Source organism: Pseudomonas sp. NS1(2017) (assembly GCF_002269425.1).
GTDB lineage: Bacteria > Pseudomonadota > Gammaproteobacteria > Pseudomonadales > Pseudomonadaceae > Aquipseudomonas > Aquipseudomonas reactans.
On sequence record NZ_CP022960.1, the window covers coordinates 274929 to 332599 of the forward strand.

43 protein-coding genes and 5 pseudogenes (1 of these 48 only partly in view) are annotated in these 57671 nt (G+C 55.8%); 17 read left to right on the plus strand and 31 right to left on the minus strand.

Annotated elements, in window-relative coordinates; genetic code table 11:
• From CI807_RS01370 to CI807_RS01385, 4 genes are all read left to right on the plus strand, one after another.
• On the plus strand, positions 1-92 hold the end of the coding sequence (locus CI807_RS01370) for a TIGR03752 family integrating conjugative element protein (RefSeq protein WP_016978887.1). It extends 1426 nt beyond the left edge of the window; 92 of the gene's 1518 nt are visible here — the last part of the coding sequence; its start codon lies off the left edge, out of view; its stop codon occupies positions 90-92.
• The gene (locus CI807_RS01375; protein WP_038848940.1) at positions 55-471 is read left to right on the plus strand and encodes a TIGR03751 family conjugal transfer lipoprotein; all 417 of its coding nucleotides are present in this window, start codon (positions 55-57) and stop codon (positions 469-471) included. The genes CI807_RS01370 and CI807_RS01375 overlap by 38 nt, the downstream gene beginning before the upstream one ends.
• The gene (locus CI807_RS01380) at positions 471-3221 is read left to right on the plus strand and encodes a conjugative transfer ATPase (RefSeq protein WP_016978889.1); all 2751 of its coding nucleotides are present in this window, start codon (positions 471-473) and stop codon (positions 3219-3221) included. Before CI807_RS01375 ends, CI807_RS01380 begins: the two co-directional genes overlap by 1 nt.
• Positions 3222-3345: 124 nt before the next feature.
• Positions 3346-3618, plus strand: coding sequence for an HU family DNA-binding protein (locus CI807_RS01385; protein ID WP_016978890.1), 273 nt, complete (start codon positions 3346-3348; stop codon positions 3616-3618).
• 134 nt (positions 3619-3752) lie between these two features.
• Here CI807_RS01385 and CI807_RS01390 read toward each other — a convergent pair whose 3' ends face one another.
• Positions 3753-4025: a LasR-specific antiactivator QslA gene (locus CI807_RS01390; protein ID WP_038848938.1), complete on the minus strand. Its 273-nt coding sequence runs from the start codon at positions 4023-4025 to the stop codon at positions 3753-3755.
• A gap of 168 nt (positions 4026-4193) precedes the next feature.
• Here CI807_RS01390 and CI807_RS01395 point away from each other — a divergent pair, with 168 nt between their 5' ends.
• The 5 genes from CI807_RS01395 (at position 4194) to CI807_RS01415 (ending at position 8752) form a co-directional block, all read left to right on the plus strand.
• A complete protein-coding gene (locus CI807_RS01395; RefSeq protein WP_003174132.1) occupies positions 4194-4448 on the plus strand; it encodes a helix-turn-helix domain-containing protein in 255 nt (84 codons plus the stop codon).
• A 104-nt stretch (positions 4449-4552) separates the two neighbouring features.
• The gene (locus CI807_RS01400; protein WP_025999943.1) at positions 4553-5509 is read left to right on the plus strand and encodes a TIGR03756 family integrating conjugative element protein; all 957 of its coding nucleotides are present in this window, start codon (positions 4553-4555) and stop codon (positions 5507-5509) included.
• Positions 5506-6888, plus strand: coding sequence for an integrating conjugative element protein (locus tag CI807_RS01405; RefSeq protein WP_025999944.1), 1383 nt, complete (start codon positions 5506-5508; stop codon positions 6886-6888). Before CI807_RS01400 ends, CI807_RS01405 begins: the two co-directional genes overlap by 4 nt.
• 3 nt (positions 6889-6891) lie before the next feature.
• Positions 6892-7200: a hypothetical protein gene (locus tag CI807_RS01410; RefSeq protein WP_016978894.1), complete on the plus strand. Its 309-nt coding sequence runs from the start codon at positions 6892-6894 to the stop codon at positions 7198-7200.
• Between the two features lie 10 nt (positions 7201-7210).
• Entirely contained in the window at positions 7211-8752 is a 1542-nt protein-coding gene (locus tag CI807_RS01415; protein ID WP_016978895.1) for a conjugal transfer protein TraG N-terminal domain-containing protein, read from the plus strand.
• Here CI807_RS01415 and CI807_RS01420 read toward each other — a convergent pair.
• Positions 8741-9139 carry a DUF3742 family protein gene (locus CI807_RS01420; RefSeq protein ID WP_038848934.1) on the minus strand — a complete coding sequence of 133 codons (399 nt, stop codon included), beginning with the start codon at positions 9137-9139 and terminating at the stop codon, positions 8741-8743. The two genes, CI807_RS01415 and CI807_RS01420, sit on opposite strands and share 12 nt — an antisense overlap.
• 456 nt (positions 9140-9595) lie before the next feature.
• Between CI807_RS01420 and CI807_RS01425 the strand changes: the two genes are divergently transcribed.
• Entirely contained in the window at positions 9596-9925 is a 330-nt protein-coding gene (locus CI807_RS01425; protein ID WP_016978896.1) for a hypothetical protein, read from the plus strand.
• A gap of 131 nt (positions 9926-10056) precedes the next feature.
• Positions 10057-11016, plus strand: coding sequence for an ArdC family protein (locus CI807_RS01430; protein ID WP_016978897.1), 960 nt, complete (start codon positions 10057-10059; stop codon positions 11014-11016).
• Positions 11017-11147: 131 nt separating this feature from the next.
• On the opposite strand, the gene CI807_RS01435 is transcribed toward CI807_RS01430, so the two are convergent.
• The gene (locus CI807_RS01435) at positions 11148-11345 is read right to left on the minus strand and encodes a hypothetical protein (protein ID WP_007901093.1); all 198 of its coding nucleotides are present in this window, start codon (positions 11343-11345) and stop codon (positions 11148-11150) included.
• 220 nt (positions 11346-11565) lie between these two features.
• Between CI807_RS01435 and mobH the strand changes: the two genes are divergently transcribed.
• The 5 genes and pseudogenes from mobH (at position 11566) to CI807_RS01460 (ending at position 17454) form a co-directional block, all read left to right on the plus strand.
• Positions 11566-13290: a MobH family relaxase gene (gene mobH, locus CI807_RS01440; protein WP_095013550.1), complete on the plus strand. Its 1725-nt coding sequence runs from the start codon at positions 11566-11568 to the stop codon at positions 13288-13290.
• A gap of 327 nt (positions 13291-13617) precedes the next feature.
• A pseudogene (locus CI807_RS31605) lies at positions 13618-13822 on the plus strand (hypothetical protein).
• 116 nt (positions 13823-13938) lie between these two features.
• On the plus strand, positions 13939-15015 hold the full coding sequence (locus CI807_RS01450; RefSeq protein WP_016978900.1) for a hypothetical protein: 1077 nt from the start codon (positions 13939-13941) through the stop codon (positions 15013-15015).
• Positions 15016-16656 (plus strand): hypothetical protein, encoded by a 1641-nt coding sequence (locus CI807_RS01455; RefSeq protein WP_016978901.1) that lies wholly within the window; start codon positions 15016-15018, stop codon positions 16654-16656. It begins immediately after the preceding gene.
• 96 nt (positions 16657-16752) lie between these two features.
• On the plus strand, positions 16753-17454 hold the full coding sequence (locus tag CI807_RS01460; RefSeq protein ID WP_218170719.1) for a restriction endonuclease: 702 nt from the start codon (positions 16753-16755) through the stop codon (positions 17452-17454).
• 229 nt (positions 17455-17683) lie between these two features.
• Here CI807_RS01460 and CI807_RS01465 read toward each other — a convergent pair whose 3' ends face one another.
• From CI807_RS01465 to CI807_RS01560, 20 genes are all read right to left on the minus strand, one after another.
• Positions 17684-19426, minus strand: coding sequence for a UvrD-helicase domain-containing protein (locus tag CI807_RS01465; protein ID WP_016978902.1), 1743 nt, complete (start codon positions 19424-19426; stop codon positions 17684-17686).
• Complete coding sequence (locus CI807_RS01470) at positions 19423-21327, minus strand: ATP-dependent endonuclease (RefSeq protein WP_016978903.1); 1905 nt, start codon at positions 21325-21327, stop codon at positions 19423-19425. The genes CI807_RS01465 and CI807_RS01470 overlap by 4 nt, the downstream gene beginning before the upstream one ends.
• Before the next feature lie 229 nt (positions 21328-21556).
• A complete protein-coding gene (locus tag CI807_RS01475) occupies positions 21557-27955 on the minus strand; it encodes an ATP-binding protein (protein ID WP_016978904.1) in 6399 nt (2132 codons plus the stop codon).
• Between the two features lie 102 nt (positions 27956-28057).
• Positions 28058-29167 carry a hypothetical protein gene (locus CI807_RS01480; protein ID WP_016978905.1) on the minus strand — a complete coding sequence of 370 codons (1110 nt, stop codon included), beginning with the start codon at positions 29165-29167 and terminating at the stop codon, positions 28058-28060.
• A 548-nt stretch (positions 29168-29715) separates the two neighbouring features.
• Positions 29716-30687, minus strand: coding sequence for a DUF3800 domain-containing protein (locus CI807_RS01485; RefSeq protein ID WP_025999945.1), 972 nt, complete (start codon positions 30685-30687; stop codon positions 29716-29718).
• A gap of 49 nt (positions 30688-30736) precedes the next feature.
• Positions 30737-30928 carry a hypothetical protein gene (locus CI807_RS01490; protein WP_025999946.1) on the minus strand — a complete coding sequence of 64 codons (192 nt, stop codon included), beginning with the start codon at positions 30926-30928 and terminating at the stop codon, positions 30737-30739.
• A 173-nt stretch (positions 30929-31101) separates the two neighbouring features.
• A complete protein-coding gene (locus CI807_RS01495; RefSeq protein WP_016978906.1) occupies positions 31102-31983 on the minus strand; it encodes a hypothetical protein in 882 nt (293 codons plus the stop codon).
• Positions 31984-32118: 135 nt separating this feature from the next.
• Positions 32119-32382, minus strand: coding sequence for a hypothetical protein (locus tag CI807_RS01500; protein WP_016978907.1), 264 nt, complete (start codon positions 32380-32382; stop codon positions 32119-32121).
• A 587-nt stretch (positions 32383-32969) separates the two neighbouring features.
• Complete coding sequence (locus CI807_RS01505; RefSeq protein WP_016978908.1) at positions 32970-33191, minus strand: hypothetical protein; 222 nt, start codon at positions 33189-33191, stop codon at positions 32970-32972.
• 93 nt (positions 33192-33284) lie between these two features.
• Positions 33285-34409 (minus strand): hypothetical protein, encoded by a 1125-nt coding sequence (locus CI807_RS01510; protein ID WP_085984535.1) that lies wholly within the window; start codon positions 34407-34409, stop codon positions 33285-33287.
• Positions 34410-34414: 5 nt separating this feature from the next.
• On the minus strand, positions 34415-35272 hold the full coding sequence (locus CI807_RS01515) for a histidinol-phosphatase (protein ID WP_016978910.1): 858 nt from the start codon (positions 35270-35272) through the stop codon (positions 34415-34417).
• Complete coding sequence (locus CI807_RS01520; RefSeq protein ID WP_016978911.1) at positions 35269-36297, minus strand: radical SAM protein; 1029 nt, start codon at positions 36295-36297, stop codon at positions 35269-35271. Before CI807_RS01520 ends, CI807_RS01515 begins: the two co-directional genes overlap by 4 nt.
• A 38-nt stretch (positions 36298-36335) precedes the next feature.
• Positions 36336-38162 (minus strand): hypothetical protein, encoded by a 1827-nt coding sequence (locus CI807_RS01525; protein ID WP_016978912.1) that lies wholly within the window; start codon positions 38160-38162, stop codon positions 36336-36338.
• Positions 38159-40615 (minus strand): AAA family ATPase, encoded by a 2457-nt coding sequence (locus CI807_RS01530; protein WP_235165486.1) that lies wholly within the window; start codon positions 40613-40615, stop codon positions 38159-38161. Before CI807_RS01530 ends, CI807_RS01525 begins: the two co-directional genes overlap by 4 nt.
• Positions 40615-42108, minus strand: coding sequence for a hypothetical protein (locus CI807_RS01535; RefSeq protein WP_016978914.1), 1494 nt, complete (start codon positions 42106-42108; stop codon positions 40615-40617). The genes CI807_RS01530 and CI807_RS01535 overlap by 1 nt, the downstream gene beginning before the upstream one ends.
• Positions 42092-45499: a DEAD/DEAH box helicase gene (locus CI807_RS01540; RefSeq protein ID WP_016978915.1), complete on the minus strand. Its 3408-nt coding sequence runs from the start codon at positions 45497-45499 to the stop codon at positions 42092-42094. Before CI807_RS01540 ends, CI807_RS01535 begins: the two co-directional genes overlap by 17 nt.
• Before the next feature lie 6 nt (positions 45500-45505).
• Positions 45506-46900: a protein kinase gene (locus tag CI807_RS01545; RefSeq protein ID WP_038848920.1), complete on the minus strand. Its 1395-nt coding sequence runs from the start codon at positions 46898-46900 to the stop codon at positions 45506-45508.
• Complete coding sequence (locus tag CI807_RS01550; RefSeq protein WP_016978917.1) at positions 46897-47598, minus strand: PP2C family serine/threonine-protein phosphatase; 702 nt, start codon at positions 47596-47598, stop codon at positions 46897-46899. Before CI807_RS01550 ends, CI807_RS01545 begins: the two co-directional genes overlap by 4 nt.
• Positions 47598-48269, minus strand: a complete 672-nt coding sequence (locus CI807_RS01555) for a VWA domain-containing protein (protein ID WP_016978918.1) — start codon at positions 48267-48269, stop codon at positions 47598-47600. Before CI807_RS01555 ends, CI807_RS01550 begins: the two co-directional genes overlap by 1 nt.
• A gap of 165 nt (positions 48270-48434) precedes the next feature.
• On the minus strand, positions 48435-49919 hold the full coding sequence (locus CI807_RS01560; RefSeq protein WP_025999948.1) for a sigma-54-dependent Fis family transcriptional regulator: 1485 nt from the start codon (positions 49917-49919) through the stop codon (positions 48435-48437).
• Between the two features lie 295 nt (positions 49920-50214).
• On the opposite strand from CI807_RS01560, the gene CI807_RS31550 reads away from it, so the two are divergent.
• Positions 50215-50355, plus strand: coding sequence for a hypothetical protein (locus tag CI807_RS31550; protein ID WP_256346571.1), 141 nt, complete (start codon positions 50215-50217; stop codon positions 50353-50355).
• Between the two features lie 276 nt (positions 50356-50631).
• On the opposite strand, the gene CI807_RS01575 is transcribed toward CI807_RS31550, so the two are convergent.
• The 8 genes and pseudogenes from CI807_RS01575 to CI807_RS31615 form a co-directional block, all read right to left on the minus strand.
• On the minus strand, positions 50632-51540 hold the full coding sequence (locus tag CI807_RS01575) for a carbohydrate kinase (protein WP_016978920.1): 909 nt from the start codon (positions 51538-51540) through the stop codon (positions 50632-50634).
• Positions 51541-51584: 44 nt separating this feature from the next.
• Positions 51585-53087, minus strand: coding sequence for a mannitol dehydrogenase family protein (locus tag CI807_RS01580; RefSeq protein WP_016968898.1), 1503 nt, complete (start codon positions 53085-53087; stop codon positions 51585-51587).
• A gap of 15 nt (positions 53088-53102) precedes the next feature.
• Entirely contained in the window at positions 53103-54203 is a 1101-nt protein-coding gene (locus tag CI807_RS01585) for an ABC transporter ATP-binding protein (RefSeq protein ID WP_016978921.1), read from the minus strand.
• 148 nt (positions 54204-54351) lie between these two features.
• Positions 54352-54730 (minus strand): annotated as a pseudogene (locus tag CI807_RS01590) (carbohydrate ABC transporter permease); the annotation flags it as partial.
• Positions 54725-54862 (minus strand): annotated as a pseudogene (locus CI807_RS31610) (hypothetical protein); the annotation flags it as partial. The pseudogenes CI807_RS31610 and CI807_RS01590, both read right to left, overlap by 6 nt.
• A 73-nt stretch (positions 54863-54935) precedes the next feature.
• Positions 54936-55549 (minus strand): annotated as a pseudogene (locus tag CI807_RS01595) (sugar ABC transporter substrate-binding protein); the annotation flags it as partial.
• Between the two features lie 209 nt (positions 55550-55758).
• Positions 55759-56664 carry an AraC family transcriptional regulator gene (locus tag CI807_RS01600; protein WP_016978922.1) on the minus strand — a complete coding sequence of 302 codons (906 nt, stop codon included), beginning with the start codon at positions 56662-56664 and terminating at the stop codon, positions 55759-55761.
• A gap of 598 nt (positions 56665-57262) precedes the next feature.
• Positions 57263-57526 (minus strand): annotated as a pseudogene (locus CI807_RS31615) (IS5/IS1182 family transposase); the annotation flags it as partial.
• Between the last annotated feature and the right edge of the window lie 145 nt (positions 57527-57671).

Genomic DNA, 57671 nt, shown 5'->3' on the forward strand with positions numbered 1-57671 from the left:
ACCTCGACCATGAGATCACCATCGACTACGAGCCCAAGGGCCGGAGCGTTCGCCATGAAAAAGACCATGTTTCCCTGCCTGACCTGGATTAGCGTGTTCTGCTGGGTCCTGACGGGGTGTTCCACCGACAAGGAGACACTACTGCCCCATGGCGAGCAAACCATGCTGGACATCTGGAACAGCGCCGGTTCGCAAGGCACTCAGCAGCAACTACTGGATGCTCGGCAGCAGTTACGCCGTCCGCTCGCCCAGGCGAATTTATCCGCTTATCGCCAAGAACCGTACACGCGCACAGCGACGAACGAGATCCAAAATTTGTTCCCTCGCCTGCCCAATCCTGATCTGGTGCTGTACGTGTATCCGCATTTGAGTGGTACCGAGCAGGCACCGGTCCCAGGGTACTCGACTGTCTTTCCGTTCTACCAACGGGTGCAGTACGCATTGCCGGGTGAACGTCAGGAAGACTTGTAGTGCGTACTGGCGATTCGGGCAACCGCACTGCTGCGTGGAAAACTTGGCGCAATCCATTGCGCCCTCGCGCCACCCTGGCTGATGAAGCCGCACTGTACGCGCACAACCCCAGCTTCACCGATCACCTGCCGTGGGTCGAATACCTCGACACCGAACAGTGTTTTCTGCTCGATGACAATCGCTCGGTGGGTGCGGTGTTCGAGTTGCTGCCTATCGGCACTGAAGGGCGCGAACCCGATTGGTTGATGGCCGCCCGCGACGCACTCGAAGACGCCCTGCAGGATAGTTTTGATGAGTTGGATCAAGCGCCTTGGGTGGCGCAGTTTTTCTGCCAGGACGACAACGACTTCACCCCTTATCTGAACCGGCTCACTAGCTATATCCAGGACAGCGCGCGAGGGACGGTCTTCACGGAAGCGTGCCTAGAACTCACTCGCCGTCATCTGAAGGCCGTTGCCAAACCGGGTGGGCTGTTTGAGGACAAGGTCGTCACACGCCTCCCCTGGCGCGGCAATAACCGACGGGTGCGCCTGGTGGTCTATCGCTGGCTTGAGTCTGACGCTGAGGAGACGGGACTCACCCCGGTGCAAGCCCTGCAACAGGCTTGCGAACGTATCGCGGCTTCGTTGCAGGCGTGCGGGGTGCAATCGACGCGAGTCGATGGCCGAGGTCTGTATGCCTGGTTAGTGCCCTGGTTCAATCCAGCCCCCACGCTCACCGATGAATCGCCCGAGGAGTTCTACCGCCGCGTGGCCTATCCGGAGTCGGGCGGCGGTGAGTCGCTGGAACTGCCCTTCGACCATGACTTCGCCGAGCGGCTATTTTTCAATGAGCCGCGTTCGGATGTGCAGCGCGGACTCTGGTTTTTTGACGATCAGCCCCACCGGGTCATGGTAGTGGACAAGCTGCGCCGAGCGCCCTTGATTGGTCAACTCACCGGAGAAACCCGCAAGGGTGACGCGGTGAATGCCCTGTTCGACCAGTTGCCCGAAGGCACGGTGATGAGCCTGACCTTGGTGGTCAAACCACAGGATGTGCTCGAAGAGCAGTTGAACCGCCTAGCGCGCAAAGCCATCGGTGAAAACCTGGCCTCGACTCAGACCCGCCAGGATGTTGAAGAGGCTCGCGCGATCATCGGCCGCCAGCACAAGCTGTACCGGGGAACCCTGGCATTTTACGTGCGCGGTCACGATGAACAGCAATTGCACCAGCGCTCGGTCAGCCTGGCCAACGCACTACTGGGTGCGGGCCTGCAACCGGTACGTGAAGGCGATGAAGTCGCCGCCTGCAACAGTTACCTGCGTTGGTTACCAATGGCTTACAACCCGGCCCGCGACACGCGCAACTGGTACACCCGCCTGATGTTCGCCCAGCACCTGGCGAACCTGGTTCCGGTGTGGGGCCGCAGCACGGGCACCGGCCACCCGGGGATCACCCTGTTCAATCGTGGTGGCTCGCCGTTGAGCTTTGATCCGTTGTCACGCCTGGACCGTGCCATGAACGGCCATCTGTTGTTGTTCGGCCCCACCGGTGCCGGCAAGTCGGCCACCCTGGTCACCCTGCTGATGCAGGTCATGGCGGTGTACCGCCCTCGCTTATTTATCGTCGAGGCCGGCAACTCATTCGGCTTGCAGGGAGACTACTTCGCGACACAAGGCCTCTCCGTCAACAAGGTCCAATTGAAACCTGGCGCCTCGGTCAGTCTCGCCCCCTTTGCCGATGCCTGGCGCCTGGTCGAGCAACCGGATCAGGTGGCGAGTTTATCGATCGATGAGCTGGACGATGAGGCGGTAGCCAGTCGGGAAGACCAGCGCGATGTTCTCGGCGAATTGGAAATCACCGCTCGCCTGATGATCACCGGCGGCGAGGCCAAGGAAGAGGCGCGCCTGAGTCGAGCCGATCGCAGCTTGATCCGCGAGTGCATTCTTGATGCGGCGCAGACCTGTGTCGCGGCGGGTCGCCAGGTACTGACCCGCAACGTGCGCGACGCCTTACTGCGCGTCGCCGCTGACACACACTTGCCGGAGAAGCGTCGCGAGCGTGCCCAGGAAATGGGTGAGTCCATCGACCTGTTTTGCCAAGGTTTCGAGGGTGAACTGTTCGATCGCGAGGGCACGCCTTGGCCCGAGAGCGATGTGACCATTGTCGATCTCGCCACTTACGCTCGCGAAGGCTACGAGGCGCAGATGTCCATCAGCTACATCAGCCTGATGAACACCGTGAACCACCTAGCCGAACGCGACCAGTACCTGGGAAGGCCAATCATCATGGTCACCGACGAAGGCCATATCATCACCAAAAACCCGCTGCTGGCGCCCTTCGTGGTCAAGGGCACGAAGATGTGGCGCAAGCTCGGCGCTTGGTTCTGGCTGGCGACGCAAAACCTTGCCGACTTTCCCACGGCCGCGCAGACCATGCTCAACATGATCGAATGGTGGATTTGTTTGAACATGCCGCCGGCGGAAATCGAAGAGATTGCTCGCTTCAAGAAGCTTTCACCGGCGCAAAAAGCCTTGTTGCTCTCTGCCAGCAAGGAGCCGGGTAAATTCACCGAAGGGGTCGTGCTGTCGAAGAAGCTCGAAACGCTGTTTCGGGCCGTGCCGCCCAGTCTTTATCTCGCCCTGGCCATGACGGAACCGGAGGAGAAGGCCGAACGCTGGACTTTAATGCAGGAATACCAGTGTTCAGAGCTAGAGGCGGCTTTTCGGGTAGCTGAGCGCATTGACCAGGCCCGTGGAATTTGGAGGTAAGTATCGATTTGAAGCCCCAATAGCGTTACATCTACACAGGGCTGGAGAGCGGTTTTGTGCTGGATATGCCCGAACTATCTGAGTAAATTACTCGTCACCATTCAGCCAGCAGAAGGAGTCATACATGAATAAAAACGATCTCGTCGAGGCCATAGCGAGCTCCGCCGACCTTCCGAAGTCCACTGCCGGACGCGCGCTGGAAGCCCTCACAACCATCATATCCACTGCGTTGCAAAGCGGTGAGAACGTCACCTTGGTTGGTTTTGGTACCTTTACGGTGAAAGCGCGTGCAGCGCGCGACGGCCGTAACCCTCAAACTGGGGCCACCATCAAGATCGCAGCCGCGAAGACGCCTAGTTTCAAAGCCGGTAAGTCGCTGAAAGACGCGGTTAACTAGACGTTGGTGGCGATTACCCAATACCAACTCTGCGAGGGCGCTGGTATTGGGGCTTCAGTAGCCGAAACGCTTGCTTGCTGAACTCCGGAAGCCGTTTAGCCATGAGTATGAACGCGTCTTAAACGTCGTTTTTCTCAGCTTTGATTGGGGCTGGGTGACACACCGCTTAGCCGCTGCTGAATCCTCAACAAGAATCCGGCTTCAAAGGCATCCTGGCAGTCACCGACAGGAAAGGTCTTACGTGTTTGCGCCAGCTCCCACCACAGCGGAATCTCGCCGGGCGTATCAAGCCAAACCTGAGCGCATTGCACGCCACGTTCGATCATCGGAGCAAATTCGTTGCCCCAAGGTGTCAGAAGACTTGGACAACCATCCGCCGCGGGAATTGAAATGTAGTTTTCGTCCATACACACCCTAGAGTTCTGATTTTATTGTTAGACGCTGGACCCAGCCTCGAAATCTTAACGACACCAAATGAACGCTCGATAACAGGCCTGAACACCAAATGGCTAGATCAATGTCAATGTAGACTATATCCCGTGGATTGAGAGTCCCTCAAGGCGCAATTTGCGCGCATGACTCAAGACTACGAACAACTTCGTCTGCAGCTGGCGGAAAACATCCGCTTGATGCGGCGCGTAAAGAACCTTACCCAAGAGCAGCTCGCGCTCATGGCGGAGGTGGATCGCACCTACGTCAGTCAAATCGAACGATGCACGGGCAATCCGTCGCTGTTAGTCCTGTGCAAGCTCGCCAATATTTTCGAAATTACCGCAGATCAGTTACTTGTGGAACCCGATATCCTGCGCAGCGCCCTTCACGTCAAATAATAGTCTCACTGCTCACAAACCCGATAGATCCGCCTTCATAATTTCCACTGACAGTCTTCAGTCTCTAACCGAACCTGCCCAGGCATACACCGAGAGCCTGGATCATGCCTGTTGTCTGCTCGTCAATCCCGCCCACAAAGTTACGGCCCTTAGCGCTAAGCATCCTGCTGACGTGCGGCCCAAGCGTGGCGCTGGACAGCGGCAGCATCACGTCCTCTGTGCTTTCTCCAAACTGTCTCGAATACAGGGTCGTCGGCATTTGTTTCTGGCTCCTCTGCACGCCCTTCGGTTGTACAGTCAAAACCTCGACCAAGGTGCGTCATTTCATTCCTGAACTCGTGGTCTCAAGCTACTCCACCACGGGCAATAACCCCTGGACCGAGATGGCCACCCTCTCCTCTCCCGTCAGCGGTGCGGAAGGTGGCGGCAACCTGATCACCCCAAACACCCACCGCGATAACCTGCCCCGCTTCAAGAACGTCGATGGCATCGGCCACCCCGGTGGCTGGCTCGCAACGCAACTGGCTTCGCAATCCGGCTACGCCTGCGCCAGCGGCGCAACTGCGGTCATGCCCTACTACCTGAGCACCCTGGACTCACTGGCCTGGCGTCATGGCATCCCGGAAAGCTTCTACCCCGAGTCGCTCATGCCGGGGACCCGTGAAGTCGGTCGTCCGGCTTCGGGAAACATGTGGGGCAATGTTTATCCCCGGCAGGGCTTTCTGGTACAGCCCGACGATTTCAAGGCGGCCGCCGTCATGGCGCAACGGGCCGGCGATGTGATTACCCGCAACGGGCAACCGCATGTGTACTTACCCCTCACGCCCGCCAAACGCGACGGCTACTGGCCGCCTAGCCCGATCGTTGAAAACGACGCTTCGACCCACAAATGGCAATTGCTCTACCCTCGGACTCAGCCTACGTGTGCCATCTTCCCCAGCGATCCGGTACAGAGTGCGGATGGAGGATACGCCTGGTCGCTGTGGCGTCCCTATAGCTGCTGCAAACGTGAAGGTCAGACCTTTCTGTTCAGCATCGACTTCGAAGGAGGTGCTTCATGAGTCGGCTTCTCGCACGACCATGGTTGGGCGTGATGAGTCTGTTGCTCTGCGGACTGCTCGTCATGGCCACACATGCCCACGCTGCCGAGGGCGATTACCGCCTGGGCACTCAAGGCGAAGTACTCGACGACCGAGTGATGTACACCATTGGTGGCGGCTCGGCAGTTGGCTCTCCGAGTTCGCTCTACCGACCCAGTGGTCTCGGAGTCGGCGGGTCATGGCGAGCGAACATGATGTGCGGAAACATGAGCCTCACCAACACCCTGCAAAACCAACTGAACGGTGCCACCGAAGGTTTCCAGCAGATCATGGGCAGCATCGTGCAGAACGCGACCCAAGCCGTGATGTCTCTGCCAGCATTGATCATCCAGCGCGCCAACCCTGGTCTCTATGAGTTGCTCAGTAACGGGGTGATGCAGGGGCGTATCGACTTCGACCGCTCCAAGCTGACCTGCCAGGCCATGGCCGAGAAGATGGCGGACAAGGTCGGTCAAGCCAGTTGGGGCGCGCTGGCCAAGAACCAGGAAATGCAGGGCAATCTGGAGCAAACCGGCGGTGATGCGGTGGCAGCAGTGAAAAACACCGAGGCCCATAACGGCAACAATGGGGTGGCCTGGGTCGGCGGCTCAAAGGCTGGTGGTGATGAGCAGACGCCCATTCGGGTGACCGCCGACGTGGTCCGTGCAGGCTATAACCTGCTGCATAACCGTATGGTGGATGACAGTGCCTCGATCAGTAGCAGTGATTGCCTGGGAGGGGCTATTTGTCAGACCTGGGCCTCACCGCAGGAAGAATCTGAGTGGGCTGTTCGCGTGTTGGGCGAGAGCGAAGTCGCGACCTGCGACAGCTGCGAAACCCTGCGTGCGACCGCTGGCAGCGGATTGACGCCGCTGATCCAGGAGGCCTACAGCGAACGCCTCAAGGCCCTGCAAGGTTTGCTGTCGGGCTCTCTGCCGCCTACCCCTGACAATCTGACTAAAGCCTCCAGCCCGATGCTGCCGGTGACCCGTGGTGTGGTTGAAGCCCTGCGCGACGATCCCGACCAGGATCTGCTGGCGCGACGCCTGGCCAGCGAGACAGCCTTGTCCAGCGTACTCGACAAGGCATTGCTACTGCTGCGCACGCTGCTGGCGGGCAGTCACGAACCGAACATCGCCTCCGCCGAGCCGGCTCAAACCGCCTTGACGAAAAACATCGACGCTCTGGAGCGCGAAATACGCCTGCTGCAGACCGAACTGCAGGTCAGGCAGATGCTGGCCACCAACACCGCCAGCCTGGTGCTCGATCGGCATGCCGGTGGTGCCGATGCTTCGCGTACCGTCGAGCAAGGAGATCCTGAGCCGGGCCGACTCAATGATGCTGACGCTAGGCGCAAGTGAGCCATGAAACGCTCACCGCGATTCACTCTGTTTTCAGGTCTGGGGATTGCCGCAGTGATGATGCTGACCGTCGCGCTGGTCGCCTGGACCGGCCGCACTGCGCTGGATAGTGTCGAGGTCTGGCAGCAGGCATTCGAATCCGCACGGCCTTATCTGCGGTGGTGGCGCGCCCTGCTCTACGCCGCTCTCTTTGCGCTCTGGTGGGATCTGCTTCGGCGCTACCGATATCGACCACAGGATCGACTGCGCGTGAAACGCATCGGGACATTAGGGCTCGTGCTCTTTACCTGCGTCGAACTCACCCGACTGTGAGGTCACCACCATGCTCATGAGCACCAACAGCTACCTGGAGTTTTACCTCTCCCTGCTGTCCTGGATCATCAACAACGGCCTCTGGAGCGTCCTGTCCGACACCGGGCTATTCGCTGCACCCTTTGGTGCGATCATCTTGCAGGAATGGCTATCGGCCCGTCAGCAAGGCGCGGATGAAGGTAACAAGGGACTGCTCTCAGTTCCGCGGATCGAGAACCGGTTGTGGCTGGCCTACATCGTGGTGTTGTTCGGCTGCGCGCCGGTCTTTCCGTTGAGCCTCTCGTCAATGACGTTCGATGATGCGGCGAGCCAGCGCTGCGGCGTGAGTGTGGCCCAACCGACGGAAACCGCCTGGGGGACGACCTTCAATACCATCGGCGAACGCTCCGCCAACGTTCCGATCTGGTGGTTTCTGGTGCATGCCTTGAGCAAAGGGGTAACCGCGGCGGCCACCGCTTCCATTCCCTGCACACCGGATATCCGACAAATGCGTATGGAGATCGACAGCTCGCGTATCGACAGTCAGGTACTGCTGCAGGAAGTCGCCGATTTCACTCGCGACTGCTACGGCTATTCCCGCTCTCGGCTATTCACCAACCGTCCGCTGTTGGACAAGGTACAAAGTCACGACGCCTCCTGGATCGGCTCAAGCTATTTTCTCGACACACCCGGCTACTACGATACGGATCGCTCACGCACACCGAGAGTCAGCTGGCCGTATGACGACAACCGCGATGTTTCCTTGCCGCGGCTGGAGAATGGCGCGGGCTACCCCACCTGCAAGCAGTGGTGGAGTGATAGCGGTGTTGGCTTGCGCGAGCGCTTGATCGAGCAGGTCGACCCCTCGCTGCTGACTCAGCTGAAAGGTTGGTTGACTGGGCGTTCGAGCAACGAGATCGAGGATGCCACCCTGCGCGAGCTGGTCAGCCCGCGCCAGCAATCGATGTCCATGTCGCCCGGACAGGTGTATCAGGACTACGGCTCCAGCGCTCGTGGCGGTTCGATCAATCAGGGGCTCAATAACCTAGCCACCAATACCGGGCTGGCCCTCGGTTCCTTCAGCAACTTCCCGGCAATGAATGCACTACGCGCCGCCTTGCCGATGGTGCAGGCGTTCCTGATCATGGGCGTCATCATCAGCTTGCCGCTGATCCTGCTGGTCAGTACCTACCAGTTGAAAACTGTCATGACCGTGACGTTCGCGCTGTTCACCTTACACATGCTGAGCTTCTGGTGGGAACTCGCTCGCTGGGTCGACTCCAGCATGCTCGATACGCTGTACAACCAGGTTTCGGCTTCCAATCAAGTGCTGTTATCGCTGCCCACATCCGGCTTCATGGATGGAACCGTCACGGCACAGGTGATCGAGTATGTGATGGGGGCGATGTTCATCGTGCTACCAATGCTGTTTCTAGGGGCCATGAGCTGGGCAGGATATTCAGTCGGCAACGGGATTCAGGGCATGTTGGCGAACGGTAGCAAAGCCGCAAGTGATTCAGCGAGCAAAGGTACGGATCAAATATTGGGTGCTGCTAAACGTTCAATTAGATGACTTGCTGTCGCCTATATAATGCCCATTGTCATCGAAGTCACCGATGTAGAGATCAGCACCTAGGTAGTCTGGTCCTGGACTTTCCTCTTGATGATCGGAACCAACAAAAGCCCTGAACCATAGCAAAGTGATGACAGCCAGCATCATCACAAAAAAAGTAACCAGCCAAACACTGACAAAGAGCAATCCTCCGATCAATGCCAGTTTGGCAATCAGAAAGCTCCCGCGAACAAGTAATTTACCTGCGGGCATACCTGCCGTCACCGCACGCTCAGCCAGGCGGGACTCAAACGCTTTCAATTTGCGATAACCACGCTTTACCGACGTGCCACATGCGTACGCCCAGCTGTGGCCACGTGAATTCTGAACAGGTTGCTGAGTCGGCATGCTCTCGCCCTCTTCTGAGCGTTTTCATGGTTGAGACAGGAGTAACAGCCTACTACTGAAAACTGTCCGTGCCTGACCGTTTATCAGTTTGCCCAGCCGAAAAAATCTTCACTGGAAGACAGAAGACAAGCCCCGTGAAAAAGCCTATCTACAGTGATTGACCCAGATAAATCGTCCAGCTAAATACAAGGTACGGATCGCTGTTATCGACAGCACTTTCCCAGGTAGCCAGAACCTTCAAGGCTCCGTCACTTCGATGATGGTTCTCCCCAAGTGCGATTAGCGTTCGGTGGCTCGCACGGTGACCGTTGCTACGGTGATGAACGCCTACTGCTCTCCTGAGCGCCTTTCGAGCGCTGCTCGTGAGATAAGCCCTCTTGATTTTCTTCAACCCACTGCGGGGAAATCTTTCCCCGCACAGGGCAGGTTTCTTCGCGTTTTCAACGGAGACATACCATGCCCGACTCACTTACACCGCAAACACTGAACACCCTTCGGTTGCCCATCGTGTTCACCCCTGGCGCGTGGCAACGCGCAGTACTGCTCGAGCAATCCGATCACGCTGAGAAGCTGCAGGTCGATCGGTTGAGCCACGTATTGCGCGCAGCCTTCGAAGCCCACCTGGCCTATCCACACAAGCCCTACGTGCTGTTCGAGGTAATCCACATTGAACCAACCGATCACTTACACCACGACCCGTTGCTGCAATTGAGTCTGAGCCTACTCCAAGAACCGGGTCAGCCTGCCGCCTTGCTGATAGCGCTTGCAGGAGAACACCAGCGCTAAGCGCAATGGGCGGCGCCCACCTCCACATTCGGGCGGCATGCAAGACCTGCATCAATCCAACCCATCACCCAACCGGGGAACCCTCCCCCGACGGGCAAGGCGTTCCTCCGTTTTCTCTCGAGGAAATTGCCATGCGCGATATCTACCAAGACGTAACTGACAAGATCGTTACCGCGTTAGACCAAGGCGTTGCTCCCTGGATCAAACCCTGGTCCTCAAGTGGCTCCGCTTACATCGGTCATCAACCCTACCCCGTCAACGCCATCACACGACGTCCGTATTCGGGCATCAATTTACCGCTGCTCTGGGCCGAGGCCAGGTTGCAGGGGTTCACTCAAGATCGTTGGCTGACCTTCAACCAAGCCAAAAAGACCGGTGGGCACATTCGTAAGGGTGAGCACAGCACTCTGGCGGTGCTCTACAAGCCGATGGAGCGCGAGGAACAGACCGAGTCAGGCCAACCCGTACTCGATGAAAACGGTCAGCCCAAGGTCGCTCACTTCGGCATTCTCAGGACACATTTTCTGTTCAACATCGAGCAAACGGAGGGGCTCGAAATGCTCAATGAAACCCTGCTCGAGACGGAACAGAGTGATCCCTTCCAGCCCAACAGCGCCGCGGAAAATCTGCTATTAAGTTCAGGTGCACGCATCGTTCATCGGCCTGCCGACGAAGCCTTTTACCACCCGATCAGGGATCTCATCCAACTGCCGACAAAAGCACAATTTCACGATGAAGGCGGGTACTACGCCACGGCACTTCATGAGCTGACGCACTGGACCGGGCATCACTCTCGGTTGCAGCGCGAAGGCATGACGTCAGCCTGTCCGTTCGGCTCGCCAGGCTACGCGTTTGAGGAGTTGATCGCCGAGATGGGCGCTGCTTTTTTATGTGCCTACGCCGGTATACAGGGGGAGCTGCGGCACGAGGGCTACATCGACTCCTGGCTCGGCCTGCTCAAAGCTGACAAACGCGCGATCTTTCGCGCCAGTGGTCTGGCCCGAAGCGCCTCGGAGCATGTACTCAACCTGGAGCAGCAGCTGAAGCAGATGGTAATGGATGACTCACGATGCATGAACGATGGAGTTTGATCGTTAACTCACCGTTGCAATCGCATCACAGGGCCCAACGCGAGTTGGGCCCTTTTTCTGCGCCCAGAAAAATCCCCATGCCGCGGGGCTCTGATGCAAAGAGTCAGGGATGGGCACACACTCGCAGCCTGTCATTCCGCATCCAGGTTCTGCGCCAGAAAATCCACCAGCTCGAGCGGACTTCGGCTATCGATTACCTTGTAGATCAGATCACGCTTACTGCGCGGCAACTTCTTGACCACGCTCTTCGCCGAGGCCCGGACGGCTTCGTCGGTCCCATGGATACGTGCCGCGAGCAGCAGCACGAGCGTGGCGTCAGTGAGGTTCATGGCAAGACCCAAAAAATAGGCACCGCAGTGTACCGACTCTTGTCTTTTCCGTACTAGCCCCAACAAAACGATGCCTAGCAGTATCCATATTCCGATTGCCGCGCAAAGGGACACGCGCCAAAAGGACGGTAAGGGTTGGAAAGGAATGGGGGGTCAAGGGTAAGAGCCCTATCCGAAAAGGCTAAAAGGCCACTGACCCAGCCACTTCCCGGAGGTCACGATGCTCAGCCTGTTTCGCCGCAAAAGGCAGAAGCCCTCTCCGCCACTGACCGTCAACGTCGCCGAAGGTTACCTGCCCATCGAGTCGGCTCACAGCTTGTTAGCTGCGGAGCACCGCCGCCAGTTGCTCGATCGCATCTGGCAGTACACCGCCCTCTCCCACGCGCAGTTCATCCAGCTCTATTTAAATCCGATCCATCGCTACGCCGAACAGGTCCAGCAACTCCCGGCCAGCGAGACCCACCACCATGCGTATCTCGGCGGTATGCTCGACCATGGACTGGAACTGGTCGCTTGCAGTTTGAAACTGCGTCAGTCGTATCTGCTTCCCACTGGCGCCGCGCCCGAAGACCAGGCGGCCCAGACCGACGCGTGGTCGGCGGGCATCGCCTATGGCGCGCTGCTGCATGACATCGGGAAGATCGCCGTGGACCTGGTGGTCGAACGCCAGGATGGCCGTCTTTGGCATCCTTGGCAGGGTTCCCTGGATCAACCCTACCGTTTTCGCTACCTCAAAGGCCGCGACTATCACCTGCACGGCGCCGCCGCAGGCTTGCTCTACACCCAGATTCTCGACCGCACGATCCTGGACTGGCTCAGTGGCTTTCCGCCGCTATGGGCCAGTCTGCTGTATGTCCTGGCCGGTCAGTACGAACGTGCTGGCGTGCTCGGTGAGTTGGTGATGCAGGCCGACCGTGTCTCCACCGCGCAAAACATCGGTGGCAACCCAAGCAAGGCGCTGCAGGCCCCGATTCATTCGCTGCAACATCACTTGATCAGCGGACTGCGTCATCTGGTTCAGCACGAGCTGAAACTCAACCAGCCAGGTGCCGCAGGATGGCTGACCCAGGACGCACTCTGGCTCGTCAGCAAGACGGTCACGGACAAGCTGCGAGCCTATCTGCTGTCGCAATCGATTGAGGGCATTCCCTTCTCCAACATCGCGGTGTTCGACGAACTCCAGTCGCATGGGTTGGTCGAGTCCACCCCGGCAGGCAAAGCCATCTGGACCGCTCTTGTCGCACAAGGGAACTGGCAGCAAACCTTTACTTTTCTGCGCATCCAACCGGCTTTAATTTGGGGGAGCGAAGACCGCCCCGAGGCTTTCAGCGGAACGGTGAGCATGGCAGTCGATAACCACTCGACTGACGCTCCGGTATCACCGCCAGCACCCAAAGCTGTCAATACAAGATCAACTCAAAGCCCATCGCAGCCAGATCCCATTGCGATGGAGGATGCCGACTACCTCGGAACGCTGCTCGACATGTTCGAGCGGGAAGAGCCTGAGCTCAGCGACGCATCGTCAGCAAGCACTCTCGAAATCTCAATTCCCTCGACGGATAACCCTGGTCAGGTTTTCCTGAATTGGGTCAGGGAAGGCATTCAAAGTCATAAGCTGATCATCAACGACAGCAAGGCCAAGGTTCACACTGTGGACGGCATTGTGTTTCTGGTAACACCTGGCCTCTTCCAACGCTACGCTCAGGAGTTTCCTGGTATCTCACAGGGTGCCGAGCACGAAGGTGAAGAATGGCGCTGGGTGCAGAAGCAGTTCGAGAAACTGAAGGTCCACAGGAAGCGAGGCAACGGTCTAAACATCTGGATTTGCCAAGTACAAGGCCCTAGGAAAAAAACCACATTGAAGGGGTATTTGATTGAGGATCCAAAGCTATTTTTTGAATTGATACCGCCCGATAATCCCTTTCTTAAAATCGAAAAAGATTAAATTTCCAGAGTGCCCCACTAATGGGGACCGAAGCGCAGAGCTGACTCTGGAGTGACTCGCTGTTACACCGCTTTATTACCCATCGTGGGTGGTGCATTGCGTCCATGATGGATTGGATCCACCGCAGCCCCGGCTCGCCTAGCCTGTCCTACTTTATCTCTTCACCTTGTAGCAATTTTTGAGCAGGCTTTCACACAGGCCTGTCACGAGCACCACCGGTTCTTTGTTTGTCGTCTTGGGGAATCGACCCTTGTATAGGAAGGGGCGGCAGTAAATCACCCTATCAACGTTCGACTGCTACGCCGAGTTCTTCACGGAGGATTCGCGATGCCAAATTCAGACCTGCTCCCTTCACTGCTCGTCAAAATTAACGAAAACCAGCTCGCCCTTGAAGCGGCGATTCTGGAGCTTTCCAATTGGGTGGAGCGGCTCGTCAGAGGTAGCCGACAACGTTCGCGGCGCCTTGGCCGCGATTGACCGCAACGAAGAGTTCATAAAGATGACGCTTGCGCTCCTACTTACGCCACCGTGACCCCGGATCAATCAGGGATGATTTCCAAGTGATATCAAAATGTAATCGCTGACCGCTGGCAAAAGCGCTAGGATCAGACATTACATTGGCGCACTTTTTTTTCAGAAGGAAAAATCATGAATGGAATCGCTTCGGTGCTCGAGGCCAAAATTCTCAGCACAAGCCTACATCACCTCGATATCGAGACTGAGACATGTAATTCCGTTGCCATTCCCGTAGATAAAGCAGATCTCGAAGCCTATTTGAGCGCCTTGCTATTAGAAATTCATGGGCGTCCGCAGAACCGCCTGTACACATTGGCCAGTCCAACAACCGAATTCGCAACTTCCCTGAATGCATTTTTCGGCAGCAAAGACCTGGTAACCGCGCCTGAGACCCAGACACTAGCCGAACGTTTGCTGCGCATCGAAGTAAATACTGAAGAGCGTTATGGGCACCTGGATAGGTCAGGTAAGGGGCTTCTCAATAAAGGGAGTTTTCTCCAATTCCTTTATGTAGATGGAGGCTCGCTATCCTACTTAGGGGTGAAGATCGAGCATCAGCGATTTATTGATGAAACCGATCTGAAACAAAAAATTGGCCTTGGTGAATCCAATAAAATTTACAAGGCTTGCAAAGTAAGCATGGATGCCCAAGGAAAATTGGAACAAGTCTTCGTATTTGACACGCACTCCCGACCGTCAACCTACTGGTGGAAGGAGGTGCTGGAGCTACAACAGCTACGCAGTGATGCGCTCAATACCGAAACCGCTGTCAAGTGGGTGGTGAAGACACTTGGCAAGGTCAAGAGTGTATCGCCGGTCGATTATACGATCCTCCGCAACGCCACCATCGCGGCATTTAAGCAGACCGAAACGTTGAACTTCGATGATTTCGTGACCAAAACGTTTGCCAGCTATGCTCCACTGAGCACCACACTTGCCGAGGAGCTGCCAAACCTCGTGACCACGTTACGCTCGCTTCCGGAAAAACGAAAATTTGATGGGCAGTTCACTCTAGTCCCGTCAGCAGTACCCTTTCGCCGTCAAACTATCAAAGTCTCCGATCAAATCAGTGTGGCGTACGACGAGGATATTCCTGATCTTCCCGACAAGATCTGGTATTCGAAAACTCCGGCGGGCCAATCAGTCTTGGTGCTGGACGCACCTAATGTTGCAGGAATCTTCACCGAAAAGCCCTGGGACCTGAAATAAATGCTCAGCAGCCTTTTCACCTCTCGCCTAACTATTTCATCAGCAGAGGAACGGCTCGACCAATACAGACTTAACGCTGGTGAGCTCTGCACTATCTCTAAAGCTCGAGACATAGTAGATGATGCGTTTAAGTACTGGCGACTGCAGATTTCGCCCCGTGACAGGTTCTCCCTGACAATCGGATACGACGAGGACTCAAGGTGTGTAACGGACTTCTCCGAAGCAAGCTGCGCGCGCGTAAACGAGCTCTTCGAACTGAATGACGAAGATGACACATGCCGCATGTCAGTGGAGCTCATCGTACATAAAACGGTGCAACATCAACGACTGTCCTTATACGCACCGGCCTTGCTCGGCGCTTACTTAGAAAGCACCCCTACTCTCCAGGTATTAAAAGTTTTGGCTGGACGCATGGAGGGTGCACTGATTTTTGAATGCTTTGCTCCAATCGCGGCGGCTACCAGTTCAAGCATCTCGTTTCAATGTTCTGCGGATACGGCAGCCAATACCGGTGACCAACAGCAGGAGATCAACCGGAAGTCTGTCTTCGAAATTTTCCAGGACAATTGTTTTAGCAGAACCTTGCCGGGCATTTTTGTGCCGCAGGACTTCAATCTTACGACAGCAACCGGTGTGAGAGGCATTGATAATTTCTTTAAAAAAGCGCGAACTCTAGTCTCAGCGATATTTATTGCCAGCTCCGCAGAGTTAGATGATAAGGACCACCTCGAATATCGTATTTGTGGATACAAGACAATAGCGGGAACGGGACCACTAGATGACTTGACCGAAGGATCCGACATACTCTATAAATTGGTAACTTGGGCTTACGGAGATGGTGGAAACGCTGACAAAATCGGACTCGCCCGCAATGTCTTGTCGCTGTATATAACCGAATTGAAAAACCTATCCAATCATCCAGAAATAATTCACGCGATCCACTCAAACTATCAAATTTATTTAAAAGAAAACGTAGAAAGCTACCTTGAAGTAAAGGGCAAGATCACCGATATCCTCGTCGATGCAGTAAAAAAAACCCATGACCTCGTTGATTCGTTTATCGACTCGCTTAAAAATGGTATATTTGTATTATTAACATTTGTGCTAACCGTCGTGGTAGTCAACGGTCTCAAAGACACCAGTACCAGCGCGATATTCTCCTCGACCTACATTTGGGTCGTGGTTATCTTGTGCCTATTAATGAGCATTTGGGTTTTTAGTGCGCGTTCCAGTTCGCTCAGCCAGTTTGACAGGGCGTTCGACTCAATCGAAGAGTTGCTAAAACGAAACTACCATGGAGTACTTCAACTGGCCGAGGTTGACAATGCTTTGAACCCTGTTCGGATCAGCAACCGGGATTACTTGAGGAGTCAGTCGACACATTATGTCAGGGTGTGGTTGCTCATCGTCTTACTTCTGATTACCGGTTTCGTCATAGGAAACGTGCTTTTCGTTCAAGCGTCAACAGCGTCTAATTCAGCGCTCCCGCTTACACCAACCCAAGTACCAGTGCCGAACCCTGTAAATAAACAGGCCGCACCGTCTCCCGGTACGTTTGAACATACTAATCAACTGGATCGACTCAAGCCTACCAATGCGCTCGATCGCCGCGTCAATTTACGACATGGCAAATCCGATTAACAATGTATTTCTCCATCCCGGTTAATGTCGTGTACGCTCACTTTGAGCATTTTGAAAAAAACGTAACATTAGAGTTACCCAAGGAAATATTTAAAAATGTGGAATTTTTGCGGTGATATTGAGTACGAATGTCATAAGTGCAAAATCAAAAACACCATGCCTATTGATGACTTCAGCATTGAGTGCACAGGCGGCTCCGAAAGATCAATGGGAGCCGAAAGCATCTACGAGCTTATCTGCGAACTATCCTGTGCCAAATGTGGAAACAATATCTCATTAAACTTTGAAGCATCAGAATACCCGTCAGAAATCCTAAATTTCATCATTGACAACTCAACTGGCGCGAACACTTTAAACGAACCAAGAATTGAGTACTTACAAGAGTTCTACCAAGCCGATGACCTCGACTTGCTTTGGCAATCGATCCCCGAACTGATCACGACACTTAAAAGCAACCCAAAGCTAATAAGAGAAATATCACCTCGTGAATTCGAAGAGTTGATCGCGGAAATATTTCGAAAAAAAGGTTTTGAAGTTGAGCTTACCAAAAGAACTCGAGATGGCGGAAAAGACATTATTGCGATATCCACCGACCAACTTGGAATCAAAAACAAATACTTTATTGAATGCAAACGCTATGCGGAAGACAACAAAGTCGGTGTAGAAGTTGTGAGAGCGCTACATGGCGTGAAAAACATGAAAGAAGGACCAAATAAAACAGTCATAGCAACAACCTCTTTTTTACGAAAGACGCTAGAGATTTTGTTGACAATGAAATTTCCAGCAGTTGGGACATGACACTTGCAGATTTTGATGAAATTATGAAATGGATTAACGACCATTAAAAAATTTCGGCGGAGGAACCTCGCCCCCGCCTTTACTCTATGCCATCCATTGCGCTGGAAACGTAGGCGCGCCCGTAATTTTTACGATGAAGTCACTCACCGATAACAGTATGACCATCTGAGAATTCGGCCGGCTTCGTGCACACTCCATTTTCTAGTTATCACTCGAAAACAGATACCTTTCAACAGATATCAAACCCGAGCTCAACCATTCGCTGTTTCTCGTTGGGTTTCAGCACCTTCACGCCCCAAATCAATAGGTGACGAGGCCTGGAGCTAGCGACGTAGGCAAAACGCGCGGCTTCTGAAAGCGGATCTTTAAGCCAATCCTTCCAATGCGATTGGGAACCCGATTTGAGCGACGAGACAACAACAGTCACATCATGAGTCTCACCCTTCACCTGATGGATCGTGGCGTAGCGGCGTGTCGATGCCGGTTGCTGATGCGCCATGGATAGTCGAGCGGATAGCGCTTGGGACCCCAAACCCGCTGGTGCGACTAAGCTTACCTCCTTAAGGCCTGTAAGCTTTGCAGCGATAGCTTCCAACGCGAAAGGTTGGTCAGGGATCTGCCGAATCGCACGTTTCGCGAGTGCTGCCCATTGCTTCCAAGTCAGACCAATATCTGATGCCCCACAAACACTCAGGTATTTGAGGCAATTGAAAACAAATCGGCGCCACGCAAGCTTGGACTCTATCTCAATCGGACAATAGAGGCTCGCGGGAGTGACTTCGAGATTCAGCTTGAAAGCCAACCATCCTGCGAAAGACTTCAGTGCGCGCCTCACCTCCTCTAGGTTTTGGCTCTCGATCGATACACAGGACAAAGCCAAGTCTTCCAACACACTGAACTTTCCACCGCGTGAGAAACGTTGGAGTGTGCTGTGCCCCCGAGCAACGATCACCACATCTTGATAGCCTTGAGCAAGGGCGATGATCAGGGGAGTTAGCTCCGATGGGCACTGCTGATACTGAATCAGCTTCGGCTTCAATGGCTCGATGTTTGGGTTGCCAGCACTTTTTGCGACATTCAGCAGATCACTGCAAAGATCGACAATCGCCTGGCCGCTTCGCCAATTGGCAGTTAGTTCGTACTCAGTGAATTGCAGATCATCCAGCAGTTTCCGTACGCGCTCTGGATTTGATTTTCTGAACCCGTATATAGACTGATTCAAGTCACCCACAAAATGAAACTTCATTCCTCGCCTAGCTAATTGCCTGACAATGTCCAACTGCTCCGCGGACAGGTCCTGGCACTCGTCAACGACCGTAATAGGGAACCGGCGAACGACTTTGGCGAGATATTCTTCGAACTGAGTGCCTCTCAAAGCCATGAGGGCAATCATGTCGATGTCCCGGTAGGTTGCGAACCCGCCCTTCCAAAACCGCTTTTTGGTATCGACCAGATCCTGCTTGGTCTCAGCACTCAGCTCCGCAGCATTGAGCTGGACATCCGTCAGCTCTCCTGTAGCGAACACGAAGCGCTTACTGTCCAGGTCGTAGTCATATTTGCACGCTGAAATCGTCCTCCCACATATCTTGGTCTTCGTGCGAAAAATGTTGGCTGTCTTATCGATGAGCCGGATGCGATAGTCACCATCCCTCCCCGGATAACCTGTTATCTGACTCGCTATTTTTGCCACGATATGGGTGAGAAGGAAGCTGTCGAACGTAGAGACGCAATGGGGATGTGCCAGTGGCTCTCCCAAATGTTCGGTGAGCCGAAGTTTCAACTCATCAGTCGCGCTATTGGAAAAGGTCAACACAGCGATTCCGGATGGAAACCGCCGCCATTTCTGAATCGACTTGCACACCATGGCGGCAAGGACTTCAGTTTTGCCGCTTCCCGGACAAGCCTTTAGGTAGATATTCTCTTCCAGCGAAGCGCCTATATAAGCCCGCTGCTCATCGGTGGGGAACGTCATTCGGCGCCCTCTGGCTGTGCCTCACAAGCCCAGAGGATGGCTGCACGAATGTATTCGGGCACCACGAAATCCTCCAAGTTTTCCGCTAAGGCATCTGCCAGGACTTGAGCATAGAGGCCTTTACCCATGTCATCAGAGTCGATGCGATCCAGCAGTTGCCCAGCGTACTCTGCCTTTTGAGCGTTCGGCATGTCGCCAAAATTCAATTCCGATGCCTCGTCCAGTCCCTTTTTGACAGTGCCTTGAGTGGGCCAATGATTCGCGGCGACTGCAAACATCCTGCTCAGGTTGTTGCTCTCGAGGGCGATGTCATACTCGAAGGTCTTGTACTTACCGGCGTAAAGTCTTCCGTACTCGGATTTTGCAATGATCGGAATAAGCTTGAGGGCATGGTTACTGCCTGCCATAAAGCTCTCTTGATGAGGCAAGTAAGGAACAATTGTCTTTTTACCCTCATCGTCCTCAATGGTTTCGACCGACTTGGGAGGATCATTGTCGGTGAGCCCTGCACATCGAACCGGCACATTGCTGGCTTGGACTTTCTCATCCGCGTCACAGAACAGCTGCATGAAGTGATTGAAGTAGATGCCATTCAAGTTGATGATCGATACGCCGTAGTCGTCTAGGGAATCTCGGCCTTTCCCATATGCTCGTAGCACGATACGAGCCAACTCCGGTACAACGATCGCTTCGGCGATACCCTCAACCAAGATAACGCCTTTCGAAAACAGTAGGTTCGATTTGGTAACGTCCAACCAGCGATCAATGAATCGACGGCTTGGATCGGAAAGCCCGCACTTACGCAGAGGGACTGCGATCGGCTGGTCTTTGCGGGACAGATGAATAATGTTGTCGACGGACACCGCTGACGAGATGACGGTGGAGTGAGTGGTAACAATGACCTGGATCCCCTTCGCTGCCGCGACTGTTCGCAAGTGCCTCAGCAAACGGATTTGCAATTGAGGATGTAAATGCGCCTCTGGCTCTTCGATCAGTAGTAGGCGCAGGAACGTCTCTTCACCTCGGTCCTCATCTACCTCTAGGATCAGCTCCGCCAGAATCGATGCGATGTACAGCAAGTTGTTGTACCCGAGGCTGTTCTCTTCGAGTGACCTGAATTGAGTAGCATCGGCGCCATTAAGGTCTGGGTAATACAGCAGTCTGAGACCCTCAACAATTTTCGAGAAATTGACCTCCGAAAACTGGATGAGCGTGCCCTGAGAGAGATTCATGCCCAAGGCTTCCTTGAGGTTGTCTCCAATCCGCTGGTTGGCCTGCTTGATGGCGTAGTCATCGCTCTCGGCCAACTCTTGATTGAATTCTCCAACCCGCTGCTCGAGCGGATGAGCCACTCCTGCCTTGCGGCACTCGTCGATCTCCTTGCGGCAAAGCGCCTTCATCAACCGGGCAAGCCGTGACTGGCGACCTTCGCGAAGTTTGACTTCGGCGTCACGCAACGGCGGGAGATAGACGCAGTGGATCAGATCGAGGATTTCGACCTCTACAGGCTTGATCCGCTGATGCCCACCCCAGATGGAGTATCGATATCGGCCGCGCGACTCCCGGTTCGTTGCAGTGAAGGTAAGTTTGGCCTCAGGCTCCTGGCCGCACCAATCGATAAAGGCTGTGCTCTCATCTTGGTCCAGCCCGCTGAACGTGGCCTCAATACGAATAGCCTCGGTAGCTAATGCCCCTGGCTCGAAGCCGCGGTAGAAGTCTCGCTCATGGATGTTTCGCTTTCCCGACTCGGAGTCATTGAACAACTGCCGAATTGCACTGATGATCCCCGTTTTACCAGCCCCATTCTCCCCTACCAGGACGTTGAGGCCATCATGCAACTCAATGGTGAAGCCTGTGTTGAAACATTTAAAACCATCAATTTCCAAGGCGCGGAGATACATTCGAGTCCTTTCCTGTAATAGTCGAGGAGATTCTCCTGCCTCACCCACTCACGGGCTGAGGCGGACATTCTCTGCATGATGGCAGTACGCACATACCTGTTTGATGTTTACTTATGAGCGTAGGAGCTGGGCAGCGAAGTCAATTTGCGATCTATCAACCGTGTCAGTTACCCAGTAAATAGCGCGAAGTGCAGCCCTTCCCTGATGCATAAAAGTCCTGGGACACCGCCTAGAACAAGCCAACCACGCCAACACGGCGTTCCCACTGCATCTCTGCCTCTCGCTTGTACTTGTCTGTTGTTCTCTCAACCTCTACCCGAGCAAACAACCGAAGATTCATTGCCAACGCAAGCTTCTTCAGAGCATTAGCATCAACTTCGAGAAGAAAACCCGATGATTTAGGCTCGTGCAATCGGCGTCCTTGATCAAAGGCCTCCTGCCACTCGACTCCACGGCTAAACATGGCTCCCCTAAGTCGCGTACCAAGATAGTCGGCACACTCTTCAACATCTGGGAAACACGTCCTCCAGACACCAGAAAGTGCCGCAAGCTCACGAGTGTGCCTACCTCGAAAAACGCGCAACGAAGAGGACACTAGCGGCACGATCGGCTCCGTAACGCCCCCTTCACGCCAAGGCAACTCAAATCGGTACAAGTTGCGATTGCGAATCCGTGAGTCCGCGTATAACGCAGACAATGTGGCGCTAGGAAGCTCCATCCCAGTCGCGAGGGAACCGAACATTTCGACTCGGACAACACATGCCCTTTGGCATTGACTGCCTATCTCGCCGCCGCTGCGCTGCTCAGTGTACTCAAACAACCGGGCGAAGCCGTCCTCAACGCTAAGGGCGGCCTCTACGCAAGCATCAAGGTCAGCGAATTCCATGAAATCTGCATCACATGCCGCGACACTCAGCCAGTCTACTTTCTCGGGACGGGAGACAGGCTTGACCAAGCTATCGGTAGGGTCCCGCAACCTCAATACCTCTGCTGCTTCTGAGAGGTAAGTAGGATTGATCTCACGCGCATCCATGAGGCGAGAAACAGCGCGATTTACCGATGATCGGCATGCCTCGTCAAACGTCGCCGCAATCTCCAACTCATCAAAGTTGGTATTGATGTTATGCGCTCGATGTACCGCAGATTCCTGCTCCAACCCTTCGTGGGCGTCGGGATACGTCTCATGGAGAATTCGCAACGCCTCCGAGCGCATCAACTTCGGGTGGGCGAAGCCTTTCGAAAGAGTATTGATCACCCAACCTTGGTATTGGGTCCAAGGAACTGGAAAAAGGGCGCCACCAACAAGTTGCGGACTCAGCACCTCTGGAATACTAGGGTGCAAAAGCAACGCATGCGCCTTTTCAGCCAAGGGGTGAGCTGGGCTTGTCTGACGCTTATCTCCACTAAGCGCCAAAGCCAGCGAAGCGCGGATGTTGTAATGCGCCTCGCCAGAAGCTGCGTCATATAACCACGACGCCCATTGCTCCACCAGCTCTGGGTGCAACCGACCCAACGAGTCGAGCATCGAAATCACGTACTCTCGCTGCCCGTCGGTCAGGATGTGCCAGTAACTACGCATGAATTCAATCAGATCGGGTCTCTTGCCACACAGCTCCACCAAGGCTTCCACGGCCAGTAGCCGAACATCAATCTCAGGGTACTTTAGAAGCGCCAACAAATAGCCGACAGCCTCTCCCTCGAAACCGAACCCGTCCTCGGCAGATATCCAGTGATGTTCTATAGGCTTTGATATCAGACCGGCCGTGAGGCGCCGATTGTGAAGAGCCCAAGTGTCATACAGTGCAACGCCGTCCAAGGCCATTGCCGAATTCAAGCTATCAATGAGCCCTCCAAGCCTGTACACCAGTGACGTGGGGTACTTGTTGTACTGATGTCTGAAGCTGTCGAGCATGAAGCGGCAGCCCCTACTTGCATCAATTTCAAGTGACAACTCACATATTTCACGGCACAGATCCAAGTGCTCGAAAAAGAAATCCGCGATGGAGTCCCGTGCCTCTTCAAGTAACTCAAATGCTTCCTCCGGGTTCGCCAGACGATAGCGTTTCGCGACCTCAACCAAGGCCAGCGCGCGTGCGTCAGATGTCAATTTTTCTCGAGCGAGCGCCAACCAACTGGGCAGTTGAGTAAACGAAGCCCCCTGAATTCTGTCTGGCAGCAACGCACGAAGCTCGCCTTCAACACGGTAGCCAATGCCGACTGGGCGAAGCAATTTGTCAAGCCAGGCATCAAGATCGAAAGCCTCCTTAAATCGCGCGAAACTCAGTTGTGGTACTCCAACGAATAGCGAAAACCCGTCAACAGTCTCACGAACGACTTCTTCGGCAGCCTCGCGCAAATGTGCATCGTCCCTTCCATATAGACCAAGAATCTGCTGCTCGAATGATTCGAGGAATACCTCAAATTCCTGATCAAGGTCGGGGGGAACTGATTTCAGCGAAGACGTGGCGAGCAGCGCTCGGCGCCAATCATCACGCTCCTGAGACAACCTGGTCGCTGTCCTCTCCCTCAGCTCTTGATGAGCAAATTCCTCCAGTTTCACTCGGAATGCTGCGGTGTCGCCCGGGTCAAGTCTCTCCAATGTTGCTTTAACTTGCGTTCTGAAATCGTCGGAATAGTTTGTTTCTGACTGCTCCTCCGACGGTTCCTCAGGCTCCCAATACATCACCTCGTCACGCTGCGCATCCTCGTTGGCAGGTTCAATAGCGTTTCGCATCACGGCCCATTCGCTTAACAGCCGAGGCCGATTTTTCTCGACCAAAAACATTTGACGTGCGAACTCATAGGTCTCATCTGCTACGTCATAACTGCGTTGTTTGAGTAATGCCGCAAAGAAACCCCGCATTGCGGGCAGCGTCTCATCATCGAAGTGCCCATAGTTCTGCCAGCGAGACATCGTTTTCAGGACTGCCAGCAATATCCGTTTATCGAATGACGACACGGCGTTAAGTTCCGACAACACACCACCTAGTGCACGCTCACGAAATATTTGTCGCTCCTCGGCTACCACCCCCCGAAAGACTTCAGCTGGCCACCATTGCGCAACAAGGCCCAACAGACCTTCGATAGCAATCGCCACCTGTTTCCCGGCCCCCGTGTCCTCTAAATGGTGGGCAAGTTCGAGCTGTTCCGCTAGACGATGTCGACTGCCTTCAGGGTCTTTATCGTGAGCAAGCTTCAGGGGGATGAGTATTTCACTGAACTGATAGTCCTTGCGGTTGTGAACACCGCATGCAACGGTTGCGACATCGTTCCAAAGACGGACGGCTTCCTCCCTGAATCCGCAGGCACCCCAAGTACGCGCAACGTCAAGAAGAGCTGGCACGAGCGTCATCGTCTCCTCTTCTGCACGTGCTGCTGCTTCAACACTATCCAAGAGCCTGCGCTGAATCTGGGCAGCGACTGCTGCACGGTTACCAATCAGGGACTCGGCCAATTTGCGGGTAGCGGATGGAAAACGCCTGCATCGTTCACCACCATTAACCTCAAGCCAGTAAGAGCCCAGAGCAGTTTGGTCTTCTTTGTCTAAGAACTCGGCGGCACAATCCCATACATGCTGATACAGCTCGTGGGCAGAACCAGCATATAAGTGACCATGGTAGTGGGTGTCTGAATCACTCTGGAAAGTTTCCGGATGAATCGCAAGCCGATCGCAAATTGCCTTAAGTGATACAAGGCCATCACCCACTGCTTTCCCTGAGGCTGATTTCACCCAAAACTCAGCCAATGAAATCAGCGAAGTAACGATGTCACCAATAGGCGCCCTCAAGTGGACGCAACTCGCACGAAGTGCGGCTGCACCATCGACTCGATTGAGCATGAAGCTTCGGAACGCTTCGAACATCCCAATCAGATCTGGATTAAAATGGTGATTCTTAGCCAGTGTGTTCGGCACTGTGGGGATGGAAATGCTTTCTACACCGACAAAAGGAATAAGGTAACGCGCAAACTGAACTTGCACCCACGTTAGAAACTCATGGGGTAGGCACTCTAGTTTTATGCCCTCCGCAACAACGATGGCGTCGGGGATAGAGCCAGACTTTGAATATGCCACCGCCAATGCTGCTTGGCATGCAGCGCCTAGGATACAATCTGGCAGCTTCTGGCTAGAGATAGCAATTAGCTTGTCGATTGAGACGCGATCAACAAGGCTCTGCAGTACCTTTAATTGCAACTCAAGATTGAGTTTGCCATTCTCTATAGCCTCCGCAGCCGCAATCGCGTGACTTCCTTGGCGCTTTGACTGCCAACGCAATTGAGCGATCTCTCCTAACAGCGCCGCAGGTTCCATAACTAAACTAGCCACACGATATATAGCAGCGGTTCCTGGGTAACCAGAATTGCCGCGGGTGGCAAGTGACTCGCGAACGATAGCTGTAGGGAGCGTACGGCCGATCCGGCATGCATAATGCTCAGCAAATAGCGCAAAATCAGCGGGGGAGACCATGCAAAACTCGCCGTCCCAAACCGCACTCAACGCGCCATCCGACAGCCCGATGTCCATAAGAGTCATCGCCATTTCGACAGGCTTGAGTTCCACATTCTGCTCAATCAACCCTGCCTGTTGCCTTAAGAAACCGATGCGTATGAAGGAAACGAGATCGTTAGATTGAATACTTGCTCGCCAAATCAGATCCAGATTCCGCTGGATTTCACTCATTGGTCTGTAACAACTCCAAGCCCGATTCACCCAATCGTCATCGCAGGCATTAAGCGCCTCTTCGTGAAGCCCCTCATCTAATAAATGCCGAAATCTATGACGCCAAGATTCATCAGTTGTAGGCTCCGCTTCATACCAATCCAGAATTGCACGTGTGATCTCAGATCTATAATCGGCAGTACGCTCGCTTACGAACTCGGCAAGGCTAGCGTGATTGATCGCAAACCCTTTTGCTTCTGACACCTTCAATACGTAGCTGATTGCCTGTAACTTCTGTTTTACCACCGCGAGAGAAAGTGGATGATTAACGCTTCCGAGCAATTTTCTTAGCGTTTCTGGTGTGGTGTATTCTTGCCGAACGACCAATATGGCAATCAAATAAACCGTGTCTAAGTCCGCAGACCATTCTTGCCACATGTGATCATGAAAGTGATCAATCCTGTCGTTCCGCAGCGTGGGCGCTTGTCGCAGATACTTTCGGCGCTCCGCGATATTCATATCGAATAGTATTTTTGCCAAATATTCCAAGTAGATTGGCACGCCAGCCGAAACAACAAAGATTTGCTCTAGCAACTCACTGTCATGCGAGACGCCTCTATGCAGCATAAATTCAGACACTTGCAGACGATCAAACCGCTTGACAACTATTCGTCTAACGGACTCCCGCCTAAGGTGACTAACAATGGCAGAAGGTAGCGCCTGCTCGTATCTTGTTGTAACTATGATCAATACGTTATCTGGAAGATGCCCATCCAAAACACTTGTTAAGGGCTTGGATAGTAGGGACTCGCGAGTTTTTCGATCGACATGGTCAACCCCATCAATCAGAAACACAACTCGCTCGTTGCTTTTAGAAAGCTCCTGCAACCAATCGTTCAACAGTTCGACCGATGCTGGCGCATAGGCTTTGGGGAACTTAAAGTCAGGATATGCATCCTTCAGACCAGAGCATACAGAACGAACAAAGGCATCTTCCTGCAATCGTTCATTTCCCACGGCCCGCTCGTCCGGGATAAAACAATAGTATCCAAACTTTATGCTCGAATTTGCACGGAGAAATTTCGTCAACGCCGTTGACTTTCCAGCCCCTGGTTCACCAACCACGACAATGAAACCAGAGGAGAGACTTTCTAGCGCCCTGTCCAGAGCCATGAAAAGTTCTGGGGTTGGCACCCATAATTCCTCATCGACAGGGAACCGATGGCTCAAGCGCTCTGCAAAGCGATCCGACAGACCCAACTTCTCCAAAACAAGGTCTGCCGTTATCCTCGCGCTTCCAATAGACCATTTGACACATTCATCTAGCAAAACGCCGAACTGTTGTTGCTCGATACCGAGCTGACTCAAACGAGTCCTAACACGAGCCGAAACTGTATCGCGGTCATCTTGCGAGAGTTTGAATCGCAAAGACCTCAAGAACGCTGCGAATATTTCAGCGTCGGAGATGCCTGACGCTAGTTTGAGCTTTTCAATAGTCTGTTCGTAATATTGATATGCTGGAACAGACTCTATCGACATGCCCGGAGCACTCGATATATAGGGCTCATGAAACTCAGTAATGAACTGTTGCAGGCTTTGAACAAAGCCCTGCGCAGGCTGTTTGTTAATACCAGCCCTTCGCGTAGATAAGAGCTCTACGACTTTCTCCCCTTGCTCAGAGTGAATCTGCTGATATCCGCGTGCCAGCTTTTCCCAAAGTGAGCCGCCCTCATCCTCCGCGACCAAGCTAGCCAAGGTGAATGAGGTACTTTGATCTTCTGACCACTTAACCTGAACGAATCGGGCCCCCGAATCTGTGTCGATGATGAGGTCATCGATGTGTTTCGCGCGAGCGGGGTTTTCTAAGGTGACACTGCGTACCCTGGAGCCAATGTCGATCAACTCAAGCAGCTGCAGTGCTGCGACCAAATTCTGGTAATAAAAGCCGGCCTGCGCCTCAGCTCCTGCCATGGTTACTCTCCGATCCACTTAAGCGCATCAGCGCCTTGTAACTTAGTATCCCTTCATCAAGGAGCGCACGATGCGGAATGACGATATGCTTGATTCAGACAATCAAACCTGACTACGAAGCACCGTAATCGCCTCATCAACACTCGCTACGACCTTACAAGCGTATCGAGCATCAAGAGCAATGTGCTTGGCTGTGACCATCGACTTCAGGCCTCGCTCAGTGAGGAACACATCGCAGTATCCAAGGGCCGCAGCCGCATGATGAAAATCGTAGAAGTCATTTGCTTCCAGTTGCTGCGTTTTATTCCATCGCACGGCCGCGTGAAGGCAAGTGTTGATGTGGATCGTCCTAAGGGCGTCTTTGACTTCATCCTTCTTGAAGGCTGCGATCAGCAGTGCGTACCACTGTCGAACAAGACCATCCCACTCAGATCCCTCTCTCGGCATTGATTGGCTCATGGCCCGTTCAGCAATTTTTCGAGCTATGTCAGCGGCTACTGGCGCGAACAAGTCAAGGGCTCCTCGCAGCTCAATCTGGTAAGTTTGTTGAAAACTACGAAGGTCCCGGGCATGGTGTGCACTAGCTGCATTTAAGGTGTCAGCGAGATCTCGGTATTCAGGTCCAAGTGGCATGCCATCACCAAGAACTTCCACCATTTGGGATAATGGAATATCCCACATATGATCGAAGAATGCCTTTTGAACCGCCAGCTCAGTATTTGCATCGAAACCGGTGTTTGCTGGATGAACAATTCCCAGCACATAGCTCAGCTTGGACCATACCATCCCTCCCAAGGGCGGAGAGTTCCCTGTCATGCTTGTCGATGAGATAAAGCGCTCAAGCTCCATAGATGAACGCGTGTCAAACGGGATCAGCGCAACGCCTAGACTCAGCTCGTCAATCAACTCTGCCGTAGCCCCCCTTGTGCGATGATCGCTTTGCTTGAGTAGCTCGGCAAACGTGCTCTCGCTGATGGGACAGAACGCCAAACCGCTAGCGACCCGCTCCTTCAGAATCGTCAACAGCTCGCGCTGCCGCTCTGTGCTGCCCTGCTCTGCTACGACGTTCCTAAGTAAAATCCAAAACTTAATATCTAGGTAAATAGCTTGGCGTGACTCTAAAGCGAGTGCGAGTTCGGCTCGACGACTATCCACGTGCTGATCGAGTGAGACCTCTGGAGCGTCCAAATGCTGCTGTATAGTGCTGCCCATTCGCTCTTCCCTGTAAGGCTCTGGCCATATCGTATTCTGAAACGCGCGATGGAGCCACGATCCCGACTCAACCACCATCGCCAGCAGCACGAGACGTGTGATGACGCCAGTAGATCAAAACCTTGCACCAGACGGCCATGGTAAAATGTTAACGTCCCGACACCGAGCGCTGGATGACTGTGGATGGCCGACAAAATGGCGATAACTCCCTAATAGCGATTTCCCATCCATCACCTGCGACAGGGGGCATATTTGGGGGCAAATTTATGATTCTACTGCCCTTAAACCCCAGGTAGAGCCCTATTGAAATGTTCTTCGGAGAGAACGACCTTGACTGTATTTACAGGCTTTGGGCTTACCACGCTTTGCGGCGCGACTTAGCATCAACCGCAACCGCTTTACAATCGGCACCCCTTTAACAAGCGTCTTCGCACCTTCTGGCTCTTGCACTGATACGAGCTGCCCGGGGATACGAGAGTCGAACGCCTCTCAAGTGGCATATCTACCGAGATCCAAGATATCCGTGGGAGTAAATGTGGGAGTATTTTTTAGACATGAAAAAGCCCAACCTTTTCAGATTGGGCTAACTCATTGAAAAATATGGTCGGGACGGAGTGATTCGAACACTCGACCCCTAGCACCCCATGCAAGAACCATAGACTTTTGGCATTGCTCTCATGAGGTGCCTGATTAAAGATGAAGGCAGGGCATTCCTTATCTGCTTTGTCGATCAGCTTAGCCACCAGATCAGCGTTGCGGCGCTGTTGCACTGACAGCTTTGCACTCGCTTCTTCCAGGTGATCAATGCTGCACTTCTCCATAAAGCTGAAATGTTTGCCCAGTAGCCCGCAGAGAATGTCCGAGATCTGTATGGCAGGTTCATTGTGTGAAATTGCGAACCGGTAGCTTACGGGCTGGCCACCCCACGAAATTTCTTTGCGCTCAAGGCTTTCCCGGACCCGCGGTTCTTCGTCAAATACGTGAACCGATCTCACGAATGTGGCAAGTCTATGGATGAAGGCTGTATCAAAACCACTCACCAGCTCATCCTTCTCGTTGCCGCAAAGATACAACAGCGTAGTGACCCTGGAAGCCTCTTGGAGAAGGTCTGAGAGCGCAATTCTTGCCATGTTTCTGAACGTGAAGCCGCCACTGAAGAGAAACTGGCGTACAGCTTTTAGGAATTCGGGTATTCGCGCTGACGGTACGTTCGGGTAGTCGAAGGTCTTTAGTAGCCGGAAATACCCAAGTGGCTCTAGCCTCACTATGGCGTGCAGATCGTTTTTCAGATCGTCCCGAATGGATGTGTAGGTCTCGAATTGATCATGATCTAGCAGCGAGTCAATCAGGTCGACTATCGACCAGTTCAAGATGCTGAAGTTAGAGAAGTGAATGTAAGCTTGCGACTCCAGAAGCCATGTGAGGAACTGCTCCAGCTTGTTGGAGCTGAGGCAGGTGATGTAATCCCCCTGGGCCAGGTGCTTTAGCTTCAACTCTTTGACTGATGGCTGAATTCTCAATTGTGCCCTCAGGGCATAATATCAGGCAGGCTGGCCCCTGGCCCCAGCGCTACACCCCGAGTACAAAGCAATCCAGAACCTCATGATTGAATCCGGTTCCAGTCAAGGGTAGGCTTCGGATATTGTTCGTTTCGTCGTAATACAGCGTGTAGGCCTTATTGATGTTCTTCATCAAGTCCTGCCCGGGAAATCTAAACAGGCCGGCATCGATCACTATTTTTTCGGAGCTGTCATCAATCATGGGTCTACCTGAGGTCGGTTCCGGCTGGAGGCGAAATGACACCCTAAGCCGTTTCGCGATACTGCGCACGATTTCCGTTCTATCAGTGATTGTCAGTAGAAGACCTTTTTAAACGGCCAGGAATGACCTGATCATCTGACGTTCATTGAACGACAGCGCAGCGCGCAACCTCATCAGCACCAAAGAACTGGTCGCGGCAAGTTGTTAGGATCAGCTTCTAGCTTCGACGCGAGATCGCGATCAGACACACGGCGCAACGTCTCGGCAGCCACAAACTGAGCGCGCATCGCAAGTACCATCAGCTCGATCCGGGTCATGCCGTGCGATGCATATCGGGTACCGACATAGTCAGGGAAATGCGCGATAGCGCCGCGAAGGCGATCGTCGTGCGCAGTCGAAACCTCGCCGATCAGCGCGTCGGCTAGCTTGACAAGGTGGTGCGACAATTTCCGGTATTGCGCCTCGGTCCAGCCGCGCGCGGCAAGTGCCCCTTTGAGCGCCAGTTCGGCGGTCAAGCAGATCGTCTGTACGGCAGCGTCGATATCGATGTCACCGGCGAGGATACGAGCGGTCGCCGCGAGGGACGAGCGCGCGTTAGCGAGTAGCTGAGGCGCATCCCCAGTCCCATGCTCCAGATCACTAACCCCATAGGCGAAATCCCACAGGTCGGCGACGCCATAAAAGGCACGCCAACCCTGTTCTGGGTATTGTTGGAAAATAAACTCCAGCTCATCGTGCGGTATCTCGATGCAGTCGAGGAGGTCAACTGAAACGGACCCATATCCGATGGCGATTAGAACCGGGTACATCTGGTCACGCAGCGCCACGCTGCCCTTGAGCATCGCTGGCATCGAGAAATCACCTGCGGGATAGAGCGTATGGTAGATCGCCATAAGCGGGTCCCACATCGCCTTGTCGAACACATCGCCGGAAATGCTATTGGCTTTCATCCAGGCCACCACCACGTGAAACGGCCGCTGGTGCAGTTTCAAGCCCTGCGTGATCAGTTCGTCGTCGCGTTGCCGCACAAACTCCTTGTCTATGGTCTTCGTCATAAAACTACTCCTCTCTGGGCTTAACACGGGGAGATGCGTTCAAAATGAACGCAACGATTCTGGACGCTTGAATCGTGCCTATCTCTACGGCCCCGGTTCGCGGCCGGGGCTTGGGGCGTACCTGGTCGTTTTCCTCTACGACGGACGTAGCTCACGCTGCTTGCGCATGATTGCCTTGGTGAGCGTCATTTTCAGTGCTTGTTCCTGCTCATTGTCCAGTGCGCCGGCCAGACGCAGACCAACACAAATACCATCGGCCCTCCCTTCCTCAAATGGGATTTGGCCGACAGTTCCTACCCGACTGATTTCCCTCAGCTGATAGACAACCGCATCATTGATGTGACCAGGTAGGGCCAGTTTGGCCAAGTCAATTTTCTCAAGCTCGTCCATATCGTCCATGCTAATTAGCCTTCATTGTTTAGACGCCAAGATTGGTGTCCTTCTATGTCCTCGGCCCCAGTTTGTTAGGCCAGAGCTTGGGGGGCAGTTGAGCATTTTCCAAGAATTGTTTGATCATAGTCGAATGGCTTCATCCGCATCCATACTCGGTAGCGAGCGCGATCATTACCATCCCAGTATCTGAGTCAGACCAATCTTTGGGATTGTTTTTGATTCAGGCAACAACTGCACGAACACCATCTTTGGTGGTGTACGCTTTTGGGAAACAGAGCCGCGCCTCAGGCAGAGCTTCACCCAACACCGCGATTGTATTACCAACGCCCTCTACCATCCCGAGGCATTGACCTATCAGAATAAACTCAGCGTTTGTAGTCTTTGCAACAGGCCGGGGCTCACTTACGAGTGAGCACTTTTTCAGTAACGATTCCCCATCAGCAAATGCCGTTAAGCTCGTAAGCGATAGCAATGCGGCAACCAAAATTCGTTTCATGTTTCCCTACTCGGCCCAGGGGAGCGAAAAGCGTCCCTCTCCTACGGCTTCGGCCCAGCACATGGCTGGGCTTGGGCGTACCTGGGCGTTTTCCGAGTTAATTGGACGTCTGAGCCAGCGCCTCGGCGTGGATCAGCTGGGCGTGCGCAGTGATGAGGTCAATCATTTCTTTGAATGCCTCTGTGGGCACCAGAATGTAACCATCGCGCTCGTTCAGGTGGAACGGCGAGAGCAAGAAGCCCGCGACCGTATCCGGGATCTGCAAAGCGCGAATTTCCTTGTGGGAAAGATCGCAAAATTCGTTATTGTTAACGCTCATGGCCCTTCTTTCCTTAACGTTTCTTCTGAGCGCGATGCCCCGGTGCCGTCTCCCAATAGCTCACAAAACGGATGTCCTCCACCTCGCTGCCGCTCAACCCCAGACCGCCATACCATCGGGCCTCAATAGCCCGGCGTCGACAAGATAGCGTTTGAGTATGAGCAACGACGGCGTGCACTCGGGCTGTGCGAGAAACTCATTGCCCAGCGCGGACGTGTACAGGCGCAGCCAATTGCGGGCGGGCACCCTTGGTAAGAACGCGGCCAAACCAGCGAAATTATCGCTGGAAAACACCAGACGCAGCGTACGCAGGATCGGCTGGTAATCCGGCGCAGAAAGCAGCGCAGCGAGGGTGTCATCGAGCAGGTGGGTAATCACGACTTTATTTAGCCGCTCCTCGACCTTGGCGTCCCCGAGCGCCACCCGTGGGTCAATTGCCACCGGGTAAATCGACTGAAACGACTTCGCGCCACTGAGCATGGACTCGTAGAGCACCTTGTCCGCCGTCGAACCGGTTACCAATACATCGTCGCCAAAGATCACATGCACCCCACTCCAGCGGTAGAAGTTCTCTGCGGGGATGACATGGTCCTGGACCAGGTTGACGCGTTCACGTTCTTCGGTGCTCAAGCTGGCGTAGTTCTCACAAGGCGGCGCGATCCGTGGAAGCTTGACGTTGATGATCGTGGGCAAATGCATATGAGCCAGTTTGACATTGATCTCGCTGACCACGATCTCATAGAGCACGTTCGCCGTGGACGGCACGTTGCGCCAGCCGGTGGTCATCAACACCACGTTGTCACCACTGGCCTTGGCGTTGAGAAACAGCCGGGCCCAATGGGAGTAGGGGTCGTCCAATTGCGTGCACCAGTAGTCAATGACCAACCAGGCCAGGTGGCGAATATCCTCAATGCTTCCATACTTGGCGCGGCTGTAGATCGCCACCAGCGCCGAGGCATCCGCCCCGGTCGTCATGTCGCGGAACGAGCCCGCGCCATCCTGCGTCAGGCAGTGCAAAGCATGACCGCCAAGTACCGAGACATAGCGGGGCATGCTGATCAGCCCGCGGGCCAGCAGGTCGGCAGCGAAAGCGCGAAAACCCCGTTTCGCATCCTCGAAGCGGGTCGATGCCAGCGCCTGTTCAAACTGACCCAACTGGGTTTCTACGGGAGCGCTGGCGATCTCACGCCAGCAGGTCGGGAGCGGTGCTTCGGTCATCATGTTCACGGTTGAATCAATCCATCGGAAATAGCCACGGTCGCAGTCAAGGTTCCCAGGGGGACATCGACTCGGCGGCGGCTCTCGTAGTAGCAAATGCTCTGTAAGCCAAGCGGTTGCAGGCTCTGGAGTAGTTCACGGATGCCAGCACCGGCATCTCGCGGGTCATGGGTATCAGAGCCGACGGTGAACGCCGCCTGGTGCTCGATCAGGTGAGGCAACAGGGCGCGCGACGGATAGGACCAGCGCCCATGCACCTCACGCCCCGATGCGTTGTCCAGGCTCGATTTGCGAATGCCCGAAGCGTTTAGCTCATACGCCACGCCGTTGCGCGCAAACAGCGGCAGTAAAGGCTCGAAATGGCGCAGTACGACCTCTTCGTCGACACCGCGCAACAGGGTGTCCGCATGCCCCACGGCATCAAACAGGCCGCTCCTCAGCAGTGCTTCCAGGTCCGCGAAATAACGATCCAGGAAGTTTTGGGCAGCCAGGCGCGGCAGCTCCCACACCTTTACCATTGGTTCGCCGGGCACTTCGACGTAGTGAATGGAGCCAATCACAAAGTCCAGTTCGTGGCGCGCCAGCAAGGCCCGGTTATAGATATCGGAGCCCGGCATATAGTCGAACTCAAGGCCACGCAAGATCTTGATTTCACCCCGGTACGCCGCCTGCGCCCGCTGGATATCGGCAAAGTAACTGTCGAGTTCGGACTCCAGCAGACGGTTATCGGAGTCCACCGGAAAAGGTGCGTGGTCGGTGATGGTCAATACCCTCACACCGGCTTTGATTGAAGCCCGGACAAGTTCGTCGACCGTGCCAATGGCATGTTTGGAATAGAAGGTATGGCTGTGGGAGTCGATCATGGGCACACCATCTGTTCAAGCAGGCCATCATGGTTCGCCAACTCCTTGACCAGCCAGTAAGGGTTGTTCGCTTTCGCCATAATCGCCTGCACCAACTCGCGGTCATCAAACCGTGCCAGCAGGTCGGTCAGCGGCTGGGTATACAGCGCCCGGGCCAAAGGGGTTTCACTGATATGGCTGGCGAGGTGCTCCCAGCGTACGTGATCAAAATGGATGTTGCCCAGACGCTGATTCTCGATACCGTAGAGATATAAATCACCGTTGGGCTTGACCGTCAGGTCCATGCCATTGGCAAGCGGCGGTTTGTTCAGGCTGCCAAAGGTAAAGCGCTTTTTGACCTTGATCTCGATGGCCTGGATGTAGTCGAGCAGATCCAGATAGCCTTCGGGTGTGCCTGGCGCGGGATGGACGAGGTTTTTGTAGTCGATGCCGAATGATTCGCCGTCCACCTTCAACACATCCTCCAGCGCATTGCAGGGTTCAATGGTTGCGTGAATACCCCAGCGCGCCAATTCGGCGACCAGAAAGTCACGGGTGAATACCCGGTCCGTGTCGATGGAGCGAAACGAAAAGCTCAAGCCCCCCGGACGCCGCGTGCGCAGGTAATCCAGACTCAGCCCATGGGCGCGCCATTTGACTTTCTCGATGTGGTGACTGTCGGCGCTCAAGCGGATGTTGCAGGTGTCGCCGTGGCTCAACACGATCTGGACGGTGGTGTCATAAAAATCGAGCATTTTGTCATGGGGAAAGAACCCGCTGGTGATGAACTCGAACGCCTTCCCACCATTAGAAAGGTGCAGGATTTCGTGGAATACCTTGATGTTATTGAGCGGCTCGCCTTCCCCGCTGATAGAGATGCGCTTGACCTGCGGGGCATTGATTAGGGCCGCTAGGTTCTCCCGGGCGAGCGTCGAAAGCTCCATGCCGATGCCGGTCTTGTGCTTGTCGGCATACATGCAGAATGCACAGCCGATTCCGCATATCTGGGTGATGTCGATGTAAAGGAGATGACCTTGCAGATCCATGCCTGAATTGCCTTATACGTACGAAGAGCAAAATGAAGTCAAGGGCGCCGTGGCCCCTGGATGTGTGTCGCCCGGCGCCCGACCTTGCGGAAATCTATCTCTGCGTTGAGTTTCTGCTCATACACCCACTGGCTTGCCTGGTGGCGCAGGTAGCGCTCGGTTGCACAGTCGCCACAGTTGGCCTTGAAGCCGGCCGGCTGCTGGAATACCAGCCGCACGGACGACCCGCAGACCGGGCAGGCCTGCAGCGCCACGAGTTCCTGCTGACGCAGCCCCAGGGCCTCGGCCTGCTGACCGGCGTTCGCAGCGGTCAGTGCCTGTTGCAACTGGGCCAGGTGTTTTTCCGACAAGACCTCGCGAAGCACCATCTGGGCCGATCCCATCTCCAGGCTGATGGCGCTCATCGCTCCCCCCGCCCCGCGCATCACGGTGCCCGGCACCTTGGTAATCGGCGTGCCATAGGCCTGCAGCAGCGGCTGCCAGAGAATCGCATCAACCAGATGGCCAAAGCGCTCCACGCCGTAGAGATCAAAGGGCGAAAGCGCTATCCAACCCGCCTCCAGCGCCGCCTCGTTGTTCACCTGCCCCAATGCGGGCCAGGCAATGACCCTCTGGGGCAGGCCAGGAGTATGGTCCGGGCGGTCGGTAAAGCTGAACCAGGGCACCACCGTCAGCAACACCTTGGCGTCCGTACCCAGGATGGAACTCACCAGTTCCCACTCCAGGCCTGAACTGCGAAGGCTCAGGGTTCGTCCCGCCCATTGCGCCTCATCCTTGCCATCCAGGTAAGGGGCCAGGGCGTGGCGCAACATTAGCCCCGCATAGCGTGAGTAAGCACTCGCCAACTGGCGATTTTGCTGAAGGCGCTCCTGGGGGGGCTTGCCTGCACGCCCCTGTACCTTGCGTAGTTCCTCCCACAAGACCGCCACATGACGATAGTGCGCGTCGTGACTGAGGATATTGGTCAAGTGCAGGCCACCGCTGGCTTGCGCCGACCGAGGCACCAGCGGATACAACCCAGTCTGTTTCAATCCGGCTATCGCCTTGGAGGCCGCCTTCAATTGCCGCAGGGTTTCACCCAGTAAATGTGAAGCTTCGCTGGTCATTTCCTGGTTACTGAAGGTTTGCCCCCAGAGTGCGCAAATGGCAATGGCCAGGCGATGATCAAGGCCATCGGCCCCATAGAATTCCAGCGCCTTGCTCAGGGTGCCCTGGATCTGCTCCAAGGTCGCGATGCGTCGCCACAGATGCCGCTCGATACGGTCCAGCAGGCGCGCATACACACGGTTTTCGTAAGTGTTGTAGTCGTCCTCGCTGAAACGCGCCAACACTTTCCTTGGGATGACACCGCTCAAGGTTTGCCGCTGCCAGCACTCCGAGTGAGACGCCAGGTGCACCAGCGCGCCTTTGGCCATGCGCTTGGCTCGGGCTACATCCGTGACCTCATTTTCGTAGTGAAGATCCAGGCGCGGGCGCAGTGATACCTGGTGCAAGTGGCCCTTGCTGATCACGTCCAGCAGCGACACCTCGAACGGCAACAGATGGCTTTGCTCATTGATCACCTCGGCCGGCATCAACGGCGACCTCAAGGTTGCCTGCCGCGAAAACTCTGGATCTAGGGACTCAAGCGCACTGGCAAACAGCTCGGCCTGAGGAGACAGCAGGGCGTTCGACGGCACGAACCCATGCAGCGCTTCGTCCAGCAGGCAGCGGTCGCTGCCATCGGGCACCAGGATGTCTTGCCGCAGTAGGGTGTGGCCGTTGATCGTCACGCCGGATTTGCCGGCCCAGCAGAAGCGCCCGGGCTCGACCAGACCGGGCAGCGTGGCCACGGGCTCGCCCAGCAGTCGGTCAAACCAGTTCAACGATGCCCTTCCCGGCGTTTGATGTCCGCCGTCAGCAGGTCCAGGGATTTGACCGGGTCGCCCTTGAGGTTCGCCTTGATCCAGAAGCTTTCAAGCGCGCTCATCAACTCCGTTACATCTGTGGTGCCAACGTCATAGCGCCCAGTCACCTTGCCCTTGCGCATCACACGGGTGGACAGCAGATGGTCGAGGGCCTGCCCCTCACTCGCTCCGGTCTCCAGCATGACCGGAATAAACCGCAGTGCCTGTTTCTCAAAGCGGTTGCCCCAACCTAGGTCAAAATGGCTGGCCAGTTGCTGGGTAAATTCATCGCGGGTCAGCCTACCGAGCAGGTCCTTTACAGGCATCTCATGGAGCAAGCACGCCCGATTGAAGGCTTTTTGCAACGAAAAGAATGAGTACCGCTTCTTCTCGTAAGGCTGGATGACAAACCCCGCATCCTGCTTGGGCAGGGTCATCACGTGGGCACGGTCGTAGGTCTTGTCGGCCAACTCGCTGGTGGATTCATCATGGTTGGCGGTACCGATAAACCAGACGTTATTCGGCACCAGTATTTTCCGGCCGTTCTTGAGGTTGAGCGGCGCACCCGACAGCGCGACTTCCGACAGACTGATCAGGCGCTCCCTTGGATCATTCTTCTCCAGCGCCGAAAGGAACTCGGAGAAATACTGCTCGGGCCTGGACAGGTTCATCTCGTCCAACAGCACCACGTTGCAGGCGTCGTCCCAGCGAGGGGTCTGCGCCTTGTACAAGGCTTGCAGACAATCCTTCTCATAGAAACGCCGCTCAAAGGCGTTGTAATGGCCCAGCAGGTCATCCCGGTCACGCCAACCCGCTTGTACGGCGATATCCGTGCAGAAGCCGCCCATGGCCTTGGCGAACGCCTTGGCCAAGCTAGTTTTGCCTGTGCCGCTAATGCCCTGGAACACATGAAGCTGGCTCATGGCCAAGCCGCCCAACAACACCCGGATGTCTTCAATGGGATAGAACAGTTTGACCGAGGCTTCTGCAGTGGCGATGCGGTGCTGCAATTCAACCGCGAACGGCCCGAGGTCCTGCACCTCCTCCAACTCAGCGCCAGCACGGTAGTCCTTGTGGGTGTCCATCAAGGACATGGCAGGGAATGGCGTCTGGGTTTTCTGTGCGTTGGTCAGTTGCTCAACGGTGGTGGCCAGGTCATTTATCCTGGCGTCCAGGACGGTTGCATGAGTCTCCAGCACGCGTCTTTTTCGCTCGCTCCATTCAAGGTCAGTGGCCGCGACACGCGTCATGCCAACTTCGCGATTGGCCTTCTCGTATTTGGGCATGATGTCGGCAATCTGCATGCCCAGGTCCGCCACATGCTGGCGAAGTTTATCGTTTTCGCCCTGCAGCTCTGCGGCATCGGATTGTTCCAGCCGGGTAAGCAGCGCCCTGTTGTCTTCACGCAGTGCACTCAGTTCGTCAAGCAGGACCGTCGCCGACTGATCCCCCAACTGAGCTTTCAACAACTGCAACTCGGACAGCTCGTTTGCACTCTTATCCACCATTGCCCAGGCCTTGCGCTCGCGCGTTTCCACGCGTTCCACCTCGCGTGCGAAGCCGTTGCGCTCCTGCTCCATCTCGCGCGCAACCTGATCCTGCTGGGTCGCCTTGGCCTCCTTGACGGCGGCCCACTCCCGGTCCAGGCGGCGCGTGCGGTCCTCCACCTGCTGCTCGCGTTGTGCAAGCGCATCTTCACGGGTATCCAACACATCGGCACGGGCAGCCTCGGCTTCAGTGCAACGGAATTTCACATCGGCGAGCTGCCTGGCGAGCTGGCGCAATTCCTGGTTCAGGGCCTGTTTTTCTTCCTGAAGCAGCCCAATTTCGCTGTCATGCTGTTCGCCCAACATGCGCTGGCGCTCTTCGAGGACCACCAGCGCCAGGCGGTTCTGCTCGGCAAACCCGGCCTCGGCGTTGACCTCACGCAGCTTGACCTCACGCTCGCGCTGCGCCAATTCGCCATCGGCTTGCGCCTGTCGCTGCCGCACGCGTTCAAACTCGGCCTGGCGAAGAGCCTGGGCCTCATGCTGTACCTCAAGGACGGCCTGACGTTCATCCAGCTGTTGCATCCGCGCATCACATTCCCGGCCGGCCTGGTTGGTCAGTTCCCAGCGCTCCTCATACTCTTCGAGCAGTGTATCTGCGCGCTTGCCCAGGTCCTTACAGAACTGGGCGAAGCGCTCGATCCAGGTCGAAAACGCCTTGCTGTCGTCATCGCTGATGTGGGCGACCAGCTTGCTCAAGAAGGCTTCATCCACCGAAAAATCAGGGGCCAGGGACACACCGGAATACAGCTTGGAGGCATTCCCGAAGGAGGCGCTCCACATTGGCACCTGCTTCTCCAATTGCACGCGATTGGCAGTCTTGGCTGGTGCGGATGCGCCGCCTATCGGGGCGCTGTAAGGGGCGTTACGATTATTTTTGGCCATTACATCCATTCCTTGAAACGTTCGGTAAAGCCCAGGGCGTATTGAATATGTTGTTGCGCCATCGGCACGGTCACGGGGGTGACTTTCTTGCCGGTAAATTTGCTGTGGGCGTGGCTGCCCTGGTTACGCAGGGTGGCCAGCGCCAGGAGCTGTTCGAGTTGCAGCTGCTCTTCGGTCAGCGTCTTGAAGGGATGCCCGGCATGGCTGCTGGCGCCCCAACCGGCGGCAAAGAGCAGTGCCTTTAGGGAGCTGCTGGGGCTGGAGCACGCCGAGATGACCTGATCCAATTTTTGCCGGGCCAATTGCCCAACGACCTCGGCGTTGAACGCGGGCAACCGAAACGACGTCAGGATTTGGCGAGTGACGCGATAGTCAGCACGCTGCTCTCCCCTGGGCATCAGGGCAGGATCGACCGGGAACGTGCCGATCAGCCATTGCATCACCACCTCCAACAGCTTCTGGCACTCGGTCATGGCCGCTTCAAGCTCATTCTCGGCGGTATCGCCCTGGGCCAGTTTTTCCTGGCGGGACAGCAGCGCTGCCAGGTAACGCTTGATATCCGTCTGGCGCTCGACCCAGGGAAACTCGGTTAACACCCGAAGATCCGCCTGCTTTTGCAGATCGGCCAGCCACTGTTCGACGCTCTGCTCGTCGCCGCGAGGTGCCTCCACCAGGCTGGACAGGTACTTGAGCAGCCCCTGGTTTGCCTTCACCAACGGTAACAAGCGGCTGTCCATCCACCAGGCCTGGTCACGCAGGTCGAACGGGTCCCTGATTGCCCACAACTGCCCACCATCCGGGTCTGGCGTAATCCACACCAGTACATGAGCGAGTCGGGCCTGGGCGTCCTGGCGCTCCACCCCTTGCAGCTTTATCTGCTCGGGCAGGTCGGCCTTGCCATACAGCTGCAGCGTTGCCCGGTAGTCCTCGCGATAATCCCGATAGGCTTTCATCAACGCTGGCGTGCTGCAGGCCGGCTGCACACGCTGGTTGGGCAGAAGCAGAAAAGGTGCAGTCGTTTGACCGGTTTTCCTGTTCAGGGCAAAGACCGGGAACTGTCCACGTGTTTCGGTCGGGACGATGTCCTTGAGCTGTGCCTCGAAGCGCGGCCACAGTTCACCGCCGAGCGCGTCCTGGAAGAGGTACCCGGATTTGAGATTGGCACTGGCCTCCTCCTCGTCCAGCAGCATGCGCAAGCCCTTAGGGGTAACGGCATCCGCACGGGTCACCAGCCAGCCATTGCTGACGGCTTGGGCGAGGATCAGCTTGACCAGGTCTTCATGCAGGTTGGTCAGCTCGGCAATCGCCTCTGCCCGCACCACTTGGGCCCTGATCAGGCCCAATACGGCACGTTGGAACAGGTTCAACCGTGCACGCGTGACTTCGGGGTACAGCACCCGATGCACCCATACCGGCCACAACACGGCACGAGCGCTGCCGTGGGGCCTTTCGCCGAACTTGAGGTAGGTTCCGGATTCACCGAAGGCTGCCATGCGCACCTCCACAGAGTTGGTGCAGCGCCACCAGGGCAGGCACGGCTTCCTCTGCATCGACATGGGTCGCCAGTGCCGCATCACCGACGCAGATCAGCATCTGGCGCTGGCGACTCATGGCCACGTTCATCCGGTTGGGTAACCGCAGGAAGCCGTATTGCTCATTGAGCAGGGTCTCCCGGGACTTCTCCGGGCTATCTTCGGCACGCCCGGCCGGCCCGCGCCGACCTTGCGGGCCGGTGCGTACACAGGACAACAGCACCACATCAAACTCCTTGCCCTGGAAGGCATCCACCGAACCAACCCGCAGCCGCTCTTCTGAGTACTCAGACCCATCACTGCGGACTTTTTTCGCCCACTTGAATTGCTCATGGGGCTCGATGCCGGTGCTCTTGCGTTCCATCAAGGGCACACCATCGATCTGCACCTGGGTCAGTTTTTCCATGATCAGGTCACGCTGTGCGGCATAAAACGTGATCACCCCCACGGAGAGGGCTTCACCGCCCGCGATCATCAAACGCTTAACCTCTTCCACGACCCGCTCGGCTTCGGTCTCGCGCATGGGGCTAGTCCCTCCCAGACGTTGCGCAAGGCCCGCGCTGGCCGGCACATCGATCCACTGGCAGACCTTGTTTTCGTAATGCCCACCGTCGTTGCCCAAGGCCCGGATAAAGTCCGGCGCAAACGCAAAATCATCATCCTTGCGCGTGGTCTTGACCGCCTCTAACCCGACTTTTTCATAAAACTGTGCACTGACAAAATCCCCCAGCACGCGGTGCATGCGAAACTGTGTGTCGAGCATCACCACGCGGCGAATGCCGTCTTTTTTCTCCAGGTCCTGCAACATCAGGCGCATCCTCTGGAAAAGACTCGAGCGCAAGGCCTCCAGCTGCAACGCTGTGAGTGCATGCTCCTCCTGCAACTGGCTCTCGACTTCTGGCTCCAGCATGTGCGGCAACTGGCGGTCATCGCCGACCAGCACGATGCGCCGCTTGGCCATGGCCATGGGCACGAACAGGTCCAGCGGGTTGGCACGCGCGGCCTCATCAACGATGACGGTGTCGAACTCGATGTCCATGCTGTCCAGGTCTGACACGGCCTTGAGGCTGGCCATCTGGCGTCCGGCCGCCTGCTGGCAGGTGGCGCCCACCACCATGGAGTATTCCTGGGCCGCCGCCACGGCGGCGGCACGGTCCATTTCCAAACTGCCAGCCAGTTGCTCCAGTACCCAGGCCACCCCCAGCTTGCGCTGGGAAATCTTGTCTTGCAGATGCTGTTCCAATTGGTCGATCAAGCTGACGCCCAGGGCATCGAGTTGGTGCTTGAGTTGCGCAGGTCGGTAATCCGGCAGGAAGCGATCCAACAAGCGGTTCTTGCCCTCGGCCAGGCGCTGCAATAAATCCTGCGAGGCCTGCCGGCAATCGGCGGCTTGCTCCAGCAGCTCGCGCATTCCCTCACCGAGCGCTACATCGTGGCGCTTCAACCAACTGAGCAAGTCCCACGCACGGTCGGCACCGTCATCACTGAAGGCGCCAGGCTTAACCCGCAGGGCGCGAATGCGGCGCAGGGTTGCGCTGTCGACTGCGTCGGCGCCGCGTCCGCGAGGCAGAGGGTTGATCTGATCGATATAGTCCTGCAACGCCTGTTCCAAGCGCGCCGGCAGGAGCAGGCCGTGTTGCACCAGTGAACGGGCCGTCGCCAACATGTCCTTGAATGCATCGGCCCGTTCTGCTGGTGAAAGGTTTGAGACACGGGTCATCAACAAGGCCTGTGACAGGCGGCTGACGGGCTCCAATTCCGGATAGCGTTCGTACTCCTGGGCAATTTTGCCCTGGACATGCTCGACTTGGCGTTCAAGCCAGGGATCGATGCGATTGTCTTCTTCAACATCTCGACGCTTGCCGCCGATGCGTGTGGCCGGCAACTTGAACACGTCGCTGCGCTCCAGGGCGTTATCCACGGCATCATGCTGAAAGCTGCTGATCAGAACCTGCCCGGCAATGTTCTGCTCGCGCGTTTCTTCCGCCAGCCTGCGCTGCAAGGCTGCGATCACCTGGGTCTTGCCGGTACCGGGAGGGCCGATGATGATCGCCAGTTCCGGCGTATTGAGTGCCTTGTCCAACGCATCGATCTGTTTGTCTGTGGGTTGGCCACCTTTAAACGACTCGTTGGCGTAGGCTGTCAGGCCCTTGAGCGTGCGGCGCCGCTCCGCCGGTATGGCCAAACCTTCGAGCAACCACCTGAGTGACGGCAAGCGCCTGCCGGAATCAATGGACTGCTTGGCGATAAGGCGTCGCTTGCCAACGGTGCGGTTACCGGCAACGGACAGGTACAGCCAGCCCTCGGGGCTCTTGGGTTTAACGTCGTTATGGGTCGACACCGGCGTGAACACCAGACACTGTGCTTCAAAGCGGATCCGCCCACGGGGTGTCGGGGCAAACGAGGCGGACGGCGCTTCATTGCTCAATTCTTCCGACCAGTCCGGCGGCGCGTCCCCCAGGTCGAACTGGGTATCGCGGGACAAGTCCAGGCCCTTGTGACGCTCGCAGAATAGTTGGTAAGCCTCTGGGGACTTGGGCCACAAGCGCCAGGCGTTTTCTCGCCCGTTCTGAAAACTTTCATAGCGCACAAACCGCAACGCCTTGAGGGTCTGGGCCTGTTGCAGCGCGCGTTGCCACTCCTTGTCGTTGTACAGGTTCCACAATTCCAGGTAGCCCGCATTGTCGCGCAGCATAGCGTTGAGCAACACTTGCTGGGCAGGGCTATTGAGCTGCGCCGCGACCGACGCGTCCCGAAAGGCAAAGTCACCCACCAGTAACGAAAACGAATCGCTGCGCCGCACATGGCGAGCCACGCGTTTTACCAGCAGCGCACCGTCGGCGGTGCGCTCGATATCGGCGCGCCACCCCATGCCCAACACCTGGAAGCTGCCCTTGGCTGCGGTGTTGTTGAAGCGCGAAAGGGCCAGCCAATCACCTTCGAGCGCACCTTTGACCACAAACTGCTCCTGCATCCACTGGCAGGCCTGTTCGACATCGTTCTGGCCGATTTCCTGATGGGTATACAGGCTGTCGGCAATCAGCCCGTCGACCCTGAACTCTAGGTTCATGGCCGATACATCGGCAGGTGCGCAGTACTGCACCTGCAATCGGTTTTTTTTGCACGCTGCCAGCATCCAGCGCACCTGGTCCCGTGACGCCAAAGGGCCGAACAGGGTGCTTTGCGACGGATTGCAGGTCACCACGATACGTTCGTCGCCCTGCACCACCAGCCAATCATCCTGGTAGCGCTGAACGGTGATCGCTTCGTTCACGCGCAAGGACTGGGTTTCCTCAGTCGTCGAGAGGCTCAACACATCCGCGCAAAACAATGGGAATTCTTGAAGGTTCATCGTTCATCACCACCGGAATTGCCAGACGACATGGGTTTCCCCGGGAGGGCCGATATGCAACTGGTACGGCTGGTCATACTGGCCACGACGTGCCGCCTTGAGCCCCTGGAATTCCCCGAGTTGCTTGGGATCGCCCTCGCCTTGCAGGTACAGCTCGCCGTCTGGCAACTGGTGGATCCCCAGGCCCTTGCCGGTGTATTCGAGGCGTACATGGTCGGTGGGCCAACGGTCATAACTGAACGAGGGTAACAACCGCTTGAGCTCTTGGTTTGCCCCCGGTTGCAGGTACACACGGCGACCGGTGGCGATGCGGTGGTCAGGCAGTTCGGCGTCCCTTTCTTCCGGCGCCAGGCAGATGAACTCCTCGAACACCACCAGGTTGGCGTCGACCGGTGCATCGCAAAAAAAGCAGGCCATGTGCGCAGGGTCAACGCCAGTGCCCGGCATCAACGAGGTGGAGGTGCATTCGGCGCACTCAACCATGCGTTCGTCGATCTCCACCAGGGCTTCCAACCATTCGGCGATACCCGGGCGGGCGATTGCATCTTGCTTGCCCTGCTCGAAGCAGCGACTGAACAGCGCGGGCAAGCGGCTGTGTTCGGCCAATTGCAACGGCAGGTTGGCAAAGCAGGCATTGTCGGGGTCATCCGAATCATTGATCCATGGATGCTCCCCTCGCAGTGCCGCGTCCTCTTCCTCCGGCTCACCCAGTTCGACCAGTTCGCCCTTAAAGGGATGGTTGTGGGTCAACACGCGATAGGCGATGACGGCAAAGCTCCAGCAGTCCGTCAGGCTCGACAGCATGGCCTCGCCGCGCACCACTTCCGGCGCGCCATAGTCGGGGGTGTGAAGGGTCAGGCCGCTGTGGGCCTGCAGGCTGATGTTGTCGCAGTCGATCAGCCAGGTTTCGGCAAACCCGGGATCATCCGACACAAAAATATTGGCCGGGGACAGGTCGCCGTAGAGCATGCCGCGCCCATGCAGCTGGTTCAAGGTCCTGGCCAACTGGCACAGAATACGCACCCGCCGACGCAGGCCGCCCTGGGCCAGGTAATCACTGGCGGCATCGTCCTCGGCGGCGACAAAACTGTCCAACAGGCTTTGCAATGGAACCAGCCCGTCCATCAGCTCCATGACATAGCCAAAGCGCGGCGGCTTGAGCAGTGCCAGCGGTCGCGCCAGTTTCAGGTCGCTGAGGTCCTGGCGGATCAACCATGCCATATGACGATGCCAGCGTTGCTTGGCATCGAGGTCAGTATGGATAAAGCCCTTGACCAGGACAGTGGGCAATTGTGTGCGATACACCACACCTTGCCCGCCACGGCTCATCTCGCTCAACAAGTCGTAGCGAGTGCCCTTTTCATCCAGGACATGCTTGGTACTGCGCTGGGTAGCGGTCATTGTTTGTGATCCGTTCGAAAGATACCGGCGATGCTCTTGTCATCACCGTGAAGTGGCGTGGACCAGGCGTGCATTTCTCGCTCCAGCCAGGTGCGCATGCGGCGTCTGTTGCTGCGCGCAAGGCGGCGGTAAATCACATCGAAAAAGGGTTCCAACTGCTCGGGGATCAGATCGTCACTGATGCCGTCCGTCATCAGCAGCACGCCATCGCCGGGCAGTACCAATTCGAACTCGCAAGTCTGCCACAGCCCCTCGCCTGCCTGGGCCAGGGTGTCGGTCTGGTTGCCGAACCCCTGGCGCGCCGCGCTGATCACCCGGAAGGCACCTCGGCTCTTGAGCAGCAGCAGCCCATCCCCTATCTGCCCGGCCTGCCCACGGCCGCGGGCATCGACCCGAGCCCACAGGCAGGTGGTTTCGTAATCGCGATAGCGGGTGCCGAAATGCTCAAGCCAGGACAAGCGAATGGCCTGGCCCAGTTTTTGTGCAGAAACGGCGAAGGCCTGCCTGGTATGTTGCTTGACCAGGCGTACCGCCTTGCTGGAGCCGATGTGGCTCAGGCGCCGGCTGCCCAGGCCGTCACAGACCGCGATGCACCACCCCTGACGCACGCCATAGACCCCCATGGCATCCTGGTTGACCACGCCGTCCTGCAGGTGCCCCGGCCCGATGACCTTGGCACCAGACGCTGCCAGGCGCATCAGAATTCCCAGTCTTGATCATCGGCAGACGGCAGCTCCAACGGGAGCGTTTGATTGGGGGTCGACGACTGGCTAAGGGCGCTGACGCTCATGGTCACGGCACGGAAGAAGCGATGAATATCCCGTGCCTCAGAGGCTTGAAACAGCGGCGCTTCCTGATCATTGGCGAAGTCGGCCAGCATGCTCACATCTGCATCGGCACCGATGCCCATGGCGAAGCGCGTGGCCTTGGAGGAGCGCTCACCATTTTGCAATTGCGCAAAAGGCGTCTCCCACTCGTCATTGGGGTAACCATCGGAGACCAACACAATCACCGGTTTGTAGGCGCGGGACGGCACGATGTCTTTGTCTTCGATCAGTTGGCTGGCCAGGCGCAATGCGCCGCCCAAGGGCGTGGCGCCATCCGCCGTGAGCTGGCTGAAACTTTGGATTTGATGGGCCGGGGTCAAGGGCAGGTTCAACTCTGCGCTGCTGCCGCCAAAGGTGATCACGCTCACCTGGATTTCAGCGCGCAGGCGGCTTTCATGGGCAAAGGTGGCGATCATGTCCTGGAGCGCGCTGTTCAACGCCTCGATCTTGCCGCCCTCCGACATGCTGCCACTGGTGTCCGCCAGCACAATCACAGGCAAAGGACGGGCAGCTTGGATCTGGAATTTCTTGAGCTCTGACATTTCAACGGTTCCTTGGTAATCAGTAAGTGACGTCCTGGTTATAGCGAGCTTCGTGCCAGAATAATTTATTTCTTTAAAAACAATAAGTTACGAAATGCAAGGATCAATAACGCCCGAAAAAAATAATATTCATTACTTCAAAGTAATTTTTCTTACCCTCGCTTGTTATTCGACACAGTGCTTTTCGATCCACTTGCTCAGGGTCTGCTGGCTCTTGAGCCCCAGGAGCAAGGCGGCTCGGGTTTTGTTCTGGCCCGTTGAGGCCAATGCGCCACGCACGTAGTGGCTCACGACTTTGGAAATGATGTGGTTGATGTCCACCCCTTGGGACACATCCATCGTCATCAGGTCGTTGTCCTGCGCCGGCAGTTTGAACAACGCCTGGTCAATATCGCCCCGGGTAATCAGCGAGTCCTGGCACCAGAGCGCAGCGCGCAGCAAGGTGGCGTGTAACTCCCTAACGTTGCCGCGCCACGGGTGCCGTTGGATGAGTTCCCTGGCCTCCAGCGAAACCTTTTTTTCCTTCAGGCTGGGATCTTGGCTGCCGATACCGGCCAGCAGCGCATCGGTCAAGAGCCGCAGGTCACCCTCGCGCTCGCGCAGCGCCGGCAGATGCAGGACACCTACAGCGATGCGATAAAACAGGTCCTCACGGAAACTGCCATGTGCGACGTCTGCCATCAGATTGCGGTGAGTGGCGGTGATCAGGCGCACATTCACCTGCACTTCACGACTGGCACCGACCGGCGTGAATGTGCCCTCTTGCAGTACACGCAATAGCCGCACCTGCACGGCCAAGGTCAGTTCACCGAACTCATCAAGAAATAGCGTCCCGCCATGAGCCTGTTCGAACACCCCAAGCCGATCTGCAATCGCGCCGGTAAACGCACCTTTTTTGTGGCCGAAGAGCACGGAATCAACCAGTTCAGAGGGAATAGCACCGCAGTTGACAGTTACGAACGGCTGGCTAGCGCGCGTTCCTGCGTTGTGGATGGCTCGGGCAAACAACTCTTTGCCGGTACCCGTCTCTCCATAGATAAGGACCGGCACGCCTTTCTCAGCAAGAACGTGGGCCTGTGCCTTGATGGCCAGCATGCGACCACTTTCCGCGACAATGCTGTCAAACGCGGCATCCACCGGCACTTGCTGCTCAGCCAGTTTGGCCAACTGGTTGCCGCTGATTGCGCTGGCCGCTGGAACATACTCGGCAGCGATTTCGAAGGGGATATCAACCTGCTGGACACCTTGTTCCAACGAAGATTGATAGAAGACTGCGGGGTAACGGGTCTTGCCCAACAGGATCCACACCGCCTGCATCGCAGGTGTTCCGGGGCTCAGCAAGATGGAAAGATGTGCCCCTTCTCCCACCAACCGCTGCAGATGCCGATTGGCCGCGTGATAAATCTCGCCGAAATGCACAGGGGAGGATAACGGCTCGACATAGGCCGTGACGGGAATATCGACTTGCTCGCGGAGCCAGCGAAGATAACGCTCAACCTGCTCCGCAGGGTACGCACACAAGAGTTCGACGACATCGAAATCGACAGCAGCGAGGGCCGAACAGACAGGCCCCGCCCCCTCGCCGATCACCGCTTTCAAATCGTTAGCGCCGATCCAACTGACCAAAACCTTATGCTTTACCGCAACCATCCCTGAGCTCCAACAAATCCTTTTGCTAACGAAGGCCCTCATCACGATCAAGGACTATCGCTACCAGATATCAAATCAAATGCCTTTATACTTAAAAAGTGGCCATTTAACATCTATCCGTTAGTAGGCACCCACATGATCCTATTTACTTCGATTTAGCATCAGGCTGATGCGGCAGGCTACACGCACTCTCCACCACGATGGAGGCGGCTCCAATCAGTGCTTATGCAATCAGCCAGATTTTGAATCTTGAATGCCTTGGAAGCAGAGGTACGTGCAAGAGTCGATTAACGAAATGATCAATCTTCTCGTTCGAGATGCGAAACTCGGCTATCACAGGTATGACGCTCTGGAAATTTACAAGCTGCAATTCGCCACCAAGGTGGCAAGGCTTTTACTTCTTCGGGCTGGGCTGTTCACGCCGACGATGAATTGACCTACGTGCCGAGACAAGACTGCCCCACCTCCAAACCTTCAAAAGTCCAGCACAGACAAGGATTCGCGAGGAGTCAGACTGGGTCAGTGAAATCTCAGCAACTGGGGAAATTCGGCGTAGGCGCTAACAGATCATTAAACTGAAGAGCAAGCACTGAATCAAGAAATAGGCATCTCTGTAACTATTTTCTTTCACGCGTCCTAACGGAAACATGCTTGCTCGACATTAGTGTAATGCTGAAATACGCATCGATACGTCAGCCTCTTTTCCATTTCTTCAGCCACTGGGTAGCGAGGTAAGTAGATTTTTAACTTCTGCCAACGTTGGTGCATAGGCTCCGGTATGTCGACACGATAGGGAGGCGCAAGCAGTTGAAAAACGCAGACGCTCCTTCAGATCGGTGATTCCCAGCAAATCTGCAGCCAACCAACCCGCCATGCTCGCATCGCCCGCCCCCACAGTATCGGCAACGTCCCCAAGAATCGCGGGCTGTTCGTATTGACGGTCCGACGTATGAAGAATCATTCCGTCTGCACCTCGGGTGAACAGGATCTGCGCCCTAAAGTTGAGCGCACGTAACTCATCCATGGCCTGATGTTCGGTCAATCCGGGATAGAGGTGACGAAGGTCTTCATCGGACAGCTTGATCATGTCAGCCAGGGCGGTCATCGTTGGGAAAGTGCTCTCCCGGTAATATCTGTCCATCAAATTGCGCCAGTTCGGATCAAAGCTAATTCGTTTGCCAGCGCGTTTCACCTGTTCGGCGAGGCTGACCAAACGATCTCCCAATGGCTGTCGAGCCAGACTGATGCAGCCAAAATGACAAACTTCGGTATGGTCAAGCCAACCTTGCGGCAGCAGGCCCGTATCGAAAAACAGATCGGCATCCCCGGCAAAAAAGTACCTAGGCGGGCGGCTTGACGGAACGATGGCGACCAAGGGCTCTCGGTCCACTCGTTGTATAAATCGCATATCTAGCCCTGCCACCTCTGACTGTAGGGCTATCTCGTCGCCCAACGAGTCCGTACTGACGGCCCCTGCAAAGGAGCTGCTGACACTCAGGCGACTGAGCGCTCGTGCAACGTTCCAAGGCGCACCGCCCGAAAAACCCTGCCACTGTCCGGGTACGCCCTGTACAATGTCAGTCAGGGCTTCACCAAATACGATTGCCCGAGGCAATACCATCGTCCTTTCCTTTCTGATTAAAGAGATTTCTCGGCCGACTGGCCTTACACAATGGGTTCTGGAGAACCGCAGGGAATGGTGAGAACTTTTTCCAACGTCTGTGTCACTCCCACATCCCGCAAGCTGTTGTAACACCATTCAAACGCCGCCACGAACTCGGGAGAGTTAGGAATCTGCACACCAAAAATCTCCTCAACTGTCAGCAATCGCTGAGTGATTAATGCATCATCGGCCACCAATACCTGACAAAACGCCGCCCGCGGATCCGCAATCAAGTAGATATTGCCATTCTCCTCCACCCCTTTCAAATACATAGCCCAGGCCGCCACCACCAGCGCCGCGCGCCGGGTATCCCGGCCCTCGGCAATCAAGCGGTTGATGGTCGGCACGGTGAACTTTGGAAGCTTCGACGAGCCATCCGAACACACCCGCTCCAGCTGATCGGCAATCGCCCGATTGGAGAAGCGTGAGACCAGGGTGTTCTGGTATTCGGTCAGGTCGATTCCCGGCACCGGCGCCAACTGCGGGGTCACATCCAGCTCCATGTAAGCGCGTATGTAGCGTACGAATAGCGAGTCATTCATGGTCTCATGGACGAACCGGTAACCCTTCAGGAACCCCAGATACGTCAGGGCCAGATGGCTGCCGTTGAGCAGCTTGATCTTCATCTCTTCGTAAGGCGTGACATCGTCGGTAAATTGCACACCGACCTTTTCCCAGGCCGGGCGCCCGTTGACGAACTTGTCTTCCAGCACCCATTGCGCAAAGGGTTCACAAACCACCGGCCAGGTGTCGTCAACACCGTGCTGGTCGGCCAGTTGCAGGCGATGTTCAACGCTGGTCATCGGCGTGATGCGGTCGACCATGGCGTTGGGGAAGCTGACGTTAGCCGCGATCCAGCCCGTTAGATCGGCATCGAGCAAAGCGGCAAAGGCCAGCAAAGCCTTGCGGGTCACGGCGCCGTTGTGCGGCAGGTTATCGCAGGACATCAAGGTGAAGGCTGGCGTGCCGGCGGCACGGCGTTTGGCCAGAGCGGCGCAGAGAAAGCCGAACACCGTTTTCGGGGCCGCCGGGCTGCTCAGGTCGTGCTGAATCTGCGGCAGATCGGCCATGAATTCGCCGTTGCTGTCGTCGATGCAATAACCGCCTTCGGTAATGGTCAGCGACACGATGCGGATTTGCGGGTCGGCGAGTTTTTCGATCAGTGCCTGGGCATTGTCCTCAGCCAACAGCATGTCGCGAATCGAGCCGATTACCCGCACTTCGGTGGCGTCGTTGTCTCCCAGTTCGAACAGGGTGAACAGACAGTCCTGGCCGTGCAGGTGGTCGTGGGCACGACGGTCTTCGCCGCGCAGGCCGACGCCGCAGATTGCCCATTCGAGGCCTTCGCCCAGGTTCATCAGCGCATCGGTATAATACGCCTGGTGGGCGCGATGGAAGCCGCCGACGCCGATATGGGCGATGCCCTGACGGGTGTCGCTCAGGTTGTAGGCGGGCAGAATCACCTCTGGGGCGAAACGGTTGAGGTTTTTTTTAGTGAGTTTCATACAGGATCCCTGAAATCAGGCGGCAGCGCGCAGTGGTCGGGTAACAGCCACGCCGTTGCCATCGAACAAATGGCAGTGGTCGGCATTCAAATGCAGGCTCAATGTTTCGCCGTAGCGGCTGGCTAGGTCGCCAAGCACGCGCATGGTCAAGGCCTCGCCGGACGCCGTGCGCATGTGGCAGAACGTGTCGCTGCCCAGATGTTCACCGACGTCGGCAGTGACCTGCAAGGTGCAGTCACCAGGCATGGCCAGTTCTAAATGCTCCGGGCGAATACCTTGAGTCACCGCGCCACTGACGCTCAGGCTGGCGCAGCTCACTCGCAATGTGATGCGGGTGCCGGCATCCAGCAAAACTTCACAGCCCTGGCGCTCGACAAGGCTGACGCTGCTCTTGAGAAATCCCTTTTTCGGCGTGCCGAGAAAACCGGCGACGACCAGGTTGGCCGGCTGATGGTAACGATCCAGACGCAAGCTGACCTGCTCGATCCTGCCACCATTGAACACCACTACCTTATCGGCCATGGTCATCGCTTCGACCTGATCGTGGGTCACGTAGATCATGGTCGCTTGCAAATCCTTGTGCAGGCGTAGCAGTTCAAGGTGCATCTGCACCCGCAGCGTGGCGTCAAGACTGGACAGTGGTTCATCGAACAGGAAAATTTTCGGGTTGCGCACGATGGCCCGGCCAATCGCAACGCGTTGCCGCTCGCCACCGGACAGTTGCTTCGGCTTAAGCTCAAGCATCGGCCCGAGTTCGAGAATACGTGCCGCTTCACTGACTTTTTTTAACACTTCGGCTTTTGGCACCCCGGCTAGGTCGAGGGCAAAGGACATGTTCTTGCGCACGCTCATGTGCGGATACAGGCCGTAGGCCTGGAACACCATCGCTAGGTCGCGCTTGGCCGGGCTGACTTCGGTGATGTCGCGGCCAAGCGCGATGGTGCCGCCGCAGACTTCCTCAAGGCCGGCAATCAGCCGCAACAGGGTGGGCTTGCCGCAGCCCGCGGGGGCGACGAAGACCACAAACTCCTTGTCGGTCACTTCCAGGCCGATGCCCTTGATGATAGAAAAGCCTTCGAAACGTTTTTGCAGATTCTTGATTTTCAGTTTGGCCATGGTGGGCCTCCATTTGAACTTATTTGGTGCGCCGTGCAGGATTTTTGTGGGGGCGAGCCTGCTCGCGACTATCCTTCAGACAACGGGTTATCATTGACATCTATTGCGAGCAAGCCCATTCCCACAAGGGGATTTATGAACAGCGGGCTTATTTCACTGCGCCGAAGGACAAACCGCGCACCAGCTGTTTCTGGCTGATCCAGCCAAAATTCAGGATCGGCGCGCAAGCCAGGGACGACACGGCGGACAACTTGGCCCAGAACAAGTCTTCGGGGCTGGAGTTGGAGGCGATCAGCGCAGTTAACGGCGCAACGGCCAACGAAGTCAGGCTCAGCGACTAAAATGCCTCGTTCCAGCACAGGATCAGCGACAGCAACACGGTGGAGGCCAGGCCGCCCTTGGCAATCGGCAGCAGAACGCGGACCATCTCCTGCCAGAGTGTGCGCAATCCAGGGGGCAGCTTCGAGGATGTCCTTGAAGTAGGTGTAAACCATCCACACCACAATCGGCAGGTTGATCGGGTCGTAGGGGGTCAGCGAAAAGTACAGGGTCATGCCCAGCGGCACGATCATCCACAACAGCAACAAGGCCACCGAGGGACTGACCAGAAACCGGCCAAGTTTGGCCACGCGACTTAATATCCGGGTGAGCTTTGGCATTTGAAATATTCATGGCGTAAGAACCGAGTCGTGTAGACCAGTGAAGTTCCAATGTGGGAGCGGGACTGCGTGGTTATTTCGGGTACCCGGCGCGCTTCATCTCCCGTTCGGTGGCCTGCTGGGCAGCGGCCAGGGCCTGGTCGATCAGCGCCGAGAACAACAATTTGCCGACCTAGATGCCAATGCCCAGGAACTCCGGGATGATCACTAACTGAATGCCGATGTACTGCACCGGTTTGGCGCTCGGCTTGCTCGGGGCCGCGGCTATGAGCAACTCCAGCGTGACTCTGACAAATGGCGCGGCGTTCAAGCACGCCTCGCTGTAGGCCGAGGCTCGGCTACCGGGCGGCTCGTTGGCGACGCCATCTTTTCCGCGACCAACGCCCCGAACTCCTTGAACGTAGCCCAGGCACTGAAGGTTTTTGCCGCCTCCTTGGCCTTGTAGCTGGTAGGGATCGCCAATGCCCAGAAGTACAACCAGGCCGAGCCTTTGTCGGTAACCTCGTGGGGCGCATGTCTCAAGCCGACGTGGTCGCTGACCTTGCTTTGGTTCTTGTCGGTGACGAACGAGCCGGCGACACTGGCATCGACCCAGATTACGCATTTTTCGCTGTTGAACAGCGCAAGGTTTTCGTTGAGACCGTTGCTTGACGCCACCTGTGTACCGGATTTTTTCATGGTGTTGACGTTGTTTTCGTATCTTTCGACGGTTGGCAGAATATGCGCTAATTACAGACTTCAATTGCGGGCAAAACAAATCATCCTTCGCATTTAGATTGATATTATTTTGCACTTAATTTTACAGCGAACGACACAGGGAAGGGCTGTACAGCGATGACAGACGATCGAATTCGTATAGGTTATCGGGTTGAAATACAGCACTCGTGGGAGCGAACTCAACTTTGGTTTTGCTCGGTCAACCGCTGCACCACCAACCGCCGGTAATGCGAAGGCGTCATGCCCTTCTGCTGCTGAAAGCGCCGGTTGAAATTGGAGATATTGTTGAAGCCTGATTCGAAGCACACGTCAGTCACCGATTTAACGCCATCGGCCAGTAGCTCGCAAGACTTGCTGATTCGCAGGCGATTGACAAACTCGATGAAACAGCGCCCGGTGGCCTGCCTGAACACCCGGCTGAAGTAGGTCGGTTTCATGCCCAGGTGCTCAGCCACTTCCTCCAGCGGCAGATCCCGGGCGTAATGGGCAAAGATGTAATCCACCGCTCGATTGGTACGATCGATGTGGTGCTCGTCGGCCAATTGCAGCGTCGTCGCACCTGATAAAAGTTGATAATCTTCGCAGGCGGCGAGCAACTCCAGGAGCATGAAAAAGTGTCCGAGGCGGGTCATACCTCGGGTGCTGGCAATGCATTGCATCAGGTCCATCGCCATGCCAATCGTGTGCTTGCAACGAAACTCGATGCCGTACTGCGCACGCTTCAACAGCGGCACCAGGATCTTGAGCTCGGCAAACACCTGATGGCCTTTGTCGAACAGCTCATCGGAAAAGTTGACCAACATGTCGCGCTTGGGCACCACTTCACCTTCGACAATCTGGCTGATCCAGTTGTGAGGTAGGTTGGGGCCAGTCAGGAACAGGGTTTGCGGATAGAAATTGCCGATGTAATCGCCGATGAACACCTTGCCGGAACTCGCGACTATCAGGTGCAGTTCGTACTCCTTGTGGAAATGCCAACGCACCAGCGGGCAGGGAAATCCGTGCTGGCGATAGATGATGGACAACCCGTTGTGGTCGTCCATCAGCTCGAAGGAAGGGTCAGTAATTTTCGCTGAGCGGTTCACATTAGACTGCTTTTTGTTTTATTGCATCTTACAAGGTCTATTTTCGCGACAGTTATAGCCACACCATTCATCCAATCGCGCATATGCCACAGAGTAACAACGCTTAGCCTAACGGGCTAACAAGCATGATAAACTATAGGAGAGCCTCTAGGGATAGCCTGAAACAGCCAAGCATTTCTAGCTTTCTTCAGATACCGTCAGCTTTGAACACAACGATGGATCAAAGACGATCAGATCACCGGTTAATTTCTGGATTTTTTAGCCACCGCAAGCGCCTCGTAGACACACCTCACCAACACCCGCCAGTAAATATCTACGCTTTATCAACAGACTCGACAACATGAACGGCGGCACCAACAGTGCCGCAGCTTTGCTCATACCACGAAAAAGCTCCTCACATGACTGAATTAGCACCTAATTGCCCAGAACGGAGCTCAACCTTCGCTCTGACGGCACTAGCTTTGCTTCTTTGATTTAGCATTTGGTTTCGTACGGAATACAGCGTTTGCCCAGCTTCCCGTACACGCCACGCCGGGCGTCAATCTACCACATGGCGACCTTAACGCTCAGAGCGCGCTCTACTCCGGTTCCAGCAACCGACGGAAGTTGAAAATAATAATTTCATACGCGCCTCCTTCAACGCCAGAACGCTGTAGCCGACCAGTTTTGCATCAAATGAATACGCAGCATCGTCATCAGGGGATAGGTCGGACGCTAACCACTCCCCTTCGGATGATGCGGCTCGATCAGGGCAAATAAATCCTTACACAGGACGATCCTATCCATCTCGGCGGGAATAATACTTTGCGGCCTGCTTGCGCACTCCAAAGTACTCGGCAGGGGCAAAGGCAATTTGCTTCATCGGAGTGGTAGCGGGTGAAGCTCCGCCATTTTGCCAAGCTCAAGAAATCTTCATCAGAGTTCCCCTAGGAACCTGCCGTCCAATACTTGGGCACGTCATCGCATTTTTCAACCGACGATCAACGGGACTTACTATTTCCTCGCGG

Bases quoted from the DNA above. Each gene is read 5' to 3' on its own strand.
- CI807_RS01375 (WP_038848940.1), top strand. From the start codon at position 55: ATGAAAAAGACCATGTTTCCCTGCCTGACCTGGATTAGCGTGTTCTGC.
- CI807_RS01385 (WP_016978890.1), top strand. From the start codon at position 3,346: ATGAATAAAAACGATCTCGTCGAGGCCATAGCGAGCTCCGCCGACCTT.
- CI807_RS01390 (WP_038848938.1), bottom strand. From the start codon at position 4,025: ATGGACGAAAACTACATTTCAATTCCCGCGGCGGATGGTTGTCCAAGT.
- CI807_RS01395 (WP_003174132.1), top strand. From the start codon at position 4,194: ATGACTCAAGACTACGAACAACTTCGTCTGCAGCTGGCGGAAAACATC.
- CI807_RS01400 (WP_025999943.1), top strand. From the start codon at position 4,553: ATGCCTGTTGTCTGCTCGTCAATCCCGCCCACAAAGTTACGGCCCTTA.
- CI807_RS01405 (WP_025999944.1), top strand. From the start codon at position 5,506: ATGAGTCGGCTTCTCGCACGACCATGGTTGGGCGTGATGAGTCTGTTG.
- CI807_RS01410 (WP_016978894.1), top strand. From the start codon at position 6,892: ATGAAACGCTCACCGCGATTCACTCTGTTTTCAGGTCTGGGGATTGCC.
- CI807_RS01415 (WP_016978895.1), top strand. From the start codon at position 7,211: ATGCTCATGAGCACCAACAGCTACCTGGAGTTTTACCTCTCCCTGCTG.
- CI807_RS01420 (WP_038848934.1), bottom strand. From the start codon at position 9,139: ATGCCGACTCAGCAACCTGTTCAGAATTCACGTGGCCACAGCTGGGCG.
- CI807_RS01425 (WP_016978896.1), top strand. From the start codon at position 9,596: ATGCCCGACTCACTTACACCGCAAACACTGAACACCCTTCGGTTGCCC.
- CI807_RS01430 (WP_016978897.1), top strand. From the start codon at position 10,057: ATGCGCGATATCTACCAAGACGTAACTGACAAGATCGTTACCGCGTTA.
- CI807_RS01435 (WP_007901093.1), bottom strand. From the start codon at position 11,345: ATGAACCTCACTGACGCCACGCTCGTGCTGCTGCTCGCGGCACGTATC.
- mobH (WP_095013550.1), top strand. From the start codon at position 11,566: ATGCTCAGCCTGTTTCGCCGCAAAAGGCAGAAGCCCTCTCCGCCACTG.
- CI807_RS01450 (WP_016978900.1), top strand. From the start codon at position 13,939: ATGAATGGAATCGCTTCGGTGCTCGAGGCCAAAATTCTCAGCACAAGC.
- CI807_RS01455 (WP_016978901.1), top strand. From the start codon at position 15,016: ATGCTCAGCAGCCTTTTCACCTCTCGCCTAACTATTTCATCAGCAGAG.
- CI807_RS01460 (WP_218170719.1), top strand. From the start codon at position 16,753: ATGTGGAATTTTTGCGGTGATATTGAGTACGAATGTCATAAGTGCAAA.
- CI807_RS01465 (WP_016978902.1), bottom strand. From the start codon at position 19,426: ATGACGTTCCCCACCGATGAGCAGCGGGCTTATATAGGCGCTTCGCTG.
- CI807_RS01470 (WP_016978903.1), bottom strand. From the start codon at position 21,327: ATGTATCTCCGCGCCTTGGAAATTGATGGTTTTAAATGTTTCAACACA.
- CI807_RS01475 (WP_016978904.1), bottom strand. From the start codon at position 27,955: ATGGCAGGAGCTGAGGCGCAGGCCGGCTTTTATTACCAGAATTTGGTC.
- CI807_RS01480 (WP_016978905.1), bottom strand. From the start codon at position 29,167: ATGGGCAGCACTATACAGCAGCATTTGGACGCTCCAGAGGTCTCACTC.
- CI807_RS01490 (WP_025999946.1), bottom strand. From the start codon at position 30,928: ATGATTGATGACAGCTCCGAAAAAATAGTGATCGATGCCGGCCTGTTT.
- CI807_RS01495 (WP_016978906.1), bottom strand. From the start codon at position 31,983: ATGACGAAGACCATAGACAAGGAGTTTGTGCGGCAACGCGACGACGAA.
- CI807_RS01500 (WP_016978907.1), bottom strand. From the start codon at position 32,382: ATGGACGATATGGACGAGCTTGAGAAAATTGACTTGGCCAAACTGGCC.
- CI807_RS01505 (WP_016978908.1), bottom strand. From the start codon at position 33,191: ATGAGCGTTAACAATAACGAATTTTGCGATCTTTCCCACAAGGAAATT.
- CI807_RS01510 (WP_085984535.1), bottom strand. From the start codon at position 34,409: ATGACCGAAGCACCGCTCCCGACCTGCTGGCGTGAGATCGCCAGCGCT.
- CI807_RS01515 (WP_016978910.1), bottom strand. From the start codon at position 35,272: ATGATCGACTCCCACAGCCATACCTTCTATTCCAAACATGCCATTGGC.
- CI807_RS01520 (WP_016978911.1), bottom strand. From the start codon at position 36,297: ATGGATCTGCAAGGTCATCTCCTTTACATCGACATCACCCAGATATGC.
- CI807_RS01530 (WP_235165486.1), bottom strand. From the start codon at position 40,615: ATGGCCAAAAATAATCGTAACGCCCCTTACAGCGCCCCGATAGGCGGC.
- CI807_RS01535 (WP_016978914.1), bottom strand. From the start codon at position 42,108: ATGGCAGCCTTCGGTGAATCCGGAACCTACCTCAAGTTCGGCGAAAGG.
- CI807_RS01540 (WP_016978915.1), bottom strand. From the start codon at position 45,499: ATGAACCTTCAAGAATTCCCATTGTTTTGCGCGGATGTGTTGAGCCTC.
- CI807_RS01545 (WP_038848920.1), bottom strand. From the start codon at position 46,900: ATGACCGCTACCCAGCGCAGTACCAAGCATGTCCTGGATGAAAAGGGC.
- CI807_RS01550 (WP_016978917.1), bottom strand. From the start codon at position 47,598: ATGCGCCTGGCAGCGTCTGGTGCCAAGGTCATCGGGCCGGGGCACCTG.
- CI807_RS01555 (WP_016978918.1), bottom strand. From the start codon at position 48,269: ATGTCAGAGCTCAAGAAATTCCAGATCCAAGCTGCCCGTCCTTTGCCT.
- CI807_RS01560 (WP_025999948.1), bottom strand. From the start codon at position 49,919: ATGGTTGCGGTAAAGCATAAGGTTTTGGTCAGTTGGATCGGCGCTAAC.
- CI807_RS31550 (WP_256346571.1), top strand. From the start codon at position 50,215: ATGATCAATCTTCTCGTTCGAGATGCGAAACTCGGCTATCACAGGTAT.
- CI807_RS01575 (WP_016978920.1), bottom strand. From the start codon at position 51,540: ATGGTATTGCCTCGGGCAATCGTATTTGGTGAAGCCCTGACTGACATT.
- CI807_RS01580 (WP_016968898.1), bottom strand. From the start codon at position 53,087: ATGAAACTCACTAAAAAAAACCTCAACCGTTTCGCCCCAGAGGTGATT.
- CI807_RS01585 (WP_016978921.1), bottom strand. From the start codon at position 54,203: ATGGCCAAACTGAAAATCAAGAATCTGCAAAAACGTTTCGAAGGCTTT.